Below are 54,696 nucleotides of genomic sequence, written 5' to 3'. Positions count from 1 at the left end.
ACTAAGATGCTCGAATATATTGCCAATGGTTTAAGGTTGGGTTGGTTAATTAATCCTAAAGATAAGCAAGTTGAAATTTATCGTATTGGTAAAGAAGTGGAAGTTTTGCAATCTCCCAAAAGTTTATCTGGGGAAGATGTTTTAGAGGGGTTTACTTTAGATTTGCAGGAGATATTTGGATAAGCAGTTTGTGATATATGAATTTGTCGCGATCGCAATTTTACTAAAAAACGATAAAATAACAGCAAATCTTCCGAACAGGTAGTTTTTTATGGCAACCCAAATTAGTGAAACCAAATCTTCAACCGAACTGGTAATATCTTGGGAAGCTTTACCCAAAGATTTTCAGCTTGAGGATGAACCAGTGGAAAATTCGGGACAACCACTTTTAGCAGGTGCATTACGGGAAAGTTTAGAAGTATCCGGGTTTATTCAGCCCCAAATGTTAATTGCTTCAAATTTCGGACTTTGTGCGACAATCAACGGGCAATTTATCGCTAAAGCACCAGATTGGGTTTACGTTCCTTCAGTAAAATCAATTAAAGATGACCGTAGAAGTTATACACCATTATTAGAAGGTGATATTCCTGCGGTGGTAATGGAATTTTTATCAGAAACCCAGGGTGAAGAATATTCTGTAAAACGAAGTTTTCCACCGGGAAAATGGTTTTTTTACGAGCAAATTTTAAAAGTACCCGTTTATATTATTTTTGACCCAAATGGGGGTTTGCTAGAATTTTATCAACTTGAAAACGGACGATACGAATTACAGCAACCTAACCCCGATGGTCGTCATTTTATCGCAGCGATGAACTTATTTTTGGGAACTTGGCAGGGGAAAAAAGAAGCTAGAACTGGATATTGGTTGCGCTGGTGGGATGAAGCAGATAATCTGTTACTTTGGGCAGTAGAATTAATTGAACAAGAACGTCAACGTGCAGAACAGGAACGTCAGCAAAAAGAAAAGTTAGTTGCTTATTTATTATCTCAAGGTATTGATCCAAATAATTTACCTGAGAATTGAATAACTAAAGGTTTATCTGTTGAGAAAATCAAAAACTGGGGGATTCTCTTACCCAAACTTCAGACCGCTGGGTTCCCCAAGCCCCCTCCAGATTAGTCGATATTTCGATATAACATACTACTGTTGTTAATCTCCTAATGATAATCGACTATTTCCATTTCTAATGCATCCTGAAGCGTCCATATAAAGAAAATTCGATATTAATGCTATGCTGTTTTTTGCGTTCGACTTTTAATACTTCTAACCTATTACCTGGTGGAACTTTTATGTCATCTAAAGATAGATGATGCTGCATTTAGTGGATCTAATTTTCTACGTGCAACTTCCTAACAGTTTATAGGACATTGCTTTCAAGCTTCCTTTGAGTCATTGCCATTAAAGATATCTTCGGTTCCTTGGTTCTTAAATGATAGTACTTGTAATCGTTTCGGAGGTTACTTTGAGATGAGCAAAAAGTCACAGAAAGCACTGGACAATTTCTTAATCTAGATAAACTTCCGCAAACGCCCTCATATAATTAAAAATGTACTGATGAATTATTAAAAGATTATCAAAAGCAAGCTTTAAAAAAATCATTCAATTCGCAAACTGAACGTAGTATTGGGTTAAAAACTTATTATGAATCTCATCCTAAACTTACCAAAATAAGCACTAAAATACTGCTTAAGTGGTTTTTCACTGAACTTCAGCCATTTAAGGATTGGGTGTCACAGATTAATCACGTAGGTATAAATATTCCTATTCAACCGGAACCAACTCGATTAAGTCCAAGTCAAAAAGCCAGCATAAAAGAATTACGAAATTATAGCATTCTATACACTATAATAAGTAATAATACTTAAACAACTGCAAAATATTAAATATCAACATCCAAGTCCAAATTATCCAACTCCGCTTCTAACTGCTCAACTGTCGGTAAATTCTCTTTTAATTTCTCCGGTAAAGCATCTCTCAACTGATAAGTAGAAACCCCAATCGGTTTATTCATATCTCGCAAAGCATATTCGACAATTGTCCGGTTTTTCGTCTTACATAAAATTATCCCAATAGTAGGTTTATCGTCGGGATGACGCAATAAATCATCTACTGCTGAAACATAAAAACTCATCTTTCCCGAAAATTCTGGTTTAAATTCTTCAATTTTTAAATCAATCACTATATAACAGCGCAATTTGACATGATAAAACAGCAAATCAATGTAAAAATCTTGTTCTCCAACTTCTATATGATATTGACTTCCTAAAAAAGCAAAACCAACTCCCAATTCTAATAAAAAGCTACGAATTTGCTCTGTTAATGCTTTTTCTAAATCCTTTTCTAGCGCTTTCTCTCCTAAACTGAGAAAATCAAAATTATAAGGATCTTTAATTAATTGTTGTGCTAATTCTGATTGTGGCTTTGGTAAGGTTTGCTCAAAATTCGTAATCGCTTTCCCTTGACGGTTATATAAATCGCTTTCTATTTGATGAACTAAAACATTACGACTCCAACCATTTTCGATTGTTTTTTGTACGTACCAAAGTCGAACTGAAGTTTCATTAACGCTATCTAAAATACGCAGATTATGTCCCCAAGGAATTTGTGCAACAAGCTGTTGCACTATTTGCTCATCGGGATAAGTTTCTGCAAAAGTCCTCATATATTTAAGATTACGTTCGGAAAAACCTTTCATCTGTGGGAACGCATTTTTTAAATCCTTCGCAAGCTTAGTAACTACCTTTGCACCCCACCCCTGCTGTTGCGATCGCGTTAAAATTTCACATCCAATTTGCCAGTATAGTAGTATCAGTTCGCGGTTAACTGATAACGCTGCTTTTACTTGTGCAGTACGAATACGTTGTTTCACTTGCTGTAAAAAATCATCGTAGCCGTCTGCTAATAATTTATCCGTCATCTCAAATCTGTTTGAATCGGAATAATATATTTAAACGCAAAGAAACGCAGAGTTTTCCTGCAAAACTAATCATACCTCTTTACCTCTTCCCTCTGCGTCCTCAGCGTCTCTGCGGTTTTTATACATTGGTGCGTGACGACATAATTAATATACTCCTTGAAAAGGATAATTTATCGCAGTCGTCACAGCACCCTACAGGAAAATCATATAATTTCACATCTTTGTAACCCACGCAGGTGGTGAGAGCAGCCCCGTGCGGAGGTTCCCGCAGTACGAGGGGTCTGCCGAACCCGAAGGGCTTTTGCCTGTGTAGCAGCGGTTTCAACCGCCGGATTGGGTAAAATATAAAATATTCTATAAACACATCATTATTTATAAACCAACACCGGAACTCTCTTAAAAGCCGGAGTACCACTACGCTCTTCAACTTCCGCTTTAAAAATAACGTTTACTTCCGGATAAAACATCACTCCCGCACCCTCCCGCACTGCTCCATAAATAATTTCCACATTCTCTAATTCCCCAACATTTCCCCGCACAGTTACCCGCTGATGTTGCTTAAAACCTGCTTTCTCAGCATCGATTTGATTCATCAAAATACAGTTACGATGAGGTATTCCCCGATATTTATCTTCAATTTGATAAACCACAGTATTATGTTGGGCGTAACTACGTCCGGTCATTAATGCAACAACTATTCCTTGCGTACCATCGGCAACGTTAAAGTCTTTGATTTCCGGAAGTTTTAATATAGGTAATGGTGTCACGAACATTTTAGCTTTACCGGAAGGTGTGGGAAATTGCGGAGTTTCAAAAATCCGCCCATTAATGGTAAATTCTTCATGAGTTTCGTCAATTGTTGCCATTTGCTCGTATCCCGGAATTGTTTGAGCAATCAACTGTCGAACGTATTTGGTATCTTGCAATTTACGCCAGTTGACGGGATACTCACCCTGTATACGATGGGCTAATTCAGTTAAAAATTCTACCTCTGCAATCAAATCGGCTTTTTTGAGGTGGGTTTCTCCTTCGTCGTTGAGACGAACAAAGTTATTACCTGACTCGACTGTGGTTTTATGAGGATTTTCAAAGCGGTTAAATACGGGAATAATAATTGTATTTTGATTCGCTAATCCGTTGAAATGTCCCAGATTTGGTTTTGTTGCAAGATAAATAATGGTTTCAATTTTATTTAATGCTCTTTTTACCTTCCCAGAATCGGGATTAGCTGCGTATAAATTACCACCGACGCAAATTAATGTATCAACTTTACCAGCGTCAGCAGCTTCGATTAAAGCGTGGGTATCGTATCCTTTGACTTTACTTAAAGAACGACCTAATAATTTCTCTAATGCTTGTTGAATTTCTTTTTTAAGCCTTACCGTGACACCCATTGAACCAAAACCTTGAACGTTGGAATGTCCCCTTACTGGCATCACCCCGGTTCCAATTCTACCGATGTTACCAGTCATTAAGGCAGTATTAACGATACTATAAACGTTATCAACACCATTTTTATGCTGGGTAATACCCATAGCCCAAGCAAATACGACTTTTTGAGAATCTGAGATTACTTTTGCAGCAGTTTCAATTTCTGTTTGAGAGACTCCGCAAGTTGTAGTAATTGTTTCCCAGGATGTATTTTCAATATGAGTAATTACCGCTTGCCAATCTTCTGTATATGCTTGTAAAAACTCGTGTTTAATCTTGCCACTTTCTAACAGCGCTTTTTGAATACCCGTAAATAATGCTACATCGCTACCTGGAATTGGCTGTAAGTAAACTGAAGCAATATCGGAACCTGTAAACAGCGACTTGACGGGAAAAGCAGGAGAAGCAAACTTTACTAAACCGATTTCCATCATCGGATTGATCGCAATTACCTTACCACCGCGTTCCCTTAATTTAATCAATTCATTCATCAAGCGGGGATGGTTATAAGCAGCATTAGAACCGGCTATTACCACACAATCAGATTGCTTTAAACTTTCTAAACTAACAACAGAAGTATTAGTACCAATACTTTGTTTCAACCCAAAAGTCGAAGGTGCGTGACACAAATCCGAACAGTCAGCTAAATTATTAGAACCAAGCGATCGCATCATCAACTGTAATAAAAAAGCTGCTTCGTTGGAAGAACGTCCGGAACTGTAAGAAGCTACTCTTTCGGGGGTTTTAGCAAAAGCTGTCTCGGCAATTTGATAAATTTCTTTCCAGCTTATCTGTTCGTAATGCGACGAGCCAGCACGTAATATTACAGGGAAACTCCATCTCCCCAATCTGTCAGCTTCTAATGAGGTGAGTTGCTGTAATTGTTCAATATTACGCTGTTCAAAAAATTGCCTGGGAATTGCGGGTTTAATTTCGGCTGAGATTGCTTCAACACTTTTCATACAGCGCTGTAACTTTTCCCCTTCCTCATTAGTAAAACCACCTTTTTGTCCACCAGTTCCCCAAGAGCAAGATAAACAAGCGCTGTTATGAAGTAAAGTTTTCCAAATTTTAGGTCCTTCTGGTGACAATGTATGTTCAGCCCAATATCCGATTACAGATAAACCTCCACCCATATCTGGTGTATCTTCGTTTTTATTGTCAAATGGGGGAGTGGGTTGGGGATGGGAATTATCTTTATTCATAGAATTTACTAATGGTAAGAAGAGGTGAGTGTTTATTCTAGTTTTACAATTATTTGTTTGAGTAGATTATGAGGAAAAAAACCGCAGAGAGCGCGGAGAGCGCAGAGGAAAGAAATAGAGAGAGATGGATAATTATGAGCCGATTAATTTAATTTTATTAAACTTTTTTATTAGAAATATTTATTTTCCTAACTTATATTTGGTGCGTGACGCTATTAAAGTTGCGATCGTATTAAACAATTATCGAAGCGTCACTCACTAGGGTGTTGACTTTGATAGAATTTACCTGTTTTTGGCTCATGCATTTAACTGGTTTTAACTGGTTCCCAGGCTGAGCCTGGGAACCCATGAAAGTCGGCTCCGCCGACCTTCAAAAGCCAACACAAAAACTGCATGAACTTTTAGCCCAAAAAAACTACAGAGTCAACAGCCTAGTCACTCACCCTACAATAATAATTCAGTCCATTTTAATGGACTTATGCTATAAGAGCGGGGAATTGCATTCCCAGGCGGTAGAATGATTTTAACGAATCTTTTTCTGACAAACATTCCGATATATAAAAAATTTTCACCATTTTATATCACAATATAACTAGATCGGGAAAAAAATCATGGTCGCAATTCCTAATTATCAATATATGACACCCCAGGAATATCTAGACTGGGAAGAACAACAACCACTCAAATACGAATACATCAACGGTGAAGTTTTCGCTATGACAGGGGGAACCGTTAATCATGGAACTATTGGTGCTAATTGTCATTATCAATTAAAAACTCACCTTCGAGGGGGTTCCTGTCGTCCGTTTATCTTCGATGTAAAACTAGGTGTATCAGAAAATGGTCCTTATCATTACCCAGATGTAATGGTAAGTTGCGACGAAAGAGATAAACGTGCGACAAAAGTTATTTATCATCCTTGTTTAATTGTAGAAGTTCTTTCTCCTAGTACAGAAGGGATAGATCGGGGTAAAAAATTTCAAAACTATCGCCAAATTTCAACTTTAAAAGAATATGTTTTAATTAGCGCCGAACAGATGATGGTGGAATGTTTCCGACTCAATGATAACGGTTTGTGGGAACTACACACTTATAATCAAGGTGATGTTGATTTAACTAGCGTTGATTTTAAATTTCCCATTGAATTGCTTTACGAAGACGTAATATTAGAAAATTCAGAACAATAAAAGGTCAAAGGTTTAATTACAATTATCAATTATCAATTATCAATGCTCAATTTTCCAGTAAAATAACCACGATGCGATCGCAATTTACAGGAAATTATAATGGCACAAGCTCAAATTGGGGTAATTGGTGGCAGTGGTTTATACAAGATGGATGCACTGACAAATATTGAAGAAATCGAGATAGATACTCCTTTTGGTAAACCTTCCGATGCTTTGATTGTAGGAAAATTAGAAGGTACGCAGGTTGCTTTTTTACCCAGACATAACCGCAATCATACCCTTATACCTTCGGAATTGCCATTTCGCGCTAATATCTACGCGATGAAGCAGTTAGGTGTAGAGTATATTCTCTCAGCTTCTGCGGTGGGTTCGTTGAAGGAAGAAGTTAAACCGCTAGATATGGTGGTACCAGATCAATTTATTGATCGCACAAAAAATCGAGTTTCTACCTTTTTCGGGGAAGGAATTGTCGCACACATCACATTTGGAGACCCAGTTTGCCATAATTTAGCTGGGGTTTTAACGGATGCGATCGCTTCGCTGAATCTTCCCGATGTTACTTTACATCGTGGCGGTACTTATGTCTGTATGGAGGGTCCAGCTTTTTCGACTAAAGCAGAATCGCATCTTTACCGCAGTTGGGATGCGACGGTTATCGGGATGACTAATTTAACCGAAGCTAAGTTAGCAAGGGAAGCGGAGATTGCTTATGCAACTTTGGCTTTAGCAACCGATTACGATTGTTGGCATTCGGAGCATGATAGTGTAACTGTAGAAATGGTAGTTGCGAATTTACAAAAAAATGCCATCAACGCTCAAAAAGTAATTCAAGAAACGGTGAAACGTTTGAGTGAAAATCCCCCGCAGAGTGATGCACATTCAGCTTTGAAGTATGCGATTTTGACACCTTTGGATAAAGCACCAACAAAGACAAAGGAAAAATTAGGATTATTATTACAGAAATATTTGTAATGGGTAATGGGTAATGGGTAATGGAAGCATCATAATTGCTAGAAAAATTTGGAATGATCCTATAACTAATAATGTGTAATAAGACATTATTTGAAAATTGTGCTTTATTACCAATTACCAATTACCAATTCACACTGACTTTTTGAGTTTCCTTTAATACATTTACTCTAAACTATTAAGCAATCAAACCACCTGAAATACAAAGTCAAGACTTGCCCAATTATTGACATCCCATACCCAAGAATCAGCAGGAAAATTTTGTGTTTCGGTTTGCTTTGCGCTAGCTTGATTCAAATCTTTTAAAAGCGAAGAAGCTACTTCTAAAGGATTCAATAGAGGTGAAATACTTTGACTGTCTCCTGTAGAATGCTTACCTTCTTGTAGGGCTTTTAAAGTTCGAGTAAAAGGGGAAGTACTCAAAATCATTTGAGTTTCACACCAAAAATTAGGTCCCGAAATTACCCATTCAAAACCAGTATTACTGTTTGGTACTGTTAATGCTTCTCCTGGAGGAATAATTACTTGTTGAAGTTGGGGTTTGCTAGAATTTTCTTCGGAATTATTGTCTTTGTACCAAGGATAAAGAGCAATTGGATTCCTACTATTATTTAAACCCAGCAAAATTAAATACAGCGGTCTATCTCCAGTATTTTCTACTTGATAGCGCATTTGACTACCAGTCGAAACTGTAGGAATTCCTGGGGAAGACACATCATCTGTTTTCTTGCTCAATTCCATACCCAATGCTCGTTTTGTTTGACGCTGCATTAAAGTAGTTGGTATTTTCTTATTGTTGACTATTTCTAAAGTTGCTTTGACGCTCAAACCCGAAGTTGCTTCGTTTTGAGTCATCTTCCACAATTTAGCAGCTAAAAGGGTTTTAAGTTTGGATGCTAATCGATAAACTGCGACTTTTAATGCTTCTCCCTCTTCTCCAAGAGTATCGGGAATTAACGAACCTCCCAAAGTAAATAAACCATAGCGACTTGAAGACATCCCCATTAAACTATTTGCTTGTGTTTCCGGTAACTTAGCAAATAAATAATCGGCTGGTTGTTCTCCTGTTACGGTCAAAACACGCTCAATTGAAGCAAAAGCACTTGTAGCATCAACTCGCTCGATTCTTTCTAAACTAACTTCATCAAGAGCAATTTTTAAATTAATATCCTTGGGTAAAACTCGGACTTTCTCTCGGACAAGCTGTCCGACTTGGGGAGTTTCTTGGTTGTCGTTTACCTGCTTAAATGTAGCTTTTGCTTTTAATCCATTGCGACTACGCAACACTAAAGGTGTAATTGAAGGGGATGCTCGGTCATAAACAGTAAATCGCGAATTGTCCCCGTAATATTCTAGCAATTGCGGTGGTATTCCTCCCAACCACAACTTAACGGTTTTACCGTCAGCTTCTACACCCGTGACAGCACCGGAAGCTCCCAAAACACTATTTGAAAGGAAATTATCAGCAGCTAAGACTTTGGTTTGATTTTTATTTTCAAGTAAAACTGGTTCTTGGAAGCTACCCAAAGACAGCATAGAACTGCCGACACGAGATAAACTTGTTTGAATCCTTGTTTTTGCGGAAGTCGTTTCCCACAGATACTGAGTTAAAGCGTAGGTAAACAACCCAGCACTAAACTCAGGGAATAACATTTCCTTGGCTAAATCTTTCGAGTTGAAGTTAGACCCAAGCAAAACACTCAGCTTATCAGCCGCAATTTTCTTATTAAGTTGCTTTTGAAACTCGATCTCTTCAGCTAAAAATCCTTCTAAAGGTGTCCAAGAACGAATTTTACACCCAATCGGAGAAGGGATAATTGGTTCGCTGTAATAACCTGCGTCCAATATTGCCGTAACACGCTCGGTAGCTAATGACTGCATCATCAGCAATAGAGTGTCTTCTAATAAGTAATTAGCAATTTTCTCATCTTTTATAACTTGGATACCATCAACGGGAATCAAAACATTTTCCATTCCACCCAGCAAATTTTTGGTTTTAATCCGACTACCATAACCGCTGAAGTGGAAAACAACCACATCATTGGGTTTGGCTTGCTTGACAAGATGCTCTAGAAATGCATTCTCAATACCTTTCCTAGTCGCTTGTTTGTTTGTCAAACAAAGAATATCTGACGGTTGGAACCCAAAGCGATAAATCAAAAGTTCCCTTTGCAGTTCGACATCCGTCAAACAACCTTTAAGTGTAGGAATTTGCGGATATTGATTGATACCTACCAATAACGCCAATTTGCGTGGTGTCGGATCGGCTAATGCCTGCCCGAAGCCACCAGCCCTCGTCCACCACTGCGATTCAGTAATTCCCAATACCGCCAAAATCGAGCTAACTCGCTGTAAAAATATTCGCCGCTTCATAAGTCTACCCCTCAACCCTCAACTCCTCAGCTATCAGATTAAAGGGCTGAAATCGATTATGTAAAGCTATAGCTTATACGGTTTTGGCAGCAAAAGCGCATCAAGCTTCAATTAAGACTCGCATTGCACGTACTAACTCCGCTGCTACTTCCGGACGAGAAAATTCTGCTGGAGGTGATTCTCCCCGACGCAACATTTCCCGTACTTTAGTTCCAGAAAGGTGAATGCGTTCTTCCGGCTTGCTGGGGCTAGTTTTTGAAGTTGCCATTTGCTTGGTGCGGGTGCAGTAGAAAGCGTGTTCAAACTTCATCGGGATAATGCCCAATTCTCCCGGTTCAAACTTATCAAAGATGTGCTGCGCGTCGTAAGTACCGTAGTAGTCACCCACTCCAGCATGATCTCGTCCCACAATAAAGTGAGTACAGCCATAGTTTTTGCGAACCAAAGCATGGAAAATTGCCTCGCGAGGACCCGCATAACGCATTGCAGCCGGGTTGATCGCTAAAATTACCCGATCGTCAGGATAATAATTTTCTAATAAAATTTCGTAACAGCGCATTCGCACATCAGCGGGGATGTCATCTGATTTGGTTGCTCCCACCAAAGGATGCAAAAATAAACCATCTACAGTTTCTAAAGCGCATTTCTGAATATATTCATGAGCGCGGTGGATGGGGTTGCGAGTTTGAAAGCCGACAATAGTTTTCCAACCTTTTTCTCTAAACATTTGTCGAGATGCGGCTGGATCAATTTGATATTCAGGAAATTGTGGATTTTCTTTGCGTTCCAGCAACCACACATCACCAGCAATATTTACCGAACCTTGGTCGTAAACAACCTTGACACCGGGATGCTTATCCTCGTCGGTGCGATAAACATTAATTGCTTCAAGTTTTTTGTCGTAATGATATTTTTCTGCGAATTCTAAGACCCCAATAAATTCACCGTATTGGTTATCTAAACGAACCAAATCACCAACTTTTAGAGAATCAGCAACTTCTTCCGTAACTGAAAGCGTAATCGGAATCGACCAAGCAATTCCAGAAGCCAGACGCATTTCCGAAACTACGCGGTTGTAATCTAACTGATTCATAAAACCAGTTAGCGGACTAAAGCCCCCGATCGCAATCATTTCCAAATCGGAAACAGCTCGCTCATCAAGTTCTATTCTGGGTAACGTATCAGCTTTCGAGAGGAATTCTTGCTTTTGTTCAGATGAAGCGATGCGATTTACCAACTTCCCGCCGTGTGCGGCGATGGCATCGAGATGATTACTCAATGTATCTCCTTTACCTTGACTGCAACTTTTTCTTGTTATGTCTAACTTACCAAGAAATGGGTATATGTACGCGCTTTTCTATGCAGTGAGGAGTTAGGAGTTAGGAAGACCGGAGTTAGTCATTGATTACTGTTGCCTACGGTAGCGCATTTTCTGTTTTACTTGTTCGGGAGATAAACCAAGCTCGTTGGCGATCGCCCTTTCAAGGTCGGGTATTTTTGTAGTTGCTAAGATAATTTGAGATTCAGATTGTCTATACACTTTACTTAGTTTCATTACTTTTACCAAGGAAATACCTTTTTTAGGATAAATTTCTACTTTAATCAATGCTATTTTCTTGTCGTAATTTGGCTGGGTAGTTTGTAATTCAATAATGTTTTGTGATGGAGTGGTTAAACTATATTGAGTTAACCATCCGCCAACAAACCAAAAGCTGATTCCTAACAGTGGTAAAGGTAGCCAAAATTCGATTCCTAAAGATTTAAGGAATTTTAACCATTGAGGAGAAAGGTTTCTTGAAGTCATATCATTTTGAGGCTTCGATAAAGTCACTAAACCGAAAAGTTTTGCGATCGCCAAAAAAGCTCTGCGTTTATTAAACCCTCTATTATCCTACTAATCACTCACCCAAATCAAATAGATATTTATCTACAGTTAAGCAATGTAAACAAGATCCAGATAATTTTTGTAAATTGCAGGAAATAGCTTCAAAAAACAAGTAATGTACTACAAGAAAACAACGATTTATCAAGCTTTTTAATAGCAAATTTAAAACAGCGTATTCCTTTCGCCAGCCTACAAATAGCGTATTACATACTGTAACTACTATAATGCTGTTGGACTATTGATAATAGCATCAATAAGCTGGCAAAACATTGCGAAATATTTCAATAAGTAAAGTTTTTTGTATAGGAATATTTAATTAAAATTTAAACGAGCAATGAGTTGAGCTTATAGCAGAGAAAATATTCAGTAAAAACCTCTTTGCGACAGTTAGGGTGGGGAATGTGGGTTTTTAACAATTGCGATAAATTACTCTAAATATAGAAGTGCTATTTATGGTAATTCTCCTTGTCGAAGACGATGTGAGACAGTTAGAGCCATTGCACGCGGCTTTGTCAGCAGTGGGACATATTGTTGATGCGGTGGAAGATGGAGATACTGCACAGTGGCTAATTACTCAAAAAGAATACGATCTGTTGATTTTAGACTGGATGTTACCTAAAGTCAGTGGCGTAGCATTATGTCGTCAGTATAGACAAGCTGGAAAAACTGCTCCAGTTTTGATGTTAACTGCAAAAGATACTACTGATGATAAAGTCACCGGATTAGATGCTGGTGCCGATGACTACCTAGTTAAGCCAGTTGACGTAATCGAACTGTTAGCAAGAGTGCGAGCATTAGGAAGGCGATCGCCACTTTGGCAAGGTGATATTCTCAAGCTAGGAGATTTAGAACTGCATCTAAATAGTTTGACGTTGATCCGAGAGGAAACTAAAACCAAACTATCAACTCGCGAATTTCAACTAATGGAATATTTAATGCGTCATCCCAATCAAGTGTTATCCCGCGAACAAATTGAAGATACCCTTTGGGAATGGGGAACTCAGCCAGAAAGTAATGCCGTAACTACTTTAGTACGAAGAGTCAGACAGCGTTTAGAATCATTAGGTGCCAAGGATTGTTTAGAAACAATATACGGTATGGGTTATCGCTTGAATACACCGAAGTGAGGGGATGGGGGAATGGGGGATAAGAAAATAATTCAAAATTCTGAACTGCTCACTGATGCTAACTCGTAGTCGTCGCCGTTTAGCTTATTTATTCACCCTGGCAATGGGTGGGATTTTGGTTACTTTCGCTTTTGTAGTTTATTACTTTTTGGTTAAAGAACGGCTGCGGGTTTTTGACCAGCAGCTTAAGGATGAAGCTCAAAGTTATGTTTTTGAGTTTCAATATGTTTCCGAACAAGGACAATATCGAGTGGAGTATGGAGGTATTCCACTGGAAACTTTTGCGGACATGGTTCCGAAAGGACTCAAATATGCTTGTTGGTACGATAATTTAAAAAGACCTTTAAGAATTAACGATGATATTTGTCCTCCACAAAAGTTAGTTAAACAAGGTTTTCAAACAATTGATTTCAATCAGTTTTCACCTAATTATCAACAAGATTGGTTGCGTCAAATAACTGCACCAATTAAAAATGGGAACAAACAAATTGGCTATATTGTTGTTGCCAAATCCCTACAGCCGATTCAAGAAAACTTAGCGCGATCGCGATTTTATTTATCGTTGGGAGTACCGACTACGTTGGGTTTAATTGGTATCGTCGGCTGGTTTCTGGGCGGATTAGCAATGCAGCCTACGAAACGTTCTTACGAGCAATTACAGCGTTTTACTGCTGATGCTTCTCATGAATTACGTGCGCCGGTAGCAGCGATTTTAAGTAATGCTCAAGTTGGTTTGCTTGCGCCAGAAGATAATAGCGAATTACCTCGTCAACGTTTGGAAAATATTGTTGATATCAGCAAATCAATGAGCGCTCTAATTGGTAACTTATTATTTTTAGCAAGACATGAAGGACGCTTAAATCTCAAAGATTTACAGACTATTGAAATTGTTGGTTTACTAAAGCGATTAGCAGATGAATATCAATTGATTGCTGAAGAAAAAAAACTAACTATTATGACTGAATTTTTATCAGAAAAAGCAACATTATTAGCTGACCCCGATTTATTGCAACAAGCGTTGAAAAACTTGTTAGATAATGCTTGTAAATATACTCCACAGCACGGTATGGTCAAGTTGAAACTATTTACTCAATTGCGACGAATATCTATTCAAATAATTGATAGCGGGGTTGGCATTCCCACAGAAGATTTACCCCATATTTTCGAGCGATTTTATCGAGTAGATACCGCACGGACGCGCTCATCTGGTGGTTTTGGTTTGGGATTGGCGATCGCGCAACAAATTGTCCAAGCTCACAACGGCGAAATTACTGTACAAAGTAAAGTTGGTGAAGGTACAATTTTTCAAGTTTGTTTACCGTTGAAGAAGGTTTGAGGGAGGAAAGATAGGAACCAGACGAAGCAGAATAAGAAATAATTTATTGCTGATTAGATAGACGTTTTTATCGATTTATTAAAGTTATATATAGATGAGAATCTTCTTTTTATCCTACATTCAACTCCTTAATTTTTATATAAGTAAAAACCACAGTTAAATAGATATTACTATATGAATAAATGTTAATTACGTAAGTAGTCGTAGATTATAATTGGCTCATCTTAAGTAAGTAATTATATGAAATGAGCGATAAAATATATAAAATATTTGAAGATGTAGAATTTAAGGCAAATCTCCTAGCTAAATACTGGAACAACTTTTACACGGAAATATCCCAGCACTTACCGGATAGTAGGTATCAGCCGGAAATACAAGAACTTTCTGACAAATTAAATAAAGCTTTGGATAGACTAGTAATTGAAATTCGTTCTCCAACTCTCACGTTGGCAACTACAGGTACAACTAGTAGCGGAAAAAGTACTTTAGTCAATTTGTTATGTGGAGCAGAAATTGTTCCTGTAGCAGTAAGTGAAATGAGTGCTGGAGCAGTAACTGTTGAATATAGGGAAGAAAAATCTCTAATAATTCATGAAACACCAGGAGCATTATGGCAATGTGGAGAATGGACAAATATTAATGAAGAGGAAATTTATCAACGCTTATACCAAGTGATGATAAGTTACATTGAGAACAGAGAAAAACAACCAAATGTAGCTTGTCCACAATCTACAATCTTTTACCCTTTCAGACTTTTTAAAGATTTTAAATTGGAACTTCCACAAGGTACAAAAGTACGAATTTTAGATTTACCTGGTTTGGCATATGTAGGTGATCAAGGTAACACAAATATTATTAAACAATGTCGAGAAGCGTTATGTATAGTCACATATAATAGTGCAGAAACTGATTCTCATAAAGTAAAAAGTTTGTTGCAAGAAGTTGTACAGCAGGTAAAAGATTTAGGTGGTTCCCCTGTACGGATGCTTTTTACTCTTAATCGGATTGACGTTTTTCGAGCAGATAGAAACTGGCCAGAAACAGAAAATCGGTTTGTGGAAAATGCTATAAGTAATATAAAAAATCAACTGACGGAACAATTAAGAGAATATACAAAAGATATTGAGAATTTAAAAGCAGTAAAACTGAGTACATGGGCAGCTTTATTATCTCTTCAGATACAACATTCTGATGATATCTATAGTATTGAAGCTTGTAAAAAAGCGGATAATAATTTTAATGGATTAATTGAAGATATATTAGAAGACTTGCCACGTAACACACAAAAATGGTCTAGACATGACCGTAATCGAGTAGCTGAAGCATTGTGGCAAAAATCTTATGCACAAGAATTTCAACAACATTTACAAGAACATATTACTCAGAATTTTCCACAGTTAGTCATCCCACAAATTATAGAACGCTTTAATTTAGCCGCAGGAGATGCCATAACAGAATGGGCAATACAAACAACAGCAGCTATTGTTAATAGTTCGGAAGCGTGTTATCAACAAGAATGCGAAAAGATATCATATATTAGGTCAACGTTTGAATGTTTTTTAGAAATCAGTGATAAAAATCTAAAAAAGCCTTTTGAAAAACTAGACCATAAAGTGAAACAGGTTCTAGCAAAACAGTCTGAAGATGATGTTGTAAATTATATAAGAACCATAATTTCGGAACTTCAAGAGGTTGAACCATATAATGAGTTAGGAGAAAAACTATATCCAGTTTATTCATGGGAAGGTGAATTTCAAAGAGGAATCATGCAGGTGTTGGAAGCAGTTGCAAGGTCTTTAGAAACTAGAAAGGTAGATTTAGAACATCCCTATTTAAAAAAAATAAGTATTTTAAATGTAAATTTACTCGAAAGAAATTTAAATCGTTTAATTAACTTAGGTTATACAGGTTCTGTTGCTAAAGAAGGTAGAACAATGGAAGCGAAAACAGATGCAGAGAAAAATAATCTCAAACAACTTAATGAGGAATTAAATGAACTAGCTATACATCTCAATATTGTTATACAAGATGTATTAAAGCAAATTTCGACGCAAGAATTAAATAGAATTTACCTGGCTGTATCTGAATTGTTTCGTTGCCATTTGTCATATATTGAAAGTAAAGCAAATAATATTGCACCTGATATAGCGATTAAATTCCCTGAGTCCCAACTTAGTCAAGTTAATAGTCAACTTACATTTAACTTTAGTTTTCAAGCAGGGTTTGCCATTACAGAAGGAACTTGGAAGGAAGAAATACAGGTCGAAAAAAAGAAAAGAACTTGGCATACACTTTGGATAGGAAAAAAAACATATTATCAAAGCGAATATAAAACACGTTCTAGTGATAATGCTAAACTTCCCAGTATCGAAGATTTACTTACAAGTTGGATAATTCAAGCGAAAGGGCAAGAATCAGAAAGAGTAAATCAAGTTGCAAGCTGGTTATTAGAACAAATTAATTATCTTAAAAAAAATGTAGATACAATCCAGAATAATATTATTGACCGTTATCAGGAAAGACTCGATATTGCTCATCAAGAAATTACTATCGATTATGAACAGCAAAGAAGTATTTGGATACCTATACAGCAAAAAGCTAAAGACTTAAGAGAAGAATTTTCTCTGTTTGAAAATTCTTGGAAATCCAATCATTAATATTATTAATTTCATATCATTTCATTTATTTAAAAAAAAATGCAATCAGATGAATACGCTGAAAATAGCTGTTCGGTAGGTAAAAATCTAGAAAAACTCTATTATGAAAAGGTTTTTAACGAAATTTATCCCCAAATAAAACACCAAAAAAAAGGTATTTTATCAACAGTAATACATATATTACTTGACCCAGAAGAATCACAAGCTCAAAAAATTTGTAATCGGTTAGAAATTAAAGATAATGCATTATTAAAAGATGATTTATCTATCTCATCGGACATTCTGAGATTATTTATAAGTAACTCTAATCAAAGTAAACGACGTGAAAATAATATATTTCTATCTGTTAAAGAACGTGTAAAAAATGTTGGAAAATCTTTACCTAATGATTACAAAGAGAATGATATGAATTTATTTCAATTTGTTGCGATTGGATGTTTTCTTGTAGGAGTATTTGCTTTTATCAAAAACTTTGAAACAAAAAAAACAGAATCAGAAGTAGAAAAAGATGATAAAACTGACCCACCAAATCAAAATAACTTTCCACCAAAACCGAAAATTCCTAAACCTGCGGTTTTATGTCTCGTTGTATCAGCTTCGGTGGTAAAAAATCTAAAAATTAATAACCCAATTAATGTCTCTCAGATAGAAGAACTCATAGACAATGCTTCATATTTTTTATGTACAAGTCCAAAAGATGCTGATACTATCCAACCGCATTTAGAATTAACAGATGAAGATATTTTAAATGCGAGTGATAATACAGAAGTGTACGTCAGAATAGACATTGATTATGGCGAAGAAATAATTGGTCAAACAGTCCCATACATTTTAAAGAAGAATCTCCCTAGGAATGAAAAACTTGTTGTTTCAAAATTAGCTTGTTTGAAATATTTATCTGTATCTGGTTTAGAAAAATTTAACCGTATTTAAGGAGTTTACAAATGGATTGGAAAACAGCTTCTTCTTATTATGAAGCTCGTCTTAGCGATGCTTTAAATGTGCAGAGATATGCACATCATTTGGCTATGTTACCTCAAGCTGAAGTTCCCTCTCTATTAAAAGAAATACTTTTACAAGAAGCAGAACCAACCCGTCGTCAACTGGAACGATTGAGAAGACGAGAGTTTCGTATTGCAGTTGTTGGTTTAGAAAAAGCCGGTAAAAGTACGTTTATAAATGCTTGGTTGGAATGCGATTTACTTCCAGCAAAGGGAGGAAGGTGTACATTTACCACAACACAAATTTATTCAGTTAGTAATGATTCTGAACAAAGATTGGAAGTTCAAGCTAAAACTGATCAGCAATTTATTAATCTAAAAAAAGAACTTGAGCAAGTAAATGCCCAAGAAGACCTTACAACTATACGGCAAAATGAAACTACTTTACAACAGGTAATTAAAGAAGGTAATCTTACTTTTCAATTTACTCGATTAGAAGATATTCGAGAACCACTAAAGAAGTATGTCGCGGATGAAAAGTATGCTCATGCGGTTCTAGAAGCAAGACTTTATACTAATAAATTAGCTCAAGCTGAAGGTATTGTTTTTTATGATGTTCCGGGTTTAGATTCGGGTTTAGCAAAGCACGTTGACGAAGCACAAGAAATACTTTCAGATTGCGATGCTGTAATATTAGTCCAGCGTTTTACTAGTCTTAGAGAGAAAGAATTAGAAATAATCAAATTCGCAGAAGTAGGAGATAAAAACATTACCGTTGCTGATAAACTATTTGTATTTTTAAGTCGTATTGACTCATTAGGTAGTGCAGAAGCTCTTAAAACACATATCGAAGAAGCATCTCAAGATTGGTTGAAACGCACACAGCTACCACACAATCGTATTGTATCTGGTTCTGCTGGAGCATATCTAGTTCTAAATGGTTTAGCTGGTGAACAAACAAAGTTAGAAATTGGTGATGCAGATACTATTCAAGCTAAATTAAAAAAACTAACTGGAATTAGTCTTGAAAATGATTTAAAACAAAATGGTACTGGAATCTTAAAAATAAAGCAGAAAATTTTTCAATATATTAATACTGAACGTGTATCTGTATTAAAAAAAAGATGTGAAACCTCTCTTGAAAAAATTATTAACACTTCAGAAGAAATTTATCGTTTAGTCGGTAAAAAACATCCTGAAAACCCCGAAGAAGCAAAACTATTTGAAGAAAATCGTCAGCGAGTTTTATTTACCGAATGGTGGAAAATTGAATGGGAACAGATAAAAGCTGATTTACAAAAATTTTATGATTCTTCTATAGTCAATAAAAATTTAGATAATTTAACTGGTAACTCTTTCAATAGATTAGAAAATTTTCGTAAACGTTATCTTGAAATTGTTGCTTCGGAAATGAATAAACTCAGGGAGGAAACATTTAGAAAGAAAGATACTATTTTTGCTGCTAACTCAAATCCAGAATTTGACCGGATGAAAGCTAACTATGCTTGGCGTGAAGATTTGTATAGTGATATAAGTAAAGTCTTATCTTCCATATCTCGACAACTTGCTCTTGAATTAAAAGACGAAGCATTTAACTTAGTCGAATACATGACGAGTTTATTATGGGGTAGTAATCAGGTTAAAAAAAGATTAATTGAAAATTCAGAAGATTATTTTCTGTCCAAATTAGAAAATAGCTTAAGTGTATTATTTTTACGCTTTGCACGTCCAGTCTCTGAAGCACTAATTAGAGGACCTGTTAATAGTGAAACTCGTAGTAAAATCATTAAAAGCCTTGGAGTAGATATTGAAATTATTGACAACTACTACAGTGGAGAAGAACCTGCTTTTAAAGTCCTCAAAAGATATGTTAAATACGGTTCTGATTTACTCTTCAGTTCTGAGCTTCGTCAAGAAGTATTAGGAGTTACAGCAGCAATTGGACTTGATGAACAAATTACAATAGATAACAATTACCTTAAATCCGCCCAAAAAGCTGTAATTTTTGAAATAGAGAGTGATATAAATGCCTTTGAAGAGTATTTGCGATTTGCAATTTTTGAAGCTGCGGGTTTTGAGCCATATTGTATTCAAGAACTCAAAAGCTTAATTGATAGCTTCAGAGATAAAGAAGGTACTTGGACTGGAGTTGCTCTTAATGAGTGGTTACAAGGAAATCCACTTCTATTAACTAAAATTCCTGAAAATCTAAAATCGAAAGAATCAGATTTAGAAGTTAGTGAAAGGCTCCGACAGTTATCTACTGCTTTAAAGATGAGTCGTCTGGGATAAATAAAATAGTCTCTTTGGTTTGGGATTGGCGATTTACTCGCAGCAGCGCTCAACGCGATCGCACAACAAATTGTCCAAGCTCACAACGGCGAAAGTCAACCTGATCAAGGTACGACTTTTCAAGTCTATTTACCGTTGAAGAAAATTAAAATAAAGTTTTGTAAATTTAACTGTCGCGAAAAAAAATTGTCCACACCGTGAGATAATTAAATTAAGGGATAGACATCTTCTTATAATGCAAATCTGTGCATTTTTTTTATTTAGGCATAACTTTCCATTATTAAAGAGTCTTTATACAAATAAATATATCAGAAAATGACCCCTTAAAAAAAAAATTCCGATATCATATAAATTATAAATTTTTGTAAAATAATTTGATCTAAGAGCAAATTTACTTTAGCTGTTTTATTTGCTGTCTATGATCAACATATAAAGTATTAATAGTTACAAATAAAAGAGTAATTCAGTATTTTTATAGAGAAAAACCCGATATTATATCAGTTGTATTTGTAGCAAATAGTGAAAGAAAGGCGATTGTCCACAAGACGGAGTATTGGCCACACATTAGAGTTGACATATTCTTGTCATATTTACCTGCCATAGTAAAACTATCAGGTAAAGGAACAGAGTTAGCAGCTAACAGTAATAATTATAAATCTAACTTTTTCTCCAAAACCACACACACACCTAATTCCGGTTACTAGGAATATTTTCCTAGTGACTGGATTCCCTAAAAACTGACTTTCTAGAAGGAAACGGGGAACAGGGAAAAGTTTTAAATCTAAAATCTAAAATTGAATTGACACTTTCCTGTCATATTCCTCTGTCAAACTAAGATTAACAATAAAAATACTAATTATTTTTCTAACAACTAACTACTATGAGTAATAAAGTATCGTTCCCAAAGTCCTTAGCTTATTTATCTGTATTCTTTGCTGGAGCGGCTTTTAGTTTACCCGTTACCCAATTATTACCAACTAAAGCTTTACAACAACAAATTGCTCAGGTACCCGTACCAGGAACTACCGCTCAAACTGTTCCCAACAATTTTATCGCAGCAGCAGTAGAAAAAACTGGTCCTGCGGTAGTCCGTATCGATTCTACTCGCGATTCTATTAGAGGAAGACGCACAACTGAGTCGCGGGGAGTTGGTTCTGGATTTATCATTGATTCCAACGGTACCATCCTTACCAACGCTCACGTAGTCAAAGGTGCTTCTAAAGTTAGAGTCACTTTAGGTGATGGACGCAACTTGATGGGTGAAGTTGTTGGTTTAGATGACCTCACCGATGTTGCTGTAGTCAAAGTTTCCGCGAATAACTTACCAAAAGTAGAGATAGGTAATTCCGAAAATCTCAAACCTGGTGAATGGGCGATCGCCATTGGTAATCCTTTGGGATTAGATAATACTGTAACTGCTGGTATCATTAGCGGTACGGGTCGTTCTAGTGGGGTAATTGGTGCTGCTGACAAGCGAGTCCGCTTTATCCAAACTGATGCCGCAATTAACCCCGGTAATTCTGGCGGTCCTTTGTTGAATCAGCGCGGTGAAGTTGTCGGTATCAATACTGCGATCATCGGTAGCGCTCAAGGTTTAGGATTTGCAATTCCGATTAATCAAGCCCAAAAGATTTCTAGTCAGTTGATTGCTGGTAAGCAAGTCGCGCATCCTTATTTGGGAGTTCGCATGGCAACATTAACCTCAGATCTCAAAGAAGATTTGAGTCGCGAACTTAATTTAAGCTTATCTGCGAATAACGGTATTGTAATTGTAGATGTTGCCCGTAATTCCCCCGCAGCAAAAGCAGGTTTACGACCCGGAGATGTAATTCAACAAATCGACGGTCAGTCAGTAAAAACCGCAGATGATGTTCAAACGGCAGTAGAAAAAACTACAGTTGGCGGAAACGTTCAAGTAGCAGTTAATCGCGCCGGGAGGGATGTTAATATCCGCGTTCAGCCAGAACAATTCCCCGTTTCTCAAGGCTAATTTCAATTTTAAATTTGGGATTTTGGATTAAATAATTAATTGTAGGGTGTATGACTAGGGTGTTGACTTTGATAGAATTTACCCGTTTTTGGCTCATGCATTAACTGGTTCCCAGCCTCCGGCTGGGAACCCATGACCAGAGGCTCTGCCTCCACTTGAAAGCCAACACAAAAACTGTATGAACTTTTAGCCCAAAAAGCACACAAAGTACACAGCCTAGTGTATGACGCTTTTAGATATTTAGAAAGATAAATCAATATTTTGATCGAGCGTCACGCACCAAGGTTAAGTCCTAATTATGACTAAGTAAATTCAAATTAACCTTAAATTTAAAATCTAAAATCCAAAATTTCACTAACAACATTCAAGGAGTATTAAATATTTATGTCACGCTTAGATGCTATCGCTATTGTTAGTACCGGCATCCTTAGCAGTTTACTGATATCACTAAGAGTTGCACCTGCATTCGGACAAACAGAATCAATCTCAAATGTTCGGGAAGAAAGAACATTACCTGTACAAGACAATAGTAACTATCAACCTGTTGTATTCACTGCCGATGCTTCTGCCGAAAATGTTGGTGATAAAATCGCTGAGAATGCCACAATATTAGGATTAGCAGCAATTGGTGCCGGTACGGCTGGCGTAATTTTGAGCTTAAATCGGCAAAATAAACCTTTATCGTCTCAATCAGGTCATCAGCAACGCAATTCAATAGACCAAGCGAATCCGCGATTGAGAAAAGAATTACTCAGACTTGTAGGTGGTGACTCCAGAACAGCCAATCGATTAGTCGCTGGGGTTAAAAAAAACCATCCCGAAAAATCAATCAACTGGACATTAGAAAAAGTAATTTATGATTTAGAGCGCGATCGAGATTAATTAGGTCAAAGGTAAATAATGACTACTCTTTCTTTAGTTATTCAAGTCTATCAAAGATACATTTTTTCGCTCTAATAATATAAACATTCTCCTTGCAGAGAATCAGCCTTCACCAATCGTTACTTGGTGAAGGCTTTTTATTTATTAGTAATTAATTATTATTTAACCTTTGACCTTTGACCTGTCTTTTCTTGTCATATTAATGTCATATTCTTAATTCATACTAAAAATAATCAAACTTAAATAAGATTTGAGGCATCGAAAATGAAGTCTAAACTAATGCCTATCTTGGCTGCATCTACTGTATTAACTCTCGCACTTCCTTTAGCTGCAAACGCTTGTGGAGACAAGAAAAACTTAACTCAAGCACAACGCACTCAACTGGAACAAGTAAAAGACAATACTCAATCTCAAGTTGAAGCCGTCTTGACACCGCAACAACAAGGACAATTCCAAAGCGCTGTACAAGACGGGCAAAAAATGCGTTCTGCTGTAGCTAACTTGAATCTTTCCCCAGAACAGCAAACTCAGATCAACGAAATAATGAAAGTGTCAAAGGAGCAAAAAAGAGCAATTTATGGTTCAAACTAACTTTTAAAAATCGTTTTAGCAATTTCCCTAGAAAATCTCTCAAATGTACTCGGTTTCTATCAGAAATCGGGTCTTTTTTTATTTTGGTAATTGGTGATGGGTAATGGGTAATGGGTAATGGATGAATATTTACTATGATTACTTTCACTTTCGTGACTCGATAAATCTATTAAAGATACATTTTTTTACTCTAATAATATAAACATTCTCCTTGTAGAGAATCAGCCTTTGCTAATCGTTACTTAACAAAGGTTTATTATTTATTATTAGTAATCAATACCCAATTACCAATTACCCATTCCCCATTCCCAATTACCTAATTAAAACCGTTCAATTATTCCACCACCGAGGACTTTTTCACCGTCGTACCATACGGCTGCTTGTCCGGGGGTAATGCTGAATTGAGGTTCGTCAAATACTATTTTGACGCGGGAGTTTTCTAAGGGAATTACCGTTACGGGTACGGCTTCACAACGATAGCGGACTTGTACTCCTGCACGAATCGGACTGCATGGTTCTTCAATAGATACCCAATTTACCCGCGCTACGCTACATTCTGGGTCGGTTGCTGTGGTGCGATCGCCAACAATTACCCGGTTAGCTCCCGCATCTAAACCAATTACATACAAAGGTTGTGCGGCTGCAATTCCCAATCCTTTACGCTGTCCGATGGTATAATGATGCACTCCGTCATGTTCTCCCAAAATTTTACCGTCAGCGTCTACAATATCGCCTTTTTTGGGAGCCAAGTACTTGTCTAAAAAAGCACGCATTGAACCGTTACTTTCTACCAAACATAAGTCCTGACTTTCTGGCTTGTCGGCTGTTTGTAAGTTGTATTGAGCGGCAATCCGACGGGTTTCTGATTTTTCAACTTCTCCTAGGGGAAACATTGAACCCGCGAGTAAATCTTGCGACAAATCATACAAAAAATATGTCTGGTCTTTGTTGCGGTCAAATGCTCGTAGCAATTCGTAACGTCCGCTGGTTTTGTTGTAATTAATGCGAGCGTAATGTCCCGTAGCTATTTTTTTAGAATCCAACTTTTCCCGCGCATATTCAAGCATGGGACCGAACTTGACTGTTTTGTTGCACTGCGAACAAGGTAAGGGCGTAACACCAGCACTGTAACCAGTTACTAAATAATCTACAATATTGGCTTGAAAGATATCGCGAATATCAACAACGTGATGGGGAACGCCCAGCTGTTCGCAGATATGAGCCGCATCAACCATACCCTCAGAGCAACATTGACCTTTACCCTTCATCAACCAAAGAGTAAGACCAATAACTTCATAGCCCTGATGGTGCAAAATGGCAGCAACGGCAGAACTGTCAACGCCACCGGAAAGACCAACTACGACTTTTTCCATATCCGTATAATAGCTTAGGCTGTTATTTCTAAGTTAACACTATGTAGTTAATTCGTTTTTTCAAAAATCTATTATCTACGAAAGTTTACTATTTCAGCCACAGCAATTTGCCAAAATATACCTTACCGTATTCACGAGAATAGTCTAAAATCTCACATATTATATTCCTGACTACCCAGTCAAAGCAGCGGAATAATCTAAAATCTAAAATTGTCAATGCAAAATTTAACGAGTAGTACTATGTTTAATGCAATACACCAAAACTTGGTTCGACCTTCTTTAATTACGTATTCCTTATTAGGAGTGTGCTTAACTCTAGTTTCCACTGCACCAATACAGGCACAACCTCAATACGATTTTAATTCTCAATATCAGTACAGTCAAAATTCCGAAACTTATTTGGTAATTGTAGATAGCAACGACACTAGAGTACTTGATCAAGTGAGGTCTGTAGAACGGACTGCTTTTCGACGTAACTTTCAAGGACGTTTTGTAATTCAAGCAGGAAAATTTAATAGTTTTAACAATGCTCAAGAACGAGTTCGAGAGTTACAGGCTTACGGTGTCGGGTCTCGTCTTTACACTCAGAGTAACGGACAAGAAGTAGCTGTAAGTAATACTAATTATCCTAATTCTACGAATAGACCTGATTACGTCACAAATAATCCCAAGCAGAAAACGAAATATTATTATGTAGCCATTCCCGAAAAGCCCGAAAAACTAATTCAAATCTCCAACCAAATCAGGCAAAGTGCGGGAGGAAACAGCGTAGGAGTAGCCGTAAGAAACTCCCCTAGAGGACCTCACGTCGCAGTCGGACCTTTTGGAGGACGCTTACAAGCCGAACAGTGGAACTACTATATACGTTCTTTAGGATTAAATGACGCTAGAGTTTATTACGGAAAGTGAGAAGATAGGGAGATGGGGAGATGGGGAGATGGGGAGATGGGGGGATGGGGGGACGAGGTAGAATTTTGATTGATGAGTTTATGACTATTAAATCCTTACCTTTGACCTTTAACCTTTTCCTATGTTTGATAACCGAGAATTAATTTCACAGGTCGTAGTTACCGCAGCCCAAATGCGCGAGATTGAAGCGCGTATCTTTGCAGCAGGAATGCCTGTAGCTGCTTTGATGGAAAAAGTTGCGGGACTTATTACCCGTCGATTTGAAGAGATTTTGGGACAAAGAGGACAAGGGGACAAGGAGAATTCTTCTACCCCCTCACCCCATCCTTCCGTGGGAATCCTGGTTGGTCCGGGTCACAATGGGGGTGATGCTCTTGTTGTAGCTCGTGATTTGCATTTTCGCGGTTATCAAGTTAGCGTTTATTGTCCTATTTTTAAGCTCAAGGAATTAACTTCACAGCATTTAGAATATGTCCGCAGTTTGGGTATTCCTTGCAATCAATCGATCGCACAACTGCAAGATTGCGATTGTTTTATTGATGGTTTGTTTGGTTTTGGTTTGGAAAGGGATATTACAGAACCGATCGCAAGTGCTATTAATCAATTAAATCAATGGAATAAACCAGTTTTTAGTATTGATGTTCCTTCTGGTTTACATACAGATACGGGAAAAGTTCTCGGAGTCGCTGTTCGTGCAACATACACTTTTTGTTTGGGTTTGTGGAAGCTCGGTTTACTGCAAGACCAAGCTTTAGAATATGTCGGTGAAGCTGAATTAATCGATTTTGATATTCAATACCCAGATGTGCAAGCTGTATTAGGAGAATTTCCTAAAATCAAACGCATCACTAATGCGATCGCACTTTCTAATCTGCCTTTACCTCGTCCCCAAGTTACTCACAAATATAAGGAAGGTCATTTACTACTAATTTGCGGTTCTCGTCGCTATTCTGGTGGTGCAATTTTAAGTGGTTTGGGAGCGCGAGGTTCTGGTGTCGGGATGCTTTCTATTGCCGTTCCGCAGTCTCTCGCAGCTACAATGGTTTCACATTTACCTGAAGCGTTAATTATCGGCTGTCCGGAAACTCAAAGCGGCGCGATCGCAAAGTTACAATTACCCGATAATACCGATTTAGCTAGCTTTGATGCTATAGCTTGCGGTCCGGGTATCACGTTGGATGCTAACCCAATATTACAAGAAATATTAGATAGTCCTAACCCTTTACTTCTAGATGCTGATGGTTTAAATATTCTCGCCCAAATGGGAACTTTGCAAACGTTACAAAAACGGCAAGCGTCAACTATACTTACTCCTCATCCAGGCGAATTCAAGCGGTTATTCCCCGATATTCCCGACGTTATGCAAGACAGAGTTTCGGCTGTAATTAAAGCCGCTAAATCTGGTGCGGTCGTACTATTAAAAGGTTCCAGAACTGCGATCGCAAATTCCCACGGCTGCGTTTGGATTAATCCCCAAAGTACCCCAGCTTTAGCCCGTGGAGGCAGTGGTGATGTGTTAACTGGGTTACTCGGTGGCTTAATGGCACAAGCTGTTTCACGAAAGTTAGATTTAGAAAAAATGGTTGCAACTGCTGCATGGTGGCACGCTCAAGCAGGCATTTTAGCGGCTTTTGAGCGCACTCAATTAGGGGTAGATGCTTTTACTTTGACACAATATCTAATGCCCACTTTGGCATCATTTAACAAATAATTCATAAATTTAATTACAAATTACATATCATACGTGAATGAGCTAAATCACGAATCAATGGTACTCTTGAACTAATATACGCACCCATCGCCCCAATTTGCTCTCCACTAAGTAGGTTCTTGCTTTCTAACTGATTGAGCAACTGTTTTAAAAGATCTGCATCATTTAAATTTAGCAGAGTATTAGTTTCGGTTTCTTCAATCACCGACCATACATAACGCATCGTAACCGCTCTTTCTTTAAGACCTAGCATAATTTCACTGTTCCAAATCAAATTAAATATTTAATCTTTCTCCAACCCGCATTCATTTTTTTACACAAGCCCAGTTATGTAACCGAACTCGACACGTCATGCAGGTCAATCGATCAATCTTAAGAAAATCTTAAAACTAAAATCTTAAGAAAATCTTAAATGTTGCAACATATTTACGATTTGATGAAAATCTAAATATTTGGTTACATAAATACATTTTTGTGGATTCAGCTAGTTTAGCGAGCTTAAGATATTGAATTAGGTCAGCCGATATAAAGACCTTGAAGATAGAAAAACGGAAGCGTCAACCTTTAATTTATGATGGTTGGCGTTTATTTGTAACATATTGAGCATTGAGATATGTTATGGATTAACAAAATTTTCATAATTGATAGGCGATCGCAACAGAATTTCGTATTCCCTACTTTTTAGTTGGTCAATTCGGTAATCATCATTTAGCGGGATAATAGTTAGTATATATAGTTATATAGATTACTTCTAGCCCCGAAAAAATCGAATCGAACGGATAAAGGCGATTTGTACAGTACAGTATTATTTGCAGACAGTATTAAAGGAGAAAAGACATGACACAAGCCAAAGCTGGTAACAACGTAAAAGTTCATTACACGGGCAAATTGGACGATGGCACAGTTTTTGATTCCTCTGCCGAACGCGAACCTTTACAGTTCTCCCTTGGTTCGGGAAATGTGATTCCGGGATTTGAAGAAGCGATAATTGGGATGGCTCCAGGAGAGTCAAAGACAGCAACAATACCTCCCGATCAAGCCTACGGTCATCAACGCGACGAACTCGTAATCACAGTTGAGAAAGAACAAATACCTACAGACCTATCAGTAGAGATTGGTCAGCAACTACGAATTTCTCAAAATGATGGTCAAGTAATTCCAGTTATCGTTACAGAAGTCTCGGATTCCAAAGTCACCCTTGACGCGAATCATCCCTTAGCAGGACAACAATTAACTTTTGATATTCAGTTAGTTGAAGTTAATTAATAAAGGTTAAAGGTCAAAGGTGAGGAGTGAGGAGTTAATTAGAATTATCTCCCCATCTCCCCATCTCCCCATCTCCCCTCCTTAAAATCTCTCTACCTTGTCAAACTTCTTCTCACTCATCGCTCTTGCAGCTTCACCACAGGTACGGGGGGTGGGAAAAATCTTTTCCGGATTAGCTAATCCTTTACTGTTAAATACTTGCTTAACCCACTGCATAGTTTCTAAATCGGCAGGTGAAAACATATCCGGCATATAGCATTTTTTATCCGCACCAATACCGTGTTCCCCGGAAATACTACCGCCAACTTTTACGCATAGTTTGAGAATTTCACCCCCGACTTCTTCGACTTTTTCTAATTCACCGGGTATAGAATTATCGAATAAAATCAACGGATGTAAATTACCATCACCAGCATGAAATACATTGGCAATTTTGTAACCGTATTTTTCGCTTAAATTCTCAATTTCTTGTAATACATAAGGTAACTGAGTCCGAGGAATTACCCCATCCTGCACGTAATAATCGGGGCTTAAATGTCCCGCAGCCGCAAACGCCGCTTTTCTTCCTTTCCATAATTTCAACCGCGTTTCGGGGTCGCTCGCAGAAGTTATATTACGCGCACCATTCTGTTTACAAATATCAATAACCCGGTGTTTATTCGCTTTCACTTCTACATCTAAACCATCGATTTCAACTAACAAAATCGCTACAGCATCGCGGGGATAACAATTCATTGCAGTTACATCTTCCACTGCATTGATGCTCATGTTATCCATCATTTCCATCCCACCAGGAATAATTCCGGCACTGATGATATCCGAAACCGCCGCTCCTGCTGCTTCCACACTGGTAAAATCTGCCAACAAAACGCAAATCGATTCCGCAGTTTTGAGAATTCGTAAAGTTATTTCTGTAGCTATACCCAACGTACCTTCCGAACCGACAAATATACCTGTCAAATCGTAACCGGGCATTTCTGGCACTTGTCCACCTAAATCAACGATATCACCATTAGCAGTGACAACTTTTAACCCTAAAACGTGGTTAGTAGTTACACCGTACTTTAAACAATGCACTCCACCGGAGTTTTCCGCCACATTACCGCCGATAGAACAAATAATTTGACTAGAAGGGTCGGGAGCGTAGTAAAAACCGGCACCGCTAACCGTTTGCGTCACCCAATTGTTAATTACTCCAGGCTGAACCACTACGCGCTGATTGTCTAAATCGACATTGAGTATCTGCCGCATTAAAGAAGTTACGATTAACACAGAACCAACGGTAGGTAAAGCACCGCCAGATAAACCAGTACCCGAACCCCGTGCAAGAAAAGGAACCGAGTATTTATTGCATATCTTCACTACTTGAGCAACTTGTTCTGTAGTTTTAGGAAAAACCGCTAAATCCGGACGCTGACGATAGCTAGCTAAACCATCGCATTCATAAGTAATCAGTTCCTCACGACGCTTTACTACGCCTTTTTTACCTAAAACTGCTTCAAATTCCTTAATTATAGGTTTCCAGTTGAGTTTTTGGGCTTTTTCTTGGGTAAGCATATTTTATCGTCCGGTGTGGAATGCAGTGGTTGTATTTACCAGTCTTACTACTATTGTAAGTTCCTAGTTTTTGAAAGTTGATTTTACTCAGAAAAAGTAATAGTACTTTTATTTAATCTGATTTAAGTATAAATAAATACAAATCCATAACATTATATTTTTTTATGTGTAGCCTTGCAGATCGATTAATTAGCGATCGCTTTTACTAAAAAAATCTAGCTTTACATTTAAATGACAAAAATAAATATTGTATATATCAAATGATTTTTATTTAAATACAAAATAATAATCAATAGAAAAAATAGCTTACAAATAGCTTACAAATAGCCTATAAATTTTATTTTTTGTCATAGATACTATTGAATTAAATATCGCTAAATATATTTGATGAGAGTAAAACAGACAATTTAATATTCTTTTTTTGCAATAAATAAGCAGAACTTTTCTTGAGCTTAATGTAGCAAAAATGGGATATCATCTTTACAACTTATGTTGTTGAAAATTTGAATAAAATTCCGACACTACTTTAAACTTTATTTAAAGTATGTTTCGTCGGGACTCAAAGCATATAGTATTGAAAACGCAATAATATTCTTAGTTAAGGATTTCATCATTTATTTCATAAATAAATGCTGGTATTTAATGCTGACGATTATTTGCATCCTTTTTATATAGTCTCTGACAAACATATCTGAGGCGATATATTTTACTTTCCTCAATTTTAAATACCTTGGTTAATTCAAATGAAAATAGAAATAATTGACAGCATCGATCAGTTCGATAAATTAGAAGCCGATTGGAATAATGTCTATGCGGCTGATGCTCATACTCAAATATTCTTATCATGGTCTTGGCTACGCGGATGGTTAGAGTTTGTTCCTAACGAATGGCTAATCTTAGCAATCAGATCTACACCTAATTCCCCTTATGTTGCTTTTTTCCCATTAGCAATACGTTCTTTCCAATGGATTACTCTTAATGTTTATAGGTCATTGCAAACTTGCGCTCATCCCGTCGCAGATTATACAGGCTTCCTCTGTTTACCTGAATATGAAGAAGATGCAATTAAAAAATTTGCATTTTACATAGATCGCGAATTGCAGTGGGACATTTTTCACTTCAAAGATGTCCAAGACCCTAGATTAGATATTTTTGTAAAACATTTTTCTGAAAGTGACTTTGAAGTAATAATTGAGCCAGGTACAACTTGTCCTTACATTCCCTTACCTGATGAATGGGAGAAGTATTTACAAAACTTTATTAGCAGGAAACCTCGCAAGAATTTACGCAATTCATTACGCAAGATAGAGCAAAATAGTGATTTCAGATTCAGCAATATTCAAGCAGATAATCTTGAAAATCAAATAACAATTTTATTAGATCTTTGGCAAATTAAATGGGGACAACAGTCTGAGTTAGTTTTAAATACGTATCGTAATGTTTTTCGTCGATGTGCAAAAAATAACTCTTTGTGGATAGATATATTGTGGGACAAAGAAACCCCAGTCGCTGCTACTGGCATATATGTAGAGACAGATAAAGGCGTTATTTATGGGCAAGTAACTGGTTTCAATCCCGAATATTCTAAATTATCGCCAGGGAGAGTGATGATGGCATACAGCATCAAAAAAGCCATCGAAAACCAGTTCAAACTTTATGATTTTCTCAGGGGAGACTTGGATTATAAAACTTCCTTATTAGGAGCGCAAAAAAGAACGAATACTGATTGTAAAATTGTGCGGAAGAATTTAAGAGCAAATACAATTAGGTTAGCTCAATATTCTAAAAAATTACTATCTTTATCAAGGTAGAAAATTTTAACAGTGCGTTAGGAGTAAAGTATGTTTTTTAACCAAAAGGTATTTTATACCTAACGTACCTGATCGCTCTTCCATCAAATACATACCAATCGTTTAAAGTAGATATATAAACCCAAATTAGTAGATAATCTATTATGGTCAAGCAAACTTTAATTGACACTGATAATGGCTTCTATATCCCAGATGCCGATAAGTTAATTACTGAAGATGATACACCTGTGGATAATTTTGCATCTGCTAAACAACAACGGCTTTTAGTCGGTTCTCTTTACAGTTCTTTACAAAACCAAATTTTTCTCGCAGAATCTAATGTAGGTGTTTACTACACAGATTTAAAGCCAGCTATAGTACCCGATGTCTTTTTGAGCTTAAACGTTCAAGTTCCACAAAACTGGTGGGAAAAACACAACCGTTGCTACATGGTTTGGCGATTTGGTAAACCTCCTGAAGTTGCAATTGAAATTGTTTCTAACAAAGTTGGTGACGAATTGGGAGAAAAACTAAGAATATACGAACATATGCGAGCCAGTTACTATATCGTATACGACCCAACCAACCAACTTAGTGAAGAAACCCTGCGTATCTACGAATTACGAGGAATGCGCTATTACCAAACTTCAGAAACTTGGTTAGAACAAGTCGGATTGGGTTTAACTTTGTGGTCAGGTGAATTTGAAGCCAGACAAGATGTTTGGTTACGTTGGTGTTACCAAGATGGTACCGTTTTACCGACAGGAGACGAACGCGCTCAAATTGCCGAACAACGGACTTCTAACGCAGAACAACGTGCTTCTAGCGCCGAACAACGCGCCACACAACTAGCCGAAAAACTCCGAGAAATGGGCATCAATCCAGACACAATAATGTAGTCTCCCTGCTACGTCTCCCTAACCTGCAACAAATAACTATTGCCATAAAGCACACCCTTGTTTTAATATATAACTAACATTCGATATAAAAAATACAAGTGACTGAATGCCGAAGATTGTAGATCGTGAAAAGTACAGGAAAGAACTGCTATGGAAGAGCTTCGATTTATTTGCTCAGAAAGGTTATGCTTCCGTCACCATGCGTGAAATTGCCAAAGAATTGGGTGTTTCAACGGGAACGCTGTATCACTACTTTCCTAATAAAGAAGCTATCTTTTTACAGTTAGTAGAAGAGCAATTTCAGCAAGACATTATAAATTTTTTAGCTGAAGCAGGAGATATCAAAACTGTACCTGAGCGAATCAGAGCTTTGGTAAACTTTACTCAAAAGAACGAAGAATATTTTATCAGTCAATTTTTACTGTGGAGCGACTTTTATCAACATCAAGGAAAAAGCGAAATATTAAATAACGAAATTTTAAAGCGAGTAGCTCAGAAATCGAGACAGGAATTATTAAAGTATTTAGAAATTGAAGATAAAGCAATAGCTGATTTCGTAATTAACTTTTTAAACGGTTTGATTTGCGTGCGAATGTTTGAAGGTGAAATGATTTCTTATGAAGAACAAGGAGAATTATTAGTGCAAATGGTGAGTGGCTATTTAGCTAATTGGTAATTGGTAATGGGGAATAAGTAAAATTATGCAAATACTTTCAAAACCTTCTAATAAATTAATCGGTGTGGTAGCAGCGGCTACTTTGTTGACAGCAGGAATTGCAATTTATGGAATCTCCCAAACTGGCTTGCTGAATTCATCTGAGACACCTGTAGTCCAAGCACCACCTGCGGTTAAAAAAGTCACCGCTTTGGGAAGATTGGAACCTCAAGGAGAAGTAATTAATTTATCTGCTCCTTTAAATTTAGATGGCGATCGCGTTGCCAAACTATTAGTTAAAGAAGGTGACGGAGTAAAAACGGGAGATGCGATCGCCATTTTAGATTCTCAAAAACGATTGCAAGATGCGGTATTACAAGCAAAAGAGCAAGTAAGAATGGCACAAGCTAAATTAGCTCAGGTAAAAGCAGGGGCAAAAACTGGAGAAATTGAAGCACAAGCAGCAACTATTGCAAGATTAAAAGTAGAAAACACTACGCAAATCGAAGCGCAACTTGCAACTATTGCGCGTTTAAAAGCAGAAAGAAGCACGGAAATTGCAGCCCAAAAAGCAAATATTGCCAGATTACAAGCAGAGGTTAATAATGCGAATACGGAATATCAACGCTATGAAAAACTTTTCGGTGCAGGTGCAATTTCTACATCGTTTCGAGATAATAAGCGCTTAAATTTACAAACGGTACAGCAGCAAATTAACGAAGCACAAGCAAATCTCAACCGTATTCAGTCATCTCGACAGCAAGAAGTTGCAGAAGCACAAGCAAATTTCAACCGCATTCAATCATCAGGAAAGGAACAAATTAAAGAAGCTGAAGCAACTTTAAATCAAATTGCTGAAATTCGTCCGGTAGATGTTCGAGCATCACAAACCGAAGTAGATAACGCTAAAGCTGCTTTAAAACAAGCCCAAACCAACTTAGAACAAGCTTACATCCGCGCACCGATAGCCGGACAAATTCTTAAAATTCATACCCGAGAAGGAGAAAAAATGGCTGATGAAGGTATTGCTGAACTAGGAAAAACTCAACAAATGATGGTAGTAGCAGAAGTATATCAAACCGACATCAAGAAAGTTAAGTTAGGACAAAAAGCTGCAATTACCGGACAAGCTTTTTCCGGAAAATTATGGGGAGAAGTTGCTCAAATTGGATTACAAATTAACAGACAAAACGTCTTCAGCAACCAAGCGGGAGAAAATTTAGATCGACGAGTGGTTGATGTGAAAATTCGCCTTAACTCAGAAGATAGTGAGCGGGTAACTGGATTAACCAACTTACAAGTTCAAACGGAGATTAAATTATGATTTTTACTGTTTTATTTATAACGAATGTTTGATATAAGTATTTTGTTGTTAATCCAAAATCGAAAATACCATGACTTCTAAAATCATCCATCTAGACAAAACACGAATCTATGAAGCAACTGAAACTCTTGTTGCTGCATTTAGAAAAGACCCAATTACTGGATATATCCTATCTCACACAAATAGTAAAAAAGATGAAATATCACGTAATTTGTGGTCAGCGACTTTGCGCTATGCTCAACCTTACAATCATATATATACGACTCCAGAAAATAAAGGTGTCGCAGCTTGGATACCCCCGTCCGAGTATCCATTAAATTTTTTACAAATACTCCGAGCCGGATTCTATAAAATTCCATTTCTGCTTGGTTTTGCAGGATTAAAAAATTTTTTATCTCTATTTACATTATTTGATAAGTATCACGCACAGGATATGCATCAACGACACTGGTATTTATTTGCGTTAGGAGTATCGGAAGCTTACCAAGGACAAGGAATTGGTCGTTTATTAATTCAACCAATTCTAAAATCCGCAGATGAAGAAGGTTTATCCTGCTATTTAGAAACATCAACAGAAAGAGCCGTTAGTTTTTATCAAAAGCATGGATTTAAAATTTTGAGGACAGAAGAAAAACCAGTGAAATTTTGGACGATGAAGCGAGAACCAAATAATTAATATCTCATTATTTCGTTCCCATGCTGTGTCTGGGAACAAGACAACTACTAAAAAAGACTAATCTTAATCATGTTACGTAAATTATTTCGACGCACCCCTTTAGCTTGGCTACAATTGAAAAAAGAGAAAACACGGCTTGCAATTGCGTTAGCAGGAATTGCCTTTGCTGATATGTTGATGTTTGTGCAGTTGGGGTTATTAGATGCACTATTTGATAGTGCGACAAAACCTCATCAAACATTACAAGCTGACTTAGTTTTGATTAATCCGCAATTCCAAACTTTAATTTCAGTAAAAAGCTTTCCTAGAGAAAGATTGCAGCAAACTTTAGCATATGAAGGCGTACAATCTGTAAGTCATTTATATGTAAATTCTGCCGAATGGCGCAATCCAGAAACTCGCATTGACCGCGCAATTTTGGTATGGGGAATTGACCCAATGAATCCACCTTTTGATTTTGCGGAAGTCAATGAAAATCTTGATAAATTAAAGCAATTAAATCAAGTGATTTTTGACCGCGCATCTCGTCCAGAATACGGTCAGATTCCAGATTTAATTAAACAAAAAGGAAGCGTAGAAAGCTTAGTTAACAAGCAAAATATTCAAGCGGCTGGTTTATTTCAAATGGGTGCATCTTTTGGTGCAGATGGAAATATTATTACCAGCGATTCTACTTTTTTAAAACTGTTCCCAGACCGTCAAGCAAGTCAAATTGAAGTCGGTTTAATTAAGCTGAATCCAGATGCAAATGTCAAAAAAATACAGTCACAACTTCAAGCGAATTTACCCAACGATGTGAGAGTGCTGACACCTCAAGAATTTGCTCAAACAGAAAAAGATTATTGGGAAAGTGGAGGTATTGGATTCATCTTCGGTATCGGAGTAGTAGTAGGGTTTATCGTCGGTATAGTCATTGTCTATCAAATTCTCTATTCCGACGTATCCGAACACCTCCCAGAATACGCGACGCTCAAAGCAATGGGATATGGTGACAGCTATTTAATGGTGATGCTGATGCAGGAAGCTTTAATAATGTCGGTTTTAGGGTTTTTACCAGGTATGTTACTTTCAATGGGATTATATCAAATTACTTTTGCTGCGACTTTATTACCCATTGCAATGAAAATTGACCGTGCAGTTTTTGTACTAACTTTAACTATTATTATGTGTAGTTTTTCGGGTTTAGTCGCAATGCAAAAACTTCAAAGTGCTGACCCTGCTGATGTGTTTTAGATTTAATAAAAATCTTTCTATCTCTTCCCTCTGCGCTCTCTGCGTCTCTGCGGTTTTAAAATCGTTATATTTTTAGGGAGATAGAAGTAATATAAATCAATTAAATAATCCAATGACTAACAACAAAAACCCCAATTGAAAAAACATGATTCACCACCTTAGTAGATTATCCGATACCATTTTCGCTTTAGCAATGGCGTTGACTATTTTTGGATTTGACTTTCCCAAATTCGCGACATCAATAAACAATAGCGAAATCAACGAATTCTTATTATCACAACTAGAACCTTTAGGCAATTACTTGATTACATTTGCGATATTAGCTTTTTACTGGATAGACCATGTAAAACAGTTTAGTTATTATCAAAGAACTAATGAGGTACATCTTTGGCTTTATCTGATATATCTGATGTGCTTATTTATAGTTCCTTATTCTAACGTTTTAATCATGAATTTTCCTCAAAGTTCAGTAGTGCAAATTTGCTATAGTATTAATATCTTTTTAATAGGATTATTTTCTTTTTTAAATTGGACTTATGCAACATATAAGCATAAATTAGTAGATATAAATTTAGATGATACAGCTATTCAATATATCAGAATAACTTCATTAATAGAGCCAACAGTTGCTCTAATAACGATTATTGTTGCATTGCTTATTCCATCATTATGGGATATTTCCTGGGTATCGGTGATTTTTTTATATATTATTGTAGAAATGTTTATTAAAAAATCCGTTTCTACGAACCGCAGAGACGCAGAGGACACAGAGGCAATAAATTAGGAGAATAATACTTAAATACCATAAAAAGTCATGTCATCACAACCAGTTATCTCTGTAAAAAATCTCAATCATTATTTCGGCGAAAAAAATCTTCGCAAACAGGTATTATTCGATATTAATTTAAATATTAGCAAAGGTGAAATCGTCATTTTAACTGGTCCATCTGGCTCAGGAAAAACCACTTTACTAACTTTAATGGGTGGTTTACGTTCCGCTCAAGCAGGTAGTTTAAAAATATTAGAACAAGAAATTTGTGGAGCTAGCAAACAGCAATTAACAAAAATTCGTCAAAATATTGGCTATATTTTTCAAGCACATAATCTGATGAGTTTCTTAACCGCTAAACAAAATGTAAAAATGTCTTTAGAACTGCACGACAAATTTTTAGAGCAAGACATCGATGCTAAAGCTACAGCAATTTTGGAACAAGTTGGTTTAGGAAATCGAGTCGATTATTACCCAGAAAAACTATCGGGAGGACAAAGACAAAGAGTTGCAATCGCTCGTGCTTTAGCAAGTCACCCTAAAATAGTTTTAGCTGACGAACCAACTGCTGCACTTGATAAGAAATCGGGACGGGATGTAATGGAAATTATGTACAAATTAGCTAAAGAACAAGGTTGTACAATTTTGCTCGTTACTCATGATAACCGGATTTTAGATATTGGCGACAGAATTATTTATATGGAAGACGGAAGGTTAATTCGTGATGGGGTTGATGCTGCGATGAAGGTAAGTTAAGTAAGCTGACGAAAAATTTATTAAACTAGAAAAAACACACGAAATCGGTGGATAATTTTATGGTTGAACAAATTTTAGTATCTGAGGATAACTTCTATATCCCGGACGCGAATCAACTAGTTACCGAAGACGATACTCCTGTGGATAACTTTGCATCTGAAAAACACCAACGACTTTTAGTCAGTTCTCTTTACAGTTCTTTACAAAATCAAACTTTCTTAGCATCAGCAAATGTCGGTATTTACCATATTTACAAACAACCTCCCATAGTACCCGATGTCTTCCTCAGTTTCGATATTCAAGTACCAGAAAATTGGTGGGAAAAGCAAAACCGTTGTTATATGGTTTGGGAATTTGGTAAATCTCCAGAAGTTGTAATTGAAATTGTCTCGAATAAAATCGGTGATGAATTAGGAGAAAAGCTGAAAACTTACGAACAGATGCGAGCAAGTTACTATATAGTATATGACCCGGCTCAGCGATTAGGACAAAAACAGCTTCGCGTATATCAACTTGTGGGAAGACGCTATCAAGAAACGAACGAAACATGGTTAGAGCAAGTCGGATTGGGTTTAACTTTGTGGGAAGGAGAATTTGAAGGAAGACAAGATACTTGGCTGCGTTGGTGCTACCAAGATGGTACAGTTTTACCAACGGGAGACGAACGCGCTCAAACTGCCGAACAACGCGCTAAAACTGCCGAACAACAAGCCGATGATCAAAAACAGCAAAAAGAGCAAGCGCTTTCTCGTGCAGAACTTTTAGCTGAAAAATTGCGAGAAATGGGTATTAATCCAGATAATTTGTAGTCTACATTAATTTACTGCAACATACTGGGAAACAGCTTCTTTCCAAATCAAATAAGCTTTGCCATTCAAATGTAATCCATCTGTGGTATATCTAGCATCTAATTGATTATCAGAATCTGCTAAAGGAGAAAAGATATCTATATATTGATAATTAAATTGTTTTGTTAGTTCTTGTAATTTCAAGTTGAATTTAATTACGGTATCGTTATTTTGCTGGAAAGCAGTTAAATTATTATTTACTGGTAAAACACTTTGAATAAATACTTCTGTCTGTGAAGTTTGACTTTGTAGCTTTTCTAAAATTATTTTATATTTGTTTAATACTTCTTCAATAGATTTCTTTTCATTGACAAAATCATTAATTCCTACCATTAAGAAAACTTGTTTTGGTTTTGTCTGAATAATTGCATCTAGACGATTTAATATTCGACCCGTCGTATCCCCAGAAATTCCCCGGTTTTTAATATGACAATTTCCTAATAATTCTACCCATTCACCTTCATCGGTTAAACTATCTCCTAAAAAGATAATAGAATCATTTGATAAGGGCAGTATTTCAAATTGACTCTTTTTGTGTTTATAATAAGCATTTATATTCAAATCGTTTTTAACTGATTTTTTAACAATATCTGAAATTTTACTTTTAATATAAAAAACTCCCCCTTTGCGGAGAATAAACAACACAACAATTAGCATAAATAAAATATTGAAAGCGATAGAAATAAACAATAATACGTTATTAGTTTTGTAGTTCATTACTTTTGATTGTCATTCAAGCAATATATAAAAATATAATTAGGATTTTACTGGGGTCAAATTATTTAGATTGTCATCAGTGATAAATTTTTGAATTCGCAACCAAACTTGATCTAACAAATCTGGAGATTCAGTATCAAACCATTCAATTTGAGCATCTTTTCTAAACCAAGTGCGCTGACGTTTGGCAAATTGACGTGTATGTAAAACTGTTAATTGCTTTGCTTCATCCAAAGAAATGTCTCCAGCTAAATATTGTTTGATTTCTTGATATCCCAAAGTATTAAGTAGAGGTAAATCCATCCCATACTTCTGAGAAAGATATTCCACTTCCTCAACAAAACCATCTTTTACCATACTTTCCGTTCGCCGTGCAATCCGATTTGTCAGATGAGTGACATCACAATCCAAACCAATTTGCAGAATTGGATAATCTGGGGGATTTTCTCCCTGTAATTCTGAAATGGGACAACCAGTAATATAAAATACCTCTAAAGCCCTCAAAGTCCGTACCGAATCGTGAGGATGAATTTTTTGCGTTGCAACAGAGTCAACTTGTTGTAACATAGCGTAGAGTTGCATTTGACCCATACTAAGAAGTTGCGATCGCAATTCTGTTTGGGGTGCAACTCTAGGAATTTTCATTCCACGCACGATTGATTTAATATACAATCCAGTACCACCTACTAGGAAGATGGGGGGATTGGGAGATTGGGGGATGGGGGGGCAAGGAGATGGTGAACCCACTCTCGTGGGTCGTCTCCCTCCGTTGAGAGAAGTGGTGAACCCGTTCGCGAAGCGTCTCCGTAAGGAGAAGGGGGGGACAAGGGGAACAACTTCTAACCTTTGACCTTTAACCTCTAACCTTTGACCTAAAATCCTCTGTGCTTGCTGTTGATAGTCAGCAACCGTCATTGTGTCTTTTGGATTGCATATATCAATTAAATAATGTGGGACTAATTTTTGTTCGGCAATTGTTGGCTTAGCTGTACCAATGTTGAATTCTCGGTAAACTTGTCGAGAATCGGCACTGATAATTATTGAACCATAGCGCTGAGCTAAAGCCAAAGCTAATCCAGATTTACCTGTTGCTGTCGCACCGCAAATTACAATTAATCTCATCGGTTGATCTGTGATTTATTAGGAATCAACTGCTAACCCTGTATTTTAAGAAGTTTAAAATTAATTAGCGATTTTATGGTAAATAATTTCAATATAAAATCGTTTGGTCAAAATCAAAAGAAATAATTTTTAACTTTTAAGAACTTTTTATTTATAATTCTGTCTCTGCTACTTTTTTATAATCGCCTTTATTTAGACTCAAAACCCTTCTTTATCGCTATTTACAGTCATTTAACGTACTTACATTCAAGTCGAAAGAATGAAATTTTAGTTTTAAACCGATTATCTCAACCCGGTACAACCCCTCCGATAAATTTCACTTCTAATAGCTCTAGGGTCGCCTGTAAGGCTTTTGTGCTAGAATCTGGGAGTGTTTTTGAGTTTTATGCTTTTTTAGGCGACTTCAAGCCCCAAAAATCAGGAGATTTCCATGACGAGCAGTTACAATGCCGAGCAGATTCAAGTTCTCGAAGGTCTCGAACCAGTTCGTAAACGACCGGGAATGTACATTGGTACTACTGGTCCGAGAGGACTGCACCACTTAGTTTATGAGGTGGTAGATAATTCTGTTGATGAAGCTTTGGCGGGTTACTGCACCCATATAGAAGTGGAACTCAACGCCGATGGTTCTTGTACTGTAACAGATGATGGTCGGGGTATTCCTACCGATGTACATTCCAAAACCGGAAAATCGGCTCTGGAAACCGTATTAACTGTATTGCACGCCGGAGGTAAGTTTGGTAGCGGCGGTTACAAGGTTTCTGGAGGATTGCACGGTGTAGGTGTTTCCGTAGTAAACGCCCTTTCAGAATGGCTGGAAGTGACTATTTGGCGGGATAATCAAGTTCACACCCAACGCTACGAACGCGGTGCTGCGGTGAATGAATTAACATCTGTTCCAAGTAAAGAAAATCGCACTGGAACCCGCGTTAGCTTCAAGCCAGATGCACAAATTTTTACTACTGTTACGGAGTTTGACTACGATACTCTAGCCAGTCGTTTGCGAGAGTTAGGCTATCTGAATGCGGGTGTCAGAATTACGTTTACAGATAACCGTTTAGAGTTGCTCAAAAACGGTGAACCTCATATTGAAATTTATGAGTATAAGGGCGGAATTAAAGAATATGTAGCTTATATGAACGCTGACAAGCAATCGCTACATGAAGAAATAATTTACGTCCAAGGCGAGCGCAATAATGTACAGGTAGAAGTAGCCTTGCAGTGGTGTGTTGATGCTTACTCCGATAGTTTGCTGGGTTTTGCCAACAATATTCGTACCGTTGATGGTGGTACCCACCTTGAAGGTTTAAAGGCAGTTCTGACTCGTACTTTGAATAGCGTTGCTCGCAAACGTAATAAGATTAAAGAGAACGAGTCTAACCTTAGCGGTGAACACGTTAGGGAAGGTTTAACGGCAGTAATTTCGGTAAAAGTACCCGAACCGGAGTTTGAAGGTCAAACTAAGACAAAATTGGGTAACACCGAAGTTCGAGGAATCGTTGATTCTTTTGTGGGTGAAGCACTCAATGAGTATTTAGAATTTCATCCTCAAGTTGTCGATACCATTTTAGACAAGGCAATTCAAGCATTTAAAGCCGCAGAAGCTGCACGTCATGCGCGGGAATTGGTACGCCGTAAATCGGTGCTAGAATCTTCACCATTACCCGGTAAGTTAGCAGATTGTTCTACTCGCGACCCGGCTGAATCGGAAATCTATCTTGTGGAAGGAGATTCTGCGGGGGGATGTTTTGATGGCGATACACTTGTAGCATTAGCTGACGGACGTTCGCTTTCTTTTAAAGATATTGTTGCCGAACAAGCGATAGGTAAAGAGCATTTTTGCTATACCATTCGTGATGATGGCACGATAGGCATTGAACATATTATCAATCCCCGCATAACTAAAGCAAATGCTGAAGTTATTAAGGTGACATTAGATAATGGGGAAATAATTATTTGCACCCCAGATCATCGTTTTATGTTGCGCGATCGCACTTACAAGCAAGCCGCATCATTAACACCCGATGATTCTTTAATGCCGTTATATCGTAAATTATCTGATTCAAGTGAACCAAGAATTACCATTAATGGTTACGAGATGGTTTGGAATCCTCGTTCCGATTCTTGGTTGTTTACTCATGTTTTAGCGGATTGGCATAATCGTTGGAATGATGTTTATCAATTGGCAGATGGCGAACATTGTCACCATATCGATTTCAACAAGCTAAATAATAATCCTACAAACATTCAGCGCTTGAGCGCTCAAAAACATTTAGCGCTACACCGCTCTCACATTGAAAAAACCTTACATCGTCAAGATACGATTGATAAATGCCGTGCAACTCGTCAAAGCAAAGAATTCCGCGCCAAGATGAGCGAACGGATGCAGCAACCTCAAACTCGGCAAATTCTTTCACAACAAGCCAAGGTACAGTGGGAAGATGAAAATTATAAAGCTTACATGGTAAGTAAGTGGCATGATTTTTACAAGAGTAACGAAGATTATCGCATTTCCAATCGCGAACAACTTAAATTAGCTCAGCAAGAATATTGGAGCGATCAAGCAAATTGTTTAACTCAATCTCAAAAAGTTACCAATTATTTTGCTGATAATCCTCAAGCGCGTTTGAGAAATTCGCAAATTGCTAAACAACAATGGAATAATGAAGCATTGTTAGAATGGCGACGACAAAAAACGCAAGAACAATGGACACCTGAATTTCGCGCTAAACGTCTAGCAGCACTCAATCAAACTTACTATCGTAAAACGATTGCGGCTCTCAAGCAAATCGAAGTTGAACAAGGTACTCTTGACTTAAATGCTTATCAAGAATTTCGATTGAAAACAAAAGATAAGTCTTTGTTGCGCTTTGACAATTTCTGCCAACGCTATTTTGAAAGCGATGCTAATAAAGCATGCGTTGCCGTTGCTAATTACAATCATCGTATAGTCAAGATTGAACGTTTAGAAGAACCTGTAGACGTTTACGATATCGAAGTTCCTCATACCCACAACTTTGCATTGGCAAGTGGTGTATTCGTACATAACAGTGCAAAACAAGGAAGAGACAGACGTTTCCAAGCGATTCTGCCTTTACGCGGTAAAATTCTCAACATTGAGAAAACCGATGACAGCAAAATCTATAAAAATAATGAAATTCAATCTCTAATCACCGCGTTAGGTTTGGGTGTGAAAGGTGAAGAATTTGATTCAAAACAGCTTCGATATCACCGCATCATCATCATGACTGATGCTGACGTTGATGGAGCGCACATCCGGACTTTATTATTGACTTTCTTCTATAGATATCAAAAAGCTTTGGTTCAAGAAGGTTTCATTTACATCGCTTGTCCACCTTTATATAAAGTAGAACGGGGACGAAATCACTACTATTGCTATAGCGATCGCGAATTGCAAAACTTAGTTACCAATGAGTTTCCCCAAAACGCTAACTATACCATCCAAAGATTTAAAGGTCTTGGTGAAATGATGGCAACTCAACTTTGGGATACCACTATGAATCCTGAAACCCGCACCTTAAAACGAGTGGAAATTGAAGATGCAGCAGAAGCCGACCGGATTTTCACCATTTTAATGGGCGATCGCGTTGCACCTCGTCGCGAATTTATCGAAACTCACAGTTCTAAACTTGCCTTAATGGATTTGGATATTTAAATCTACTTCGTTTCAAATTCAAAATTATTTATTGTAATTAGCGATCGGTAAGCAGCTTTTAACTACCGATTGCTTTTTTGATGCCCGCAATCTCAGTAATTTATTAATATTGCGTATCCCTATTCCCGATTACAGACCATTAGTTAATATCACAATTACGGCGATAGTCAAGTTAATATTTTATACTTTTAACTCAATAAAATTACTATATGTACTTTTATTCACCTGGTGATTATAATGACACAACATATTTTGTGAAGTATGACGTGTAAGAATTGCAAAAAGTAAATTTGTCAATCTTCCGGAAGACGTAAGGTGAAAGATGAACAGAATATCCAGCATAGCGGCTTTATAGTTTTTTTAACTGTTTCGCTTCTTGCTAGATTTTGAGTATATATTACTGAGTTAAAATTCCTATAGAAGTAAAATTAGTTCTCAGGGAATTATAAAAACTAAATTGTAAAGTATACTGCGATCTGCTAGAAGTTGCTGAGTTACAAATTTTGCATTTATTCTATGCAATAAGGGTGTTGATTTATTTAATTTTGATAAATTTGAATGTCAAACTCGAATCATGATTGATTAGAATATCTATGTATCAACCTCACAAATTTTGTCAACTTTCTTAAGGCTGAAATTTGAATGGTGCGCTAAGGTGTAGTTATAAATGAATCGGCTTAATCAACCCGATTAGCAAGCTACAAAGAGTCTATGCCAGTTTATCTGTAATTTAGACCAATAAATGTCCGCTCAAAGGTAAAAGTCGCTTGAAGTAAGATTTTGTTTTACCGAAAGCTGTTTCGATATAGAGGTCACAAAGTATTTGTAATAAATGTTTCGTCTTTTGGCAAAAGAATCTTGGACGCTCGGTAAACCTGCTAAACGTTATCTTCACCAAAATTATTTGTTGGTGAAGAGGAAATCTCCACAATTGCATATCATCGACCGGAATTATCAAATGTCGGTAATACAGGTGAATTAGGTTATACGTAAGTGTGGGTAGCTAGTGTATCTGAGTTGTTTGATTCCATCGAAGATTGGTGTAATTTCATTCACTTTGGCAAAAAATTACACAATATCCCTACAGTCTTCAATGTGTTTTTGCTAAAACAGACAATGAATTAGTTTGTTACTTTATAGATACCACATGATGCATAGTACAATTTCTGTGAAACAGGCTACAATCGGAACAGTCTTTCTGGAAAATCTTACTCAAGACATAGTACTTTATATGTACTAGTTGATTGATAACCGGAAAGTTGAATTTTTCTTTCATACGAATCGAAAGTTTTAAGTAACGACAATAATCATGGTGTTTACTTTTCACAATGTCAGAAGTGACCCACATCAAATCCATTGGACTTTACTTACGCAACGCAGTTTTTCCCTTCAAGGATAAATAGCTTGCGGTCTAATTTTTGTGACTGGGGGCATTAGTTTAAACAGGAAACTGTGACCAATGCCAAAAATTCTGCTCTTTGTCGAAAAGTGGGCGATCGCCCTTTGATTTATAGAATTGAAGCTGCATAAAAAACAGCTTTAAGTACGGAAGACACCACCCGAAGTAATTGATTCTGCAAGGAGCATGAGGAACGCGGCATGAACCAGGCTAACAACGTACTCGAAAATATTTATCAACCTAGCCTAGGAGTGATAAATCAGCCCGAGATGGAGTTAGAACTCTTAATCGAAGATGATGAAGACGAAGAAGATTTACTGACTAATGAAGGCGAAGAGGAAGAATTTACAGGACCGGCGTCAGCTGACGTAGCAAAAGCTGCCAAAGCTGTCAAAGGTCGTCGTCGGACGCAAGCGAAGAAAAAGCACTACACCGAAGATTCTATTCGTCTGTATTTGCAGGAAATTGGTAGAATTCGCCTTCTACGAGCAGATGAAGAAATTGAATTGGCACGTAAAATTGCCGATTTGCTCGAACTAGAAAGAGTGCGTGAAAGACTTTTACAACAGCTCGAACGTGAACCACGAGACATAGAATGGGCAGAAGCCGTACAGCTACCCTTGCCGCAATTCCGCTATCGTCTTCATATCGGACGTAGGGCGAAAGATAAAATGGTTCAATCTAACCTGCGCCTTGTAGTTTCGATTGCTAAGAAATACATGAATCGCGGATTATCTTTCCAAGATTTGATTCAGGAAGGTAGTCTCGGTTTGATTCGCGCTGCTGAAAAGTTCGACCATGAAAAAGGCTATAAGTTTTCTACCTACGCTACATGGTGGATTCGTCAGGCTATAACTCGGGCGATCGCCGATCAATCTCGGACGATTCGTCTACCAGTTCACCTTTACGAAACTATCTCTCGCATTAAGAAAACGACCAAGTTACTTTCTCAAGAAATGGGACGCAAACCCACTGAGGAAGAAATAGCCACTCGCATGGAGATGACTATTGAAAAGCTGAGATTTATTGCCAAATCTGCTCAGCTACCAATTTCTTTAGAAACTCCTATCGGTAAAGAAGAAGATTCCCGCTTGGGTGATTTTATTGAGTCAGATGGTGAAACACCAGAAGACCAAGTTTCTAAGAGTTTATTACGTGAAGACCTCGAAAAAGTCTTAGATAGTCTCAGTCCCCGCGAACGCGATGTTCTTAGACTGCGCTACGGCTTAGATGATGGTCGCATGAAAACTCTTGAAGAAATTGGACAAATTTTTAACGTAACTCGCGAGCGTATTCGTCAAATTGAGGCAAAAGCACTTCGTAAGTTGCGCCACCCTAATCGGAATAGTGTTCTCAAAGAATATATTCGCTAGTAGATTATTTACATTCGGTGGTTTGTCATAAATTATTAGTGCCAAACTATCATAAAAAGACCTGGGAGCAATATCTCCTAGGTCTTTATTTATTTATAGATTAAATTCAATTCGATAACCCGCTAATTAAAATTTACAAAATACCCCAGAAATGCAAAAAGCCCTGACCAGAAAAAATTTCAATTAAAGCAGCAGCCACAAACCCAATCATCGCTAAGCGACCGTTCCAAATTTCTGCTTGAGGAGTAAAGCCCCAACGCCAAGCATTACGGTCTTCAATTGTTGCAACAGGTATTTTTGTTGAGTCTGTCATAATTATTGCTCCAAACTGATTTTCTAATTATTCTTTACATTATGTAACTTAATATAGCAAGTGTCTTAAAAATTGCAACATTTTTGGATACAATTGTCACAATGCATTGACTATAACTATGTATTGTGATAATAAATTGAACGAATAAAATTATCAGAAAAATGTTGTACGAAGGCGGTTTCCGTAAAACCCCGTGATTTTTAATCCGGGGATGAAAGCTAGTTGCAGGTTTTCTTGTTCCCAGTCTCCGACTGGGAAAGCTTGGTACATTTTTCTTGTTCCCAGTCTCCGACTGGGAACACTTGGCTGGAGGCTCTGCCTCTTAATATATTTGAGGCAGAGCCTCACATACACGAATTCCCAGTCGGAGACTGGGAACTAGTTATTTAAGGGCTTACCCTATAATTTTTGGTCAAGAATTATTTTCAATTGCAACTTCATGAACAGTGACAATTGTTTCATCGCGGTTGAGTTCTATAACCTTCTCACCCTTATCATTTTTAGTCAGTAAAGGTACGCTTTCCCCACTCAAACGTATCACTCTTTGATTACTAGTGACGAGGGCTATTTCAGTTTCTGGTTTAACCAATGCAATACCTGCAAGATTATCGGTTGGAACGGCAAATTTAAAGACTTGAGCGCCTAAATCACCGCGATGAGCTAATTTCAATTTACTTATATTAAGTTGCTTGGCATATCCTTCTTGAGTGACTAACAATAAATTAGAATTTTTACTCAAAGTCACACAGCCAACCATTTGATGTTGTTTACCGACACGCAGCGCTTGTAAACCAACCGCAGTACGTCCCATATGAGGAAGCTGTGCGTCATTCACTTCAAAATGCAGTATTCTTCCACCGGAACTAGCTAAAACTAAACGCTCACCACTTTTGACAAACTGAGTTAACAACAATTCGTCATCATCCTTCAGCTTTAAAATAGTGACCCCACGACGGCTGACATTAGTCAATTCTTCTGCCGACAAACGTTTAATACGCCCTTGTTTGGTTAAAAGAATTACATCCGCATTAGTTTCTGGAATTACAAAACGACTGACAATAGATTCAGCTTGGCTCTGGGCCGTTGATGTTAATAAGGTTATTAATGGTGTTCCCCGCGCTCCACGACCTGTTGTGGGTGGAATATCTCCGACTTGTAACGGGTACATTTTCCCGGTGCTAGTTACAACCAATAGGTCTTTTTGAGTATTAGTTTCCGAAGCTTGAACAATAAAATCGTAATCTGGAATTCCGCTGGTTTTTCCAGTATTTTTTGAAGATGAACTAATTCGTCGCACGTAGCCGCGTTGAGAAAATTCTAATATTACATCTTCAACAGGTACTTGTACTGGTAAACTTTGACTTTTGGATTTGGTACTTTTATCTTCGCTACTTTTGTTTTTCTGTCGAGCAAATTCTTTATTATCTGGTTTTCCGATAAATTTGCTGCGTCGCTCATCGTTATAAGAGCGTTTTAAACTCCGCAAATCTTTTTTTAAACTTTTAAGTAATTCTTTTCTATCGTCGAGTAAGTTACGTAACGTGCTAATTCTCTTTTCAAGTTCCTCGAACTCTTGCTGTAATTTTTGTTGCTCCATACCAGTGAGTCGTCGCAGCGGCATCGCCAAAATTTCATCTGCCTGTACCTCACTCAACCCCAAAGTACTTACAAGTCCAACTTTGGCTGTGGAACCATCGGGAGCCTGTCGCAAAATTTCGATGACTCGATCTACTTGAGAAAGTGCTGCTAGCAAACCGGATACTATATGCAGCCTACCTTCTGCTTTACCTAATTCATGGGAGTAGCGACGATTAAGAGTTTGCTCGCGAAAATCCAAAAACTCTTGTAATAGTTGACGCAAACTTAATTGGCGGGGTTGTCCGTCAATTATCCCTAAAAGAATTGCCCCAAAAGTAGTTTGCAGCGCCGTCTGATGATACAAATGATACAAAAGCTCTGCGGGAACAGCATCGCGCTTTAACTCAATTACAACCCGCATTCCATCGCGATCGCTTTCATCGCGAATATCGGCAATGCCGTTGATTCGTCCTTGATTGACTAAATCGGCAACTTTTTCAATCCAACCCGCCTTATTCACTTGATAAGGTAATTCTGTCACCACAATCGCGGTACGTAGTTTGTTTCCTCGTCCTGTGGGAACTTCCTCAATATTGGCAACTCCGCGCAACAAAATCCCACCTTTACCAGTGGTGTATGCTTCGTGAATACCATCTTTGCCGACAATTTCTCCGCCAGTGGGAAAGTCAGGCCCAGGAATAATTTTAAATAACTTTTCGTCAGACAGTTCGGGGTTGTCAATCAAAGCAATCAACCCATCTACCACTTCCCCCAAATTATGTGGTGGAATATTCGTAGCCATTCCTACGGCAATACCGGCACAACCATTAAGCAATAAAAACGGTAACTGTGCGGGTAAAACTGTTGGTTCCTGCTGCGAATTATCAAAGTTACCGATAAAATCTACCGTTTCTTCGCCAATTTCAGCCAGCATTCCTTCATGGCTAATCGATGCAAGGCGCGTTTCAGTGTAGCGCATCGCTGCCGGTGGGTCGTTATCTACGCTACCAAAGTTACCGTGTCCCCCTAACAAAGGATAGCGGCAAGAAAATGTCTGTACCAATCTAACTAAAGCATCATAAACCGATTGGTCTCCGTGGGGGTGATATTTACCCAATACGTCCCCAACTACACGAGCGCATTTTCGGTAAGGTCGATCAGGAGTTAAGCCGAGTTCGTGCATTGCGTACAAAATCCGCCGATGCACTGGCTTTAAGCCATCGCGTACATCCGGTAGCGCCCGCCCCACAATGACACTCATGGCATATTCGAGATAAGACCTTTGCATTTCCGTATGCAAGGCTGTAGTGATTACCTGTCCCGTCGAGAGAAGGTTTAACTGTTTTGCCATGAGTTTTTTCCCTGAACTTGAACTACACGAATATTGCCGTAACTTGGAAGAGCAGTAACCTTACTTATAACGGATGAAATGCTCTTAATCGTAAAATCTTGATATTTATGTCTTGCTTCTTCGGTAGTATTATCCTTGTTGACAAGAATACAATTTGATTTTTTGAAGGTAGACACGGTATAAATTGTGCTATCTTCAATCGTCTATCCCCTTCACCTACTAAAAGTGCGATCGATCCTCATGAAAACTGTTTTGATTGTCGAAGACGATCTTGTTAATGCTCGCGTGTTTTCCAAGATTTTAACCAAACGCGGAGGTTTAGATGTTAAACACACTGAAAATGTAGACGAAGTAATCAAAATTGCTCAAGCCAAAGAAGCAGACATTATTTTAATGGATGTTTCTCTTTCTAGAAGTGTTTACCAAGGTAAATCTGTTGATGGGATCAAGATTACACAAATGCTAAAATCTGACCCTCAAACAGCAGCATTACCGATCATTTTGGTCACAGCCCACGCGATGGAAGGCGATCGCGAAAGCTTTTTGCGGCAGAGTGGTGCTGATGGTTATATTTCCAAGCCTGTGGTCGATCACCAACAGTTTGTTGAACAAATCATCGCCTTACTACCTAAAGACAATAACGATCGATAAAAACAACCCTCAGAAGGTAACAGTTGCCCATCAACTAGGCTGGGCTACTGCTGCCCTTGATAATATATATGTACTGCTAGATGTACTTTTAAGCAATAGTAATCAGAAAGATTAATAGCGAGTCAGCGGGTTTGAGATAAAAATAATACTAAGCCCGCTAACAATATTATCCAGCCAAAAAACTATTGTCCGGCAGGTTGTGAGGGGGGTTGTCCGCTCAATGCAGCTTGAATACTAGGTAATTCTAGGAATTTTTTAGTATCAGATAGTAAACGATTGCCCCAAAGATTTTCCTTGAGAAAATCTAAATTAGCATAGCGCTCATCGAGTTTGAGTGCAGCTTCTCCCATTGCTAAACCCTTTTGGCGATCGCTTTTTTCGCCTCTAGTGTATAAAGCAACGGCTAATGCTAGTTGAGGTTCGGCGGCTGGCTGTTTTGCACTATTGGCTTTAGTAATGGCCTGCTGCCATTGATTTATAGCACTGCTAACATCGCCTTGTTCGTAAAAAATTAACCCGATATTGTTAACCGCAGGCCAAAAATCTTGCTTGTTAACAATAGATTTTTTGTACTCGATAATAGCTTGGGGTAATTTACCTAGCATATAGTAAGCATTGCCCAAATCAAATAACCCTTCTGAGTCGTTGGGTTTTATCTTTAAACCTGCCTGATATTGATCGATTGCAGGTTGGTATTTTTGCTGCTGAAAATAAGCCGAACCTAAAGCAAAATAAGTGTCGGCATTTTTAGGATTAAGACTTTGTGACTTTTGTAAAGAAGTAATGGCTTGATCGAGCTCTTTGGATTGTAAATATAATCCCCCCAAAAGAAACCATACTTTATCACTTTTGGGAGCAAGTTGAGTCGCCAGTCGTGCGCGTGGCATTGCCAAATCGAACTGCTGAAATTGTGCAAGTTGTGCAGCTTCTTGCGCTAAAACCAACCCTTGTTGTTCTAATTTTGCGGCATCGAGCTGCACGGTATGAGGTAATAATGCTTGGGCGTTAACTTTGGGAGATACGCTCAAAAAGCTACAGAAAAATAGAAATGAAATTAATCCAACTCGTTTAGGCACACTACCGCCTTTTTGGCACAAATTAAGGAATCTTTCAGATAGCTTAAACCATCTGGGCTGTTGATGACAGCTAAATGTTTCAGTCATTTGTCTTTCTATAGGAGTCATTTGTTCCGCATCCCACATTTTAGTTACTTAATGTTAAAGCTAATCAATCATGACTAAAATCACCCCAAAAGGTAAAGTCATATGCAAGTTGAAAAGGTTACTATTAAAAAAGTTAAACAAATACAAGAGAACTGATTTTAACTTTTTAATTTGATACAAAACGCCTTGCGCGAAGGTAGATCGCCCGATATTTGGTATACACCCTTTAAGCAAAACATTTCTTTTCGGTACGACTCCGCTGTTTGCGATGAGTTCCGTATTGCACGTTCCACTCTACCTTACACAATCTATGCATTTTTTATTGCTGTTGTTATGGCTACACCCATAGAAATTCCCGTAATCGGTAAAGTCAAACGATTTCCTCGTTGGTTAATTGCTCTGTTTGCAACAGGGGTTATAGTTGTGGGCGCAACGACTACCTATACTTTTGTCAATCGAGCAAATAACAAACAAGACATCACAGAACTTACTGTCCCTGTACAAGAAAAAAATGTCACGTTACTTTTGAATGCTAGCGGAAAGATTGTGCCAGTTCAAAACGTGAACATAAGTCCAAAAAATCCCGGTACCGTCACCCAATTGTATGTAGAACAGGGCGATACAGTAAAACAAGGGCAAATTCTCGCCAGAATGGATAGTGCAGATATTCAGGCAAGAATTTTACAAGCTCGCGCTAATTTAGCACAAGCTCAAGCAAAATTAGACCAAGCTAAAGCTGGTTCTCGTCCCCAAGAAATTAGCCAAGCTAAAGCCCGTTTGGCACAAGCCCAAGCACAACTAGCCGCAGCAACTTCGGGAAATCGTCCCCAGGAAATTGCCGCCTCCCAAGCACAGGTCGATGCAGCAAAAGCCAAAGTTGATTTAACTAACGAACGAGTCAGACGTTACCGTAGCTTGTACAGCCAAGGAGCAATTAAAAAAGACGATTTAGACCAATTTGTCAGCGAAGACAAAACCGCTCAAGCAAATTTACTCGAAGCGCAAAAAAGATTAGCTTTGTTAAAAAGCGGTAGTCGTTCTGAAGAAATCGCTCGACTCCAAGCAGCAGTAGCAGAAGCCCGCGCTCAACTGCAATTGTTAGAAAGTGGTTCCCGTCCCGAGGAAATTGCTCAAGCAGCAGCAGGTGTTAGAGCCGCGCAAGCACAATTCCAAACGGAGCAAGTAAATTTAGATAACACAATTATCCGCGCTCCATTTTCAGGTATTATCACGCAAAAGTTCGCAAATATTGGTGCATTTGTTACGCCTACTACCTCCGCTTCTAGCAGCGCATCAGCCACATCTAGCTCTGTAGTTGCCCTAGCGCGGGGATTAGAAGTATTAGCAAACGTCCCCGAAGCCGACATCAGTAAAATCAAAGTAGGACAGCAAGTAGATATTGTTGCCGATGCTTATCCCGATCAAGTTTTTAAAGGCGAGGTGCGTTTGATTGCTCCTGAAGCTGTCAACGAGCAAGGTGTAACATTATTTCAAATCAGAGTGGCAATTAACACAGGTAAAGATGAACTGCTTTCCGGTTTAAACGTAAACTTGACTTTTTTGGGCGATGATGTCAAAGCCTTATGGGTACCAACGGTCACTATCGTTACGGAAAAAGGTCAAACGGGTGTTTTAGTACCTGACAAAAACAACAAAGCAGAGTTTAGTCAAGTCACAATCGGCTCGCAAGTAGGAAACGAAACTCAGGTATTAGAAGGATTACAGATTGGCGATCGCATTTTTACCAGCCCTCCCACTGATTACAAAATCCAGAAAAAGTTGGAAAAAAGTAGTGAGTGAGGA

41 protein-coding genes are annotated in these 54,696 nt (G+C 37.8%); 28 read left to right on the top strand and 13 right to left on the bottom strand.

Translation table 11 applies throughout. The features are described from left to right. Positions 1–183: Uma2 family endonuclease (locus VB797_RS24605; protein ID WP_323240377.1), on the top strand; the 183-nt coding region annotated here is incomplete at its 5' end. A gap of 88 nt (positions 184–271) precedes the next feature. Further along, positions 272–1,024 (top strand): Uma2 family endonuclease, encoded by a 753-nt coding sequence (locus tag VB797_RS24600; protein ID WP_323240376.1) that lies wholly within the window; start codon positions 272–274, stop codon positions 1,022–1,024. A gap of 856 nt (positions 1,025–1,880) precedes the next feature. Here VB797_RS24600 and VB797_RS24595 read toward each other — a convergent pair. Further along, positions 1,881–2,918: a PDDEXK nuclease domain-containing protein gene (locus tag VB797_RS24595; RefSeq protein WP_323240375.1), complete on the bottom strand. Its 1,038-nt coding sequence runs from the start codon at positions 2,916–2,918 to the stop codon at positions 1,881–1,883. Positions 2,919–3,286: 368 nt separating this feature from the next. Beyond that, a complete protein-coding gene (locus VB797_RS24590) occupies positions 3,287–5,554 on the bottom strand; it encodes an FdhF/YdeP family oxidoreductase (RefSeq protein WP_323240374.1) in 2,268 nt (755 codons plus the stop codon). 611 nt (positions 5,555–6,165) lie between these two features. Between VB797_RS24590 and VB797_RS24585 the strand changes: the two genes are divergently transcribed. Beyond that, positions 6,166–6,741 carry a Uma2 family endonuclease gene (locus VB797_RS24585; protein WP_323240373.1) on the top strand — a complete coding sequence of 192 codons (576 nt, stop codon included), beginning with the start codon at positions 6,166–6,168 and terminating at the stop codon, positions 6,739–6,741. Between the two features lie 99 nt (positions 6,742–6,840). Beyond that, complete coding sequence (locus VB797_RS24580) at positions 6,841–7,713, top strand: S-methyl-5'-thioadenosine phosphorylase (RefSeq protein ID WP_323240372.1); 873 nt, start codon at positions 6,841–6,843, stop codon at positions 7,711–7,713. 183 nt (positions 7,714–7,896) lie between these two features. Here the strand turns inward: VB797_RS24580 and VB797_RS24575 are convergent, their stop codons facing one another. From VB797_RS24575 to VB797_RS24565, 3 genes are all read right to left on the bottom strand, one after another. Next, the gene (locus VB797_RS24575) at positions 7,897–10,083 is read right to left on the bottom strand and encodes a caspase family protein (RefSeq protein WP_323240371.1); all 2,187 of its coding nucleotides are present in this window, start codon (positions 10,081–10,083) and stop codon (positions 7,897–7,899) included. 100 nt (positions 10,084–10,183) lie between these two features. Further along, positions 10,184–11,362, bottom strand: coding sequence for a sulfate adenylyltransferase (gene sat, locus VB797_RS24570; protein ID WP_323240370.1), 1,179 nt, complete (start codon positions 11,360–11,362; stop codon positions 10,184–10,186). Between the two features lie 126 nt (positions 11,363–11,488). Then, positions 11,489–11,887, bottom strand: coding sequence for a hypothetical protein (locus tag VB797_RS24565; RefSeq protein ID WP_323240369.1), 399 nt, complete (start codon positions 11,885–11,887; stop codon positions 11,489–11,491). Between the two features lie 533 nt (positions 11,888–12,420). Here VB797_RS24565 and rppA point away from each other — a divergent pair. From rppA to VB797_RS24525, 8 genes are all read left to right on the top strand, one after another. Next, positions 12,421–13,095, top strand: a complete 675-nt coding sequence (rppA, locus tag VB797_RS24560; RefSeq protein ID WP_323240368.1) for a two-component system response regulator RppA — start codon at positions 12,421–12,423, stop codon at positions 13,093–13,095. Positions 13,096–13,150: 55 nt separating this feature from the next. After that, positions 13,151–14,431 carry a sensor histidine kinase gene (locus tag VB797_RS24555; RefSeq protein WP_323240367.1) on the top strand — a complete coding sequence of 427 codons (1,281 nt, stop codon included), beginning with the start codon at positions 13,151–13,153 and terminating at the stop codon, positions 14,429–14,431. 245 nt (positions 14,432–14,676) lie between these two features. Further along, positions 14,677–17,088, top strand: coding sequence for a dynamin family protein (locus VB797_RS24550; RefSeq protein ID WP_323240366.1), 2,412 nt, complete (start codon positions 14,677–14,679; stop codon positions 17,086–17,088). A 39-nt stretch (positions 17,089–17,127) separates the two neighbouring features. Beyond that, positions 17,128–18,021, top strand: coding sequence for a hypothetical protein (locus VB797_RS24545; protein ID WP_323240365.1), 894 nt, complete (start codon positions 17,128–17,130; stop codon positions 18,019–18,021). An 11-nt stretch (positions 18,022–18,032) separates the two neighbouring features. Further along, entirely contained in the window at positions 18,033–20,321 is a 2,289-nt protein-coding gene (locus VB797_RS24540; protein WP_323240364.1) for a dynamin family protein, read from the top strand. A gap of 880 nt (positions 20,322–21,201) precedes the next feature. After that, on the top strand, positions 21,202–22,311 hold the full coding sequence (locus VB797_RS24535; protein ID WP_323240363.1) for a trypsin-like peptidase domain-containing protein: 1,110 nt from the start codon (positions 21,202–21,204) through the stop codon (positions 22,309–22,311). Positions 22,312–22,695: 384 nt separating this feature from the next. Next, the gene (locus VB797_RS24530) at positions 22,696–23,193 is read left to right on the top strand and encodes a hypothetical protein (protein ID WP_323240362.1); all 498 of its coding nucleotides are present in this window, start codon (positions 22,696–22,698) and stop codon (positions 23,191–23,193) included. 264 nt (positions 23,194–23,457) lie between these two features. Continuing rightward, positions 23,458–23,784: a hypothetical protein gene (locus tag VB797_RS24525; RefSeq protein ID WP_323240361.1), complete on the top strand. Its 327-nt coding sequence runs from the start codon at positions 23,458–23,460 to the stop codon at positions 23,782–23,784. Positions 23,785–24,104: 320 nt separating this feature from the next. On the opposite strand, the gene mnmA is transcribed toward VB797_RS24525, so the two are convergent. Then, a complete protein-coding gene (gene mnmA, locus VB797_RS24520; RefSeq protein ID WP_323240360.1) occupies positions 24,105–25,157 on the bottom strand; it encodes a tRNA 2-thiouridine(34) synthase MnmA in 1,053 nt (350 codons plus the stop codon). A 240-nt stretch (positions 25,158–25,397) separates the two neighbouring features. Here mnmA and VB797_RS24515 point away from each other — a divergent pair, with 240 nt between their 5' ends. Next, positions 25,398–26,066, top strand: coding sequence for a hypothetical protein (locus tag VB797_RS24515; protein ID WP_323240359.1), 669 nt, complete (start codon positions 25,398–25,400; stop codon positions 26,064–26,066). Between the two features lie 121 nt (positions 26,067–26,187). Next, the gene (locus VB797_RS24510; protein ID WP_323240358.1) at positions 26,188–27,777 is read left to right on the top strand and encodes an NAD(P)H-hydrate dehydratase; all 1,590 of its coding nucleotides are present in this window, start codon (positions 26,188–26,190) and stop codon (positions 27,775–27,777) included. Positions 27,778–27,790: 13 nt separating this feature from the next. Here VB797_RS24510 and VB797_RS24505 read toward each other — a convergent pair whose 3' ends face one another. Then, positions 27,791–28,030 (bottom strand): hypothetical protein, encoded by a 240-nt coding sequence (locus VB797_RS24505; RefSeq protein ID WP_323240357.1) that lies wholly within the window; start codon positions 28,028–28,030, stop codon positions 27,791–27,793. 584 nt (positions 28,031–28,614) lie between these two features. Here VB797_RS24505 and VB797_RS24500 point away from each other — a divergent pair. After that, on the top strand, positions 28,615–29,043 hold the full coding sequence (locus VB797_RS24500) for a peptidylprolyl isomerase (protein ID WP_323240356.1): 429 nt from the start codon (positions 28,615–28,617) through the stop codon (positions 29,041–29,043). Positions 29,044–29,124: 81 nt separating this feature from the next. On the opposite strand, the gene glcD is transcribed toward VB797_RS24500, so the two are convergent. Further along, the gene (gene glcD / locus VB797_RS24495; RefSeq protein ID WP_323240355.1) at positions 29,125–30,600 is read right to left on the bottom strand and encodes a glycolate oxidase subunit GlcD; all 1,476 of its coding nucleotides are present in this window, start codon (positions 30,598–30,600) and stop codon (positions 29,125–29,127) included. Positions 30,601–31,343: 743 nt separating this feature from the next. Between glcD and VB797_RS24490 the strand changes: the two genes are divergently transcribed. The 9 genes from VB797_RS24490 (at position 31,344) to VB797_RS24450 (ending at position 39,511) form a co-directional block, all read left to right on the top strand. Continuing rightward, positions 31,344–32,411 carry a GNAT family N-acetyltransferase gene (locus VB797_RS24490; RefSeq protein WP_323240354.1) on the top strand — a complete coding sequence of 356 codons (1,068 nt, stop codon included), beginning with the start codon at positions 31,344–31,346 and terminating at the stop codon, positions 32,409–32,411. Between the two features lie 143 nt (positions 32,412–32,554). Then, complete coding sequence (locus VB797_RS24485; protein WP_323240353.1) at positions 32,555–33,289, top strand: Uma2 family endonuclease; 735 nt, start codon at positions 32,555–32,557, stop codon at positions 33,287–33,289. Positions 33,290–33,395: 106 nt separating this feature from the next. Continuing rightward, positions 33,396–33,965: a TetR/AcrR family transcriptional regulator gene (locus tag VB797_RS24480; protein ID WP_323240352.1), complete on the top strand. Its 570-nt coding sequence runs from the start codon at positions 33,396–33,398 to the stop codon at positions 33,963–33,965. 25 nt (positions 33,966–33,990) lie between these two features. Continuing rightward, positions 33,991–35,268: an ABC exporter membrane fusion protein gene (locus tag VB797_RS24475; protein WP_323240351.1), complete on the top strand. Its 1,278-nt coding sequence runs from the start codon at positions 33,991–33,993 to the stop codon at positions 35,266–35,268. A gap of 70 nt (positions 35,269–35,338) precedes the next feature. Further along, the gene (locus VB797_RS24470) at positions 35,339–35,944 is read left to right on the top strand and encodes a GNAT family N-acetyltransferase (RefSeq protein WP_323240350.1); all 606 of its coding nucleotides are present in this window, start codon (positions 35,339–35,341) and stop codon (positions 35,942–35,944) included. A gap of 69 nt (positions 35,945–36,013) precedes the next feature. Then, entirely contained in the window at positions 36,014–37,177 is a 1,164-nt protein-coding gene (devC, locus tag VB797_RS24465) for an ABC transporter permease DevC (RefSeq protein WP_323240349.1), read from the top strand. A gap of 145 nt (positions 37,178–37,322) precedes the next feature. After that, a complete protein-coding gene (locus VB797_RS24460) occupies positions 37,323–37,961 on the top strand; it encodes a TMEM175 family protein (RefSeq protein ID WP_323240348.1) in 639 nt (212 codons plus the stop codon). A gap of 30 nt (positions 37,962–37,991) precedes the next feature. Beyond that, positions 37,992–38,702: a DevA family ABC transporter ATP-binding protein gene (locus tag VB797_RS24455; RefSeq protein ID WP_323240347.1), complete on the top strand. Its 711-nt coding sequence runs from the start codon at positions 37,992–37,994 to the stop codon at positions 38,700–38,702. Between the two features lie 59 nt (positions 38,703–38,761). Continuing rightward, positions 38,762–39,511 carry a Uma2 family endonuclease gene (locus VB797_RS24450; protein WP_323240346.1) on the top strand — a complete coding sequence of 250 codons (750 nt, stop codon included), beginning with the start codon at positions 38,762–38,764 and terminating at the stop codon, positions 39,509–39,511. A 6-nt stretch (positions 39,512–39,517) separates the two neighbouring features. Here VB797_RS24450 and VB797_RS24445 read toward each other — a convergent pair whose 3' ends face one another. Further along, positions 39,518–40,267: a GDSL-type esterase/lipase family protein gene (locus tag VB797_RS24445; protein ID WP_323240345.1), complete on the bottom strand. Its 750-nt coding sequence runs from the start codon at positions 40,265–40,267 to the stop codon at positions 39,518–39,520. A gap of 39 nt (positions 40,268–40,306) precedes the next feature. Then, a complete protein-coding gene (gene miaA, locus VB797_RS24440) occupies positions 40,307–41,389 on the bottom strand; it encodes a tRNA (adenosine(37)-N6)-dimethylallyltransferase MiaA (protein ID WP_323240344.1) in 1,083 nt (360 codons plus the stop codon). Positions 41,390–41,819: 430 nt separating this feature from the next. On the opposite strand from miaA, the gene gyrB reads away from it, so the two are divergent. Both gyrB and rpoD read left to right on the top strand, forming a co-directional pair. After that, on the top strand, positions 41,820–45,065 hold the full coding sequence (gene gyrB / locus VB797_RS24435) for a DNA topoisomerase (ATP-hydrolyzing) subunit B (protein WP_323240343.1): 3,246 nt from the start codon (positions 41,820–41,822) through the stop codon (positions 45,063–45,065). A gap of 1,599 nt (positions 45,066–46,664) precedes the next feature. Continuing rightward, a complete protein-coding gene (gene rpoD, locus VB797_RS24430; RefSeq protein WP_323240342.1) occupies positions 46,665–47,837 on the top strand; it encodes an RNA polymerase sigma factor RpoD in 1,173 nt (390 codons plus the stop codon). 133 nt (positions 47,838–47,970) lie between these two features. Here the strand turns inward: rpoD and VB797_RS24425 are convergent, their stop codons facing one another. Continuing rightward, on the bottom strand, positions 47,971–48,150 hold the full coding sequence (locus VB797_RS24425) for a chlorophyll a/b-binding protein (protein WP_323240341.1): 180 nt from the start codon (positions 48,148–48,150) through the stop codon (positions 47,971–47,973). A 412-nt stretch (positions 48,151–48,562) separates the two neighbouring features. Further along, entirely contained in the window at positions 48,563–51,079 is a 2,517-nt protein-coding gene (gene gyrA, locus VB797_RS24420; RefSeq protein ID WP_323240340.1) for a DNA topoisomerase (ATP-hydrolyzing) subunit A, read from the bottom strand. A gap of 240 nt (positions 51,080–51,319) precedes the next feature. On the opposite strand from gyrA, the gene VB797_RS24415 reads away from it, so the two are divergent. Continuing rightward, on the top strand, positions 51,320–51,730 hold the full coding sequence (locus VB797_RS24415; protein ID WP_323240339.1) for a response regulator: 411 nt from the start codon (positions 51,320–51,322) through the stop codon (positions 51,728–51,730). 182 nt (positions 51,731–51,912) lie between these two features. Here VB797_RS24415 and VB797_RS24410 read toward each other — a convergent pair whose 3' ends face one another. Continuing rightward, positions 51,913–52,806 carry a tetratricopeptide repeat protein gene (locus VB797_RS24410; RefSeq protein ID WP_323240380.1) on the bottom strand — a complete coding sequence of 298 codons (894 nt, stop codon included), beginning with the start codon at positions 52,804–52,806 and terminating at the stop codon, positions 51,913–51,915. Positions 52,807–53,226: 420 nt separating this feature from the next. On the opposite strand from VB797_RS24410, the gene VB797_RS24405 reads away from it, so the two are divergent. Continuing rightward, a complete protein-coding gene (locus VB797_RS24405; RefSeq protein WP_323240379.1) occupies positions 53,227–54,693 on the top strand; it encodes an efflux RND transporter periplasmic adaptor subunit in 1,467 nt (488 codons plus the stop codon). Positions 54,694–54,696: the final 3 nt, after the last annotated feature.

Origin of the sequence: Rivularia sp. UHCC 0363 (genome assembly GCF_034931125.1) — a bacterium.
Classification (GTDB): Bacteria; Cyanobacteriota; Cyanobacteriia; order Cyanobacteriales; family Nostocaceae; genus Rivularia.
Note: the sequence above shows the minus strand (reverse complement) of the source record. Positions and strands in the feature narration are given on the sequence as shown.

What these genes read in the sequence shown, in the direction of transcription:
- VB797_RS24600 (WP_323240376.1), top strand. Translation starts at nt 272, where the DNA reads ATGGCAACCCAAATTAGTGAAACCAAATCTTCAACCGAACTGGTAATA.
- VB797_RS24595 (WP_323240375.1), bottom strand. Translation starts at nt 2,918, where the DNA reads ATGACGGATAAATTATTAGCAGACGGCTACGATGATTTTTTACAGCAA.
- VB797_RS24590 (WP_323240374.1), bottom strand. Translation starts at nt 5,554, where the DNA reads ATGAATAAAGATAATTCCCATCCCCAACCCACTCCCCCATTTGACAAT.
- VB797_RS24585 (WP_323240373.1), top strand. Translation starts at nt 6,166, where the DNA reads ATGGTCGCAATTCCTAATTATCAATATATGACACCCCAGGAATATCTA.
- VB797_RS24580 (WP_323240372.1), top strand. Translation starts at nt 6,841, where the DNA reads ATGGCACAAGCTCAAATTGGGGTAATTGGTGGCAGTGGTTTATACAAG.
- VB797_RS24575 (WP_323240371.1), bottom strand. Translation starts at nt 10,083, where the DNA reads ATGAAGCGGCGAATATTTTTACAGCGAGTTAGCTCGATTTTGGCGGTA.
- VB797_RS24565 (WP_323240369.1), bottom strand. Translation starts at nt 11,887, where the DNA reads ATGACTTCAAGAAACCTTTCTCCTCAATGGTTAAAATTCCTTAAATCT.
- rppA (WP_323240368.1), top strand. Translation starts at nt 12,421, where the DNA reads ATGGTAATTCTCCTTGTCGAAGACGATGTGAGACAGTTAGAGCCATTG.
- VB797_RS24555 (WP_323240367.1), top strand. Translation starts at nt 13,151, where the DNA reads ATGCTAACTCGTAGTCGTCGCCGTTTAGCTTATTTATTCACCCTGGCA.
- VB797_RS24550 (WP_323240366.1), top strand. Translation starts at nt 14,677, where the DNA reads ATGAGCGATAAAATATATAAAATATTTGAAGATGTAGAATTTAAGGCA.
- VB797_RS24545 (WP_323240365.1), top strand. Translation starts at nt 17,128, where the DNA reads ATGCAATCAGATGAATACGCTGAAAATAGCTGTTCGGTAGGTAAAAAT.
- VB797_RS24540 (WP_323240364.1), top strand. Translation starts at nt 18,033, where the DNA reads ATGGATTGGAAAACAGCTTCTTCTTATTATGAAGCTCGTCTTAGCGAT.
- VB797_RS24535 (WP_323240363.1), top strand. Translation starts at nt 21,202, where the DNA reads ATGAGTAATAAAGTATCGTTCCCAAAGTCCTTAGCTTATTTATCTGTA.
- VB797_RS24530 (WP_323240362.1), top strand. Translation starts at nt 22,696, where the DNA reads ATGTCACGCTTAGATGCTATCGCTATTGTTAGTACCGGCATCCTTAGC.
- VB797_RS24525 (WP_323240361.1), top strand. Translation starts at nt 23,458, where the DNA reads ATGAAGTCTAAACTAATGCCTATCTTGGCTGCATCTACTGTATTAACT.
- mnmA (WP_323240360.1), bottom strand. Translation starts at nt 25,157, where the DNA reads ATGGAAAAAGTCGTAGTTGGTCTTTCCGGTGGCGTTGACAGTTCTGCC.
- VB797_RS24515 (WP_323240359.1), top strand. Translation starts at nt 25,398, where the DNA reads ATGTTTAATGCAATACACCAAAACTTGGTTCGACCTTCTTTAATTACG.
- VB797_RS24510 (WP_323240358.1), top strand. Translation starts at nt 26,188, where the DNA reads ATGTTTGATAACCGAGAATTAATTTCACAGGTCGTAGTTACCGCAGCC.
- VB797_RS24505 (WP_323240357.1), bottom strand. Translation starts at nt 28,030, where the DNA reads ATGCTAGGTCTTAAAGAAAGAGCGGTTACGATGCGTTATGTATGGTCG.
- VB797_RS24500 (WP_323240356.1), top strand. Translation starts at nt 28,615, where the DNA reads ATGACACAAGCCAAAGCTGGTAACAACGTAAAAGTTCATTACACGGGC.
- glcD (WP_323240355.1), bottom strand. Translation starts at nt 30,600, where the DNA reads ATGCTTACCCAAGAAAAAGCCCAAAAACTCAACTGGAAACCTATAATT.
- VB797_RS24490 (WP_323240354.1), top strand. Translation starts at nt 31,344, where the DNA reads ATGAAAATAGAAATAATTGACAGCATCGATCAGTTCGATAAATTAGAA.
- VB797_RS24485 (WP_323240353.1), top strand. Translation starts at nt 32,555, where the DNA reads ATGGTCAAGCAAACTTTAATTGACACTGATAATGGCTTCTATATCCCA.
- VB797_RS24480 (WP_323240352.1), top strand. Translation starts at nt 33,396, where the DNA reads ATGCCGAAGATTGTAGATCGTGAAAAGTACAGGAAAGAACTGCTATGG.
- VB797_RS24475 (WP_323240351.1), top strand. Translation starts at nt 33,991, where the DNA reads ATGCAAATACTTTCAAAACCTTCTAATAAATTAATCGGTGTGGTAGCA.
- VB797_RS24470 (WP_323240350.1), top strand. Translation starts at nt 35,339, where the DNA reads ATGACTTCTAAAATCATCCATCTAGACAAAACACGAATCTATGAAGCA.
- devC (WP_323240349.1), top strand. Translation starts at nt 36,014, where the DNA reads ATGTTACGTAAATTATTTCGACGCACCCCTTTAGCTTGGCTACAATTG.
- VB797_RS24460 (WP_323240348.1), top strand. Translation starts at nt 37,323, where the DNA reads ATGATTCACCACCTTAGTAGATTATCCGATACCATTTTCGCTTTAGCA.
- VB797_RS24455 (WP_323240347.1), top strand. Translation starts at nt 37,992, where the DNA reads ATGTCATCACAACCAGTTATCTCTGTAAAAAATCTCAATCATTATTTC.
- VB797_RS24450 (WP_323240346.1), top strand. Translation starts at nt 38,762, where the DNA reads ATGGTTGAACAAATTTTAGTATCTGAGGATAACTTCTATATCCCGGAC.
- VB797_RS24445 (WP_323240345.1), bottom strand. Translation starts at nt 40,267, where the DNA reads ATGAACTACAAAACTAATAACGTATTATTGTTTATTTCTATCGCTTTC.
- miaA (WP_323240344.1), bottom strand. Translation starts at nt 41,389, where the DNA reads ATGAGATTAATTGTAATTTGCGGTGCGACAGCAACAGGTAAATCTGGA.
- gyrB (WP_323240343.1), top strand. Translation starts at nt 41,820, where the DNA reads ATGACGAGCAGTTACAATGCCGAGCAGATTCAAGTTCTCGAAGGTCTC.
- rpoD (WP_323240342.1), top strand. Translation starts at nt 46,665, where the DNA reads ATGAACCAGGCTAACAACGTACTCGAAAATATTTATCAACCTAGCCTA.
- VB797_RS24425 (WP_323240341.1), bottom strand. Translation starts at nt 48,150, where the DNA reads ATGACAGACTCAACAAAAATACCTGTTGCAACAATTGAAGACCGTAAT.
- gyrA (WP_323240340.1), bottom strand. Translation starts at nt 51,079, where the DNA reads ATGGCAAAACAGTTAAACCTTCTCTCGACGGGACAGGTAATCACTACA.
- VB797_RS24415 (WP_323240339.1), top strand. Translation starts at nt 51,320, where the DNA reads ATGAAAACTGTTTTGATTGTCGAAGACGATCTTGTTAATGCTCGCGTG.
- VB797_RS24405 (WP_323240379.1), top strand. Translation starts at nt 53,227, where the DNA reads ATGGCTACACCCATAGAAATTCCCGTAATCGGTAAAGTCAAACGATTT.